The following is a 55,238-nucleotide window of genomic DNA, read 5'->3' on the forward strand; positions in this document are numbered from 1 at the left end:
CTGACTGTCCGACGAAAAAAGGCATCCTGGAATGTCGACTACCTCGAAACCGTCATACGACAACGGGGGTGAGGCACTTCAAGCGATTCCCCTGCGGGCGGTCCCCTCAACTCCGCCCCCTCACTTCCGACCCTTCACTTCCGTCTGCGCCGCAGGCGGGCCAGGAAGTCGGAAATGACGACGCCGCGCAGGGCCACCACAGCAAGGCCGTAGACCATCAGGCCCGCCGTCACCAGCACCGCCAGCGCCGGCACGCGCACCCAGACGCTATCGACGAAATACGGATCCAGCACCGCCGCCAGGGGGATCAGGCAGCCCGCCATGACCAGGCTGGCCGCCAGGATGCGCGGCGCCCGGGTCAGCAGCTGGCGGTCCAGCCGCAGCCAGCCGCGCCGGGCCAGCGATAGGGCCAGCAGGCTGATGTTGCCCCAGGCGGTGATGGTGCTGGCGAGCGCGATGCCGACATGGGCCAGCGGCGTGTACAGCGCCAGCACCGTGGCCAGGACCATGTTGCCCACCAGGGTGGCGATGGCGATGCGCATGGGGGTGCGCGTGTCCTGGTGGGCGAAATAGATGGCGGTCAGCACCTTGGACGCGACATAGGCCGGGATGCCGGGGGCGTAGACGGCCAGGGCCAGGGCGGTCTGGTGCGCCTCCGCCAGGCCGAAGCGGCCGCCATGGAACAGCGCCTTGTAGATGGGCTCCGGCACCAGGCCCAGGGCGAAGGCCGCCGGCAGGGCCAGCAGCAGACCGAACTCGATACCCCGGCTGACATGGTGGTCGATGGCCTCCCGCTCCCCACCCTGGACATGCCGGGACAGGGTGGGCAGCAGGGCGGTGCCGATGGCGATGCCGATGACGCCCAGCGGCAGCTGGTTCAGGCGGTCGGCATAATAAAGGTAGGAGATGGAGCCCGAAGGCAGCAGCGACGCCACGTGGGTGCCGATGATCAGGTTGATCTGGATGACACTGGCGCTGATGGCGCCCGGCACCATCTGGCGGAACAGGCGCCTCAAATCCGGCGTCAGGCGCGGCCAGGTCAGGCGCAGCGACACCCCCGCCCGATGGCAGGACACCGCCAGCCAGATCATCTGCACCATGCCGGAAATGGTCAGGCCCCAGGCCTGGCCCAAATTGGCCTCCAGATGCAGCCAGACGGTGCAGCCCAGGGCCGCGATCATGCAGATGTTGAAGGCGATGGGCGCCGCCGCCCCCGGCGCGAAGCGGCCCAGCGCGTTCAGCACGCCGGTCTGCAGGGCGGTGATGGAGATGAACATCAGGTAGGGGAAGGTGATGCGCCCAAGCTCCACCAGCCGGGAAAAGTGTTCCGGCTGGTCGGCGTAACCGCTGGCCAGGCCCAGCATCACCCAGGGCATGGCCATCATCACCAATGCTGTGATGGGCAGCAGCACCAGCACCATGAAGGACAGCGCCTGGTCGGCGAACTGGTCCGCCGGCCCCCGCCCCCGCGCCTTCAGATCGGCCGAGTACATGGGCACGAAGCTGACGGTGAAGGCCCCTTCCGCGAACATGGAGCGGAAGTAATTGGGCAGGCGCTGCGCCACGATGAAGATGTCGGCCGACACCCCCGCCCCCAGCACCCAGGCGGTCAGCAGGTCACGGACGAACCCGCCGACGCGGGAGATGAGGGTGAGGCCGCCAACGGTGGCGGTAGCGCGCGCGAAGCTCATGGGCGCGGAGTATATGAAAACTGGCGAAGGTGCCAGTTTTCATGCTCCCTCAGGCGCCGGGCGCCGGCATCCGCCGGCTTGGCTTCCTCACTTTCCAGTCCGCTGACGCTCCCCGAAAAGCTCCGGTGGCCCCGGTCGGGGCCTGTTGGAAAAAGAGACACCGTCTGGAGAGCCTCACTCAGCCGCCGCCGCGGTGCGGCGCCGGGCGGCCGGCTTGGCCTTGGGCTGTTCCGCCGCTGGATCGGGATCGTCCAGAACAGCCAGCAGTTCCTTGCGGATCTGGGTCAGCTTGGCCTCGTGCGCCACCTTCAGGCCGAAAATGTCCTTCACATAGAACACGTCGACCGCCGCGTTGCCGTAGGTCGAGATCTTGGCGGACGCGATCTGCAGGTTCAGCGCCGTCAGCGCTCGGGTCAGGTCATACAGCAGGCCCGGCCGGTCACGGCCGTTGACCTCGATGACGGTGTAGCCGGCGCTGGCCTTGTTATCGACCAGCACGCGCGGCGGCACGCGGAACACGCGCGTGCGCGACGGCAGGGGCGAGGCGCGCTTGGCCAACTCCGGCGCCAGCTTGATGTCGCCGGCCAGCGCCTTTTCCACCGAGGACTTCAGGCGCGTGCGCTTTTCCCCACTGTCGAAGCGGGCGCCGCTGGGTCCCGCCCCCTGCAGCGAGAAGACGTCCAGCGCCATGCCGTTGGTCATGGTGGTGATGCGGGCGTCGACGATGTCGCCGCCGGCCAGCGCCATGGCCCCCGCCAGGCGGGAGAACAGGCCGGCATGGTCGGCGGTGTAGATCGTCACCTCCGTCACCGAGCGGCCGGGGTCGTAACGGGTCTCGATGGTCAGCGGCGCCTGCCTGGTTTCCGCGTCGTGGATCAGGCGGGCGTGCTGGGCCAGGGTGGGCGGGTCGAAGGCCAGCCAGTAGTTGGGATAGCCTAGGGCCAGGTGATGGTCGATGTCGGCCGGGGTCCAGTCGGGCAGCTGCGCGCGCAGAGCCGCTTGCGCGTTCGCGATGCGCGCCTCGCGGCCATCGGCGCCAACGACGCCGCCGGACATCATTTCCTCCGCCCGCCAGTACAGCTGGCGCAGCAGCGTGGCCTTCCAGTTGTTCCAGCGGCCGGGGCCCACGGCGCGGATGTCGGCCACGGTCAGGACCAGCAGCAGCTTCAGGCGTTCCGGCGATTTCACGATGTCGATGAAGTCGCGGATGGTCTTCTCGTCATCCAGGTCTCGCTTGAAGGCGACGATGGACATGGTCAGGTGCTGGCGCACCAGCCAGGCCACCGTCTCCGTCTCCTCTTCCGTCATGCCCAGGCGCGGACACAGCTTTTCCGCCACCTTGGCGCCCAGGATGGAATGGTCGCCGCCCCGGCCCTTGGCCACGTCGTGCAGCAGCAGGGCCACCGACAGGGCGCGCTTGGAGCTGAGGGTGTGGATGACCTCGCAGGCCAGCGGCACCTCGTCCTTCAGGTTGCCCTTTTCGATGTCGTGCAGGATGCCCATGGCGAACAGCGTGTGCTCGTCCACCGTGAACATGTGGTACATGTCGTATTGCATCTGCGCCACGACCCGGCCGAAATCCGGCAGGAAACGGCCCAGCACCCCGGCCTCGTTCATGCGGCGCAGCGTGACCTCGGGATCCTTGCGCGAGCCCAGGATTTCCAGGAACAGCCGATTGGCCTCCGGATCGTTGCGCACCTTGGGACCCAGGGTGGAGATGGAACGCGCGAGCGCCCGCAGCGCCTTGGGATGGATGTCCAGGTTGTGCCACTGCGCCACGCGGAACAGGCGCACCATGTCCACCGGCTTGTCGCGGAAGTGCCGCTCGTCGCGGATGCTGAGGCGGCCGTTGTCGATGACGAAGCCTTCCAGCTCGCTGGGCTTCAGGCGCCGCAGGAAGGCGAAGCGCGGCGGTCGCTGGCTTTCCTGTTCCAGGGTGGCGCACAGGATGCGGGTGAGATCCCCCACGTCCTTGGCCATCAGGAAATAGTGCTTCATGAAGCGTTCGACGTCGCTGGTGCCGGCGTGGTCGGTGTAGCCCAGCCGCCGCGCCATCTCACCCTGCACGTCGAAGGTCAGGCGATCCTCGCCCCGGCCGGTCAGGTAGTGCAGGTGGCAGCGGCAGGTCCACAGGAAGTTCTGCGCCTTGGCGAAGCGCTGCGCCTCCTCGGCCAGCAGCACGCCGTTGGCCACCAGGTCCTTCACCTTGTCGACCTGATAGACGTACTTGGCGATCCAAAACAGGGTCTGCAGGTCGCGCAGGCCGCCCTTGCCCTCCTTCACGTTCGGTTCCAGCACATAACGGCTGTCGCAGAACTTCAGGTGGCGGCTGTCGCGCTCGGCCAGCTTGGCCTCGATGAACGCGGGGCCGGTGTGGGCCACCACCTCCTTGGTGAAGCGCTTGCGGAACTCCGCGTACAGTTTGTCGTCACCGAAGAGGAAGCGGGCCTCCAGCAGGCTGGTGCGGATGGTGATGTCGGCCAGGGCCTGGCGCACGCATTCATCCACCGAACGCACGGCATGGCCGACCTTAAGCCCCATGTCCCACAGCAGGTAGAGGACGTATTCAACCACCTGCTCGATGCGCGGCGTGCGCTTGTAAGGCAGCAGAAACAACAGGTCGACGTCGGAGAAGGGCGCCATCTCCTTGCGGCCGTAGCCGCCGGTGGCCACCACGGCGAACTGCTCACCGCGCGTCGGGCCGGCGGTGGGGAAGACGCGGTGCAGGGCAAAGTCGGCCAGCGACACGACGATGGCGTCGGTCAGGGCCGTGGCCTCGCGCAGGCAAACCTCCCCCCGGCCGCCATTTTCCAGCCGGCGGCGGATGAGGGCACGTCCCTGGTCCAGCGTCTGGCGCATCAGGGCCAGGATGCCGGCGCGCAGGGCGTCCGGCCGCAGGTTGCCGTCCGCCAGGTTGGCCATGCGGGTGGTCAGCACCTCGGCCGTGGGCAGCGCCTCTGGCAAGGCGGTTTCATCCAGCGGGGCGGAGTCCGGATTGGTCAGGGCGGTTTTGGCGACAGGGGACATGGCGCGGCGAGTCTCTGACAAAGCCCGGCGGTTCGAGCCGGCCGGGCGGGCACCATCCAGGGTCGGGGCACCAGCACCGCGGCTCCCGGGACGGACCGGGAGTATGGCACAAACTTTTTCCCACGCATCACCCCATGCGCGGCCCGGCGCCTTCGCTAGCCGTTTGCCCCCGGACTCCTTTCCGGACCCAGGCGCTTTCTTGTCGATCACCGCGGCGTCATCGGCTCCCGATGTGCCTCCACCCCTGCCCATATGTCCCATGGCGGCCTCCCGGATCTTGTTGTTCCGTTTTCAGGCTTCAGGCTGACTTGGTCCTGACGCGCGCCCCTCCCTGTCTTCGGGCGCGCGCTTTACGCCGGTTTATCCCGCCCCCTCCATGCCCCGGCGCGGCAGCAGGCGCGGGACCAGCGACAAACGGCGGGCGTTGGCCGAGGCGGCGCGGTGGATGGGTGCCAGGCCCAGGCCGCCCAGGCGACTGGTGGCATGGCTGAAACGGGTGAAGGCGCCGGTGGCGGCGCGCAGGGTGGAGGTGACCAGGCGGCGCTCCGCCGTCACCCAGTCCCCCGGATGCCAGGATGACCAGGCGGCGCGGGCGAATTCGCCCAGCGCATCGACCTGGTGGTCGCGCCAGCGCCACCAGGCATCGTGGAAGGCGCGCATGCCCCCCACCAGGGCCAGGGCGGAGTCCGTGAAGGCCTCGACCTTTTCGCGGCCCATGCGTTCGAATTCGGGATTGGTGCCCAACGCCACCGGGTCGCCACCGGTCTGGGCCAGCAGGCCCAGCCGCGCGGTGATGGTGTGGGCTGAGGCGAAGGCGGTCTCATGCACCCGGGTCGCCACCCGGTCCAGTTCCACCTGGGCCCGTTTCAAATGCATGGCCTCCGGCGTGCCGGGAATGACCATGCCGATGCGCCCCTTGCCCGCCCTTTTGGCCGGACGCGGGGCGGTGGGGTAAGGGATATGCCGATCCGGCATGGTGAGCGCTCCCTTATGTTGCGCCGCGATAGTGCGCTGCAACATTATGGGAAACGCTTCGTCGCGTCCATAAAGTAAGTGGGAACCGGCCCTCGATCCAAAGTCTAAGCAACGCTAACGGGACCGGGCCCACGTCGCCACGCAGGTGGGCGGCCCACTCGGGGTGCCCACCTGGGAGTAGCGCCTCAGCCGGCGGCGGCGGCCAGACCGGCGGCCAGATCGTCGCGCAGGTCGTCCGCGTCCTCCAGCCCCACGGAGAAACGCAGGGTGCCGGGGCTGATGCCCACCTTGGCCTTTTCCTCATCGGTCAGGCGCTGGTGGGTGGTGGTGGCGTTGTGGGTGATCAGGCTCTTGGCGTCGCCCAGGTTGTTGGAGATCTTGATGATCTTCAGCGCGTTCAACAGGCGGAACGCCGCCGCCTTACCGCCCTTGACGTCGAAGGTGACCAGGGTGCCACCGGCTTTCATCTGGCGCATGGCCAGTTCATGCTGCGGGTGGCTGGGCAAGCCGGGGTACAGCACCGTCTCCACCGCCGGGTGGCTTTCCAGGAATTGGGCCAGCGCCAGGGCGGAAGCCGCCTGGGCATTGACGCGCAGTTCCAGCGTCTCCAGGCCCTTCAGCAGCACCCAGGCGTTGAAGGGGCTCATGGACGGGCCGGTGTGGCGCAGGACGGGGGAGATCAGGGCCGCCACCTCGTCATCGCACAGCACGGCACCGCCCAGGCAGCGGCCCTGGCCATCGATATGCTTGGTGGCGGAATAGACGACCACGTCGGCGCCCATGTCCTTGGGGCGCTGCAGCACCGGGGTGGCGAAGACGTTGTCGACCACCACGCGGGCGCCGGCCTTGTGCGCCAGGTCGGCCACGGCCGCCACGTCCACCACCTGCATGGTGGGGTTGCTGGGGCTTTCCAGGAAGACGACGGTGGCTGGGGTGGACAGCGCTTCCTCCCACTGCTTCAGGTCGGTGCCCTCCACCAAGGTGCACTGGATACCGTAGCGCGGCGCCAGATCCTTGATGATGTAGAGACAGGAGCCGAACAGCGCGTGCGGCGCCACCACCCGGTCGCCGGCCTTCAGCAGGCCCATGACCGCCAGATTGACGGCGGCCATGCCGCTGGCCGTGGCGATACAACGGGCGAAGCCCTCATAGCCGGCCAGCCGTTCCTCCAGCATGGCCACGGTGGGGTTGCGGAAGCGGGAATAGACGAAGCGCGAGCCGTCGTTGACGAAGGCGGCCTCGGCCTCCTCGGCACTGCCGTAGATGAAGCCCGAGGTGAGGAACAGCGCTTCGGAGGTTTCCTCGAAGCCGCTGCGGCGGGTGCCGCCGTGCACCAGCTGGGTGCGGGGGCGCAAGGTGGCCGGGGAACTGGGATTGTCAGGCGTCTGGCCCATGGCCGTCACTCCGATAAGGCAACCGCGACCGGCAAAGGGCGGCAGCGTGGTCGGTGTACCTTATGTACGGCCCGACCTTTTAGCAGCTTGTTTAACGTGGTCTGCAAGCCGGTCAGCAAATCACCACGGACTCTGGTTGTAGGCCGGCCCGCGGGGAAGCGTCAACGGCCACCTTGTCATCGCGACAATGCAGCCAGTTCCTGCTCAGCGAAGGCCTTCAAGATGGGTAGATCCACCTGGAGCGTTTTCCAGACCAGCGACGCCGCCACTTCTTCATAATCATGACGATAGATGTTTCCAGCCCCGGCTATCTGTTTCCACGGGATTTCCGGATGACTAGCCTTCATGCCTTCTGGCAGGCGCCGGGAAGCCTCAGAGATGATCTCCAAGCAACGGATCACGGCGTAGACCGTTTGCACATCATCCGCAAAGGCGTGATAGGGGCGGCCAGCGACGAACTGCTCGGCCAAGGCAATACGTCCCAGGATGTCCTCGAGCCACCGCGCGGAATCGCCCGCCTTAAAAGACATGAACGGCATCCCCTTCGGCCAAGGGTCGAACGAAGGATTTCAGCGCTCTCCGGTTGACCACGTCCACCGGCACGGGGAACAACCCCTCGATGGCCTGCTTGATACCGACATAATCGAAGATGCCGATCTGTGCATCGGGATCCAGGTCCACCATAATGTCGATGTCGCTGTCCGGGCCGTTATCGCCTCGGGCAACGGAGCCAAACAGGGTTGCGTGCAGAACTCCACGACGCCGAAGATCGGACTCGTGCGCACGCAATACGGCGATGACATCATCCCGGTTCATTGGCTGATCCTATCCTAGACGGTGGTAGGCTGCCAGAAGAGCATCTTAGATTCGAAGTGCGGCAGGGTGATGACCTTGAGCCAAGCAGCCGGACGGCTCCTTGGTACCTGCGGCCATAATGCCCGGTTGCCGGCCGGCCGCTTCCGTGCTAGTCCCGCGCGCGTCAGTCCGCGTCGGCGGAATAGCTGATTTGCTTTTACCGGGAGTCCCAGACCTATGTCCGATGAGACCAGCCTGAACGGCGCCGCCCCCAATGGGAGCACCGACGGCGGCAATGGCGCCACCGCCACTGAAGGCGCCGGCATGCTGCCGCTGGTGGTCAATGCCCAGTACGTCCGGGATCTGTCGTTCGAGAACCCGAACGCCCCGGCCAGCCTGATGAACGCCCAGCAGCCCAAGGTCGACCTGCAGGTCGACGTGCAGGCCCGCAACGTGGCGGAGAACGTGCACGAGGTGGCGCTGAACATCCGTGCCGAGGCCAGCCACGAGGGCCGCACCGCCTTCATCGTCGAGCTGTCGTACGCCGGCATCTTCTCCATGCCGCCCATGCCGCTGGACCAGACCCGCGCCGTGCTGCTGATCGAGGCGCCGCGCCTGCTGTTCCCCTTCGCCCGTTCCATCGTGTCGGATGCCGTTCGCGATGGCGGCTTCCCGCCGCTGATGCTGCAGCCCCTGGACTTCGTGGACCTCTATCGCCGCCAGGTGCTGGCGTCGGAGAAGCCGGAAGACATGGCCCAGGCCTGATCCACGGCCAGCCACTGATCAGGAGAGCCGCCCGGCGCCCCACGGCCCGGGCGGTTTTCTTTTGGGCTTTCAGCCGCGCGCCGCGCGAATAAGCGCGTCCACCGTCACGGCGTCGGCGCCGGCGGGTACGGCCGCCAGGGGCAGGCCGTGAGCGCCCAGGCTGGACAGGGTTTCAGCCGTGCCGGCCACCACATCCCAATCGCTGGTGCTGGCCTTCAGCGCGCCCTGCGCCTCGCGCGCCGTGGCGGCCAGCGTCACCTCCAGCCCCAGGGTTTCCAAGGCGCCGGCCAGACGGGCCAGCGCGCCACCCACCAGCAGAACCCGGAGGGTGGAGACGGGGCGCTTGCGTGGCACCCTGGCCACCAGCTGCCGCGCCTCTTCCGCTGCGGCCAGGATACGGGCGGCGAAGTCCTGTTCCTGCCCGCCGGCGGGCAGATCCGCCGCCAGCAGGGTGGAATAGCCGTGAATGGCCGTCAGCAGGTTGTTGAGGTCATGCAGGAAGGTGGCGGGAACCAGCCGGCCCTCGGCATCCCCCTTGCCGTCAGCTGGCAATACCCATCTCCACCGCGCGCATCACCGCCTGGGTGCGGTTCTTGGCCCCCAGCTTGCGGCAGATGCCCCGCACGTGCAGCTTCACCGTCACTTCTTCCAGTTCCAGCGAGCGCGCGATTTCTTTGTTGGAGCGGCCCTGCAGAAGATAGTCCAGCACCTCGCGCTCACGCCGGGTGAAGCTGGCGCCGTCGGCCGTGTCGGCGGTGTTGACATCGGCCGGGATGAACCGCTCACCCGCCAGCATGGTCTGGATGGCGGACAGCAATTCCGTGGCGCTCAGGGTCTTGGGCAGGAAGCCGACGGCGCCCCGGGTAAAGGCGCCCCGGATCTCATCCGGCCGGGCCAAGCCCGACATCAGCGCCACCTTCAGCAGGGGGAACTCGGTACGCACGCGCTGCAGGCCGTCCAGTCCGTTCATCCCCGGCATGCGCAGATCCAGGATCAGCAGGTCGATGGCCTTGTCCTGCCGCAGGGCGACGACGGCCTCATCCACGCTGGCGGCCCCTACGACGACCGCGCCCGGCGCCTGTCTTTCGATGTGGGACGACAACGCGTCGCGCACCAGACCATGGTCATCGGCAATCAGTAAGCGCATGTGAGACGACCCCCGCGGTTGCTCTATCCAAAAGGATAGACCAATAACCCCTGCTATTTGAACCTTTTTTCAGCGTTGGCAAGGGTTGCGCAAGCAGAAATTTCTTATCGAACGTAATGGAATGTGACTAGTTCTCAATTAAGCCGATGAAACCACGGAAAACCGTGGATCTTGGTTAATTCGCGGTTCATTTTCAAAACAGTGTTTTTACTGACAATAAAAAGGGCGCCACCGCACAGCAATGGCGCCCTTGATATCGATACTGGAATTCTTCTTACTGGTTCATGCTCTCGAAGAATTCGGAATTCTGCTTGCTCTGCTTGAGCTTGTCGATGAGGAATTCCACCGCATCGGTGGCCCCCATCGGGTTCAAGATACGGCGTAGGATCCACATCTTGGCCATGGTGCCCTTTTCCACCAGCAGCTCTTCCTTGCGAGTGCCCGACTTCTGGATGTCGATGGCCGGGAAGACGCGCTTGTCCGACAGCTTGCGGTCAAGGACGATTTCCGAGTTGCCGGTACCCTTGAACTCTTCGAAGATGACCTCGTCCATGCGCGAGCCGGTGTCGATCAGCGCGGTGGCGATGATGGTCAGGCTGCCGCCTTCCTCGATGTTGCGGGCGGCGCCGAAGAAGCGCTTGGGCCGCTGCAAGGCGTTGGCGTCCACACCGCCGGTCAGCACCTTGCCGGAAGACGGCACCACCGTGTTGTAGGCGCGGGCCAGGCGGGTGATGCTGTCCAGCAGGATGACGACGTCGCGCTTGTGCTCCACCAAGCGCTTGGCCTTCTCCAGCACCATCTCCGTCACCTGGACGTGGCGGGTCGCCGGCTCGTCGAAGGTGGAGCTGATGACCTCGCCCCGGACGGAGCGGGCCATGTCGGTCACTTCTTCCGGACGCTCATCGATCAGCAGGACGATGAGGTAGACCTCGGGATGGTTGGTGGCGATGGAGTGTGCGATGTTCTGCAACATCACCGTCTTGCCGGTACGGGGCGGCGCCACGATCAAGGCGCGCTGGCCCTTGCCCAGCGGGGCCACCAGGTCGATGACCCGGGTGGTCATGTCCTTCTTGTTGCGGACCGGATCCTCGATTTCCAGCTTCAGCCGCTCTTCCGGATAGAGCGGAGTGAGGTTGTCGAAGTTGATGCGGTGACGCACCTTGTCGGGGTGGTCGAAGTTGATCGAACCAACCTTCAGCAGGGCAAAATAGCGCTCACCATCCTTGGGTGAGCGGATCTGGCCTTCCACCGTGTCGCCGGTGCGCAGGCCGAAGCGGCGCACCTGGCTGGGGCTGACGTAGATGTCGTCGGGACCGGGCAGGTAGTTGCTCTCGGGCGAGCGCAGGAAACCGAATCCGTCCTGCAGAACCTCCAGCACGCCTTCGCCGAAGATCGGGACGTCGTTTTCGGCCAGCTGCTTCAGGATGGCGAACATCATGTCCTGCTTGCGCAGGGTGCCCGCGTTTTCGATCTGCAGCTCTTCCGCGAACGCCAGCAGCTCGGCGGGCGACTTGGCCTTTAACTCTTGGAGATTCATCTTCGTCCTGTCGAGAGCCCTGGGAGTGATGACGACGGCTTGGCCGCCGGCCCCAGACTCATGGAATAGGGTGTGTAGGGTGGAAGGATGGCATCACCAGGGAAAAAGAACGGCGACACCGGGAGGGGAAGTTCGGGGAAATTGGCCTCGCTGCGCCCATCCCGGGGAGGGGGGCGGGGATGCCTCACGAGTCAGGCGCCCGGATGACGGGGCGACTCGAGATCATCCCGACGTTACGGGCCTTGACCTGTTTCAGGATTAGTACAGGACCCGAGCCCAAGTCAAAGCAAAAAGACCCGGATGCCCCGGGCACATTCGATCTAGGACTAAATATCCCAGGTACACACTGGAACTTAAACGGGGTGCTAACAGGCCCGCACCCGTCATGGCCGGTTAGAACGGCCTGACGATGACCAGGATGACGATCAGGATCATCAGCAGGGTCGGCACCTCGTTGGCCATGCGGAAGAAGCGCGGGGATTTGGTGTTGCGATCCTCCGCGAACGCGCGGCGCCAGCGGGCCATGGCCATGTGCATGACGGTCATCAGCACCACCAGCGACAACTTCGCGTGCAGCCAGCCGGCCCCCTTCAGCAGTCCCGGATCCAAGGTGATCATGGCTAGGCCACAGGCCCAGGTCAGGATCATGGCCGGGTTCATGATGACGCGCAGCAGACGCCGCTCCATGACCTTGAAGGTCTCGGACTGGGCGGATCCGGCGGGCGCGTCGCAGTGGTAGACGAACAGCCGCGGCAGGTAGAAAAGCCCCGCCATCCAGGAAATGACGGCGATGACGTGGATGGCCTTGATCCAAAGGTACATGGGGATGCGCCCTGCCCTGTCTTTGAGGTCTTGGCGCCCCTTATGCCCCCGAGGCGGGCTGCGGGCAACCGGCTTTGCCGGCCGGGCAGAGGCGCAGGCCGGTGCCGCACATCACCGGCCCGCCGGCGGTGCGGATCAGCGCCTGGCGCACCAGGCCGGCCAAACCCAGGATGAAGGAGGGTTCCACGCCCACCGCCGGCACGCGCACAAAGTAGGGAACACCCACCTCCTTGGCCAGGTGGCGATACTCGTGCTCGATCTCCACCAGGGTTTCGGAGTGTTCGGAGACGAAGGCGATGGGAACCACCACCACCGGCACCCTGTCCTGGCCGGCGCGGCGGATCTCCTCATCCGTGGAGGGGCCGATCCACTTCATGGGGCCGACCCGGCTCTGGTAGCAGGAGACCCAATCAAGGTTCTCGATGCGCAGGGATTTCACCACCGCCTGGGCCGTGCGCTCGCACTGGAACTGATAAGGGTCGCCACCCTTCACCACCTTCTCCGGCAGGCCATGGGCGGAGAACAGGACGCGCGGCTTGCCGTGGGGGGCGGCCTCTTCCAGGCCGGCGCGGATCAGCTTGGCCATGGCGGCGACGAAGCCCGGCTCATCCGGATAGCAGCAGATGGAGCGTGAAGGCGCCTTCAGGCCCGCCGCCCTGGCGGCCCGCTGCCAATCCTTCAGGCTGGAGGCCGTGGTGGTGGTGGAGAATTGCGGGTAAAGGGGCAGCAGCACGACCTCATCCGGTTCCCAATCCTTCACGTCATGCGCCACAGCGTCGCTGAAGGGGTGCCAATAGCGCATGCTGACGAACACCCGCACGGTGCCCGCGTCCCACAACTGCTGCTCCAGCGCCTGGGCCTGGGCCTGGGTGTTGGGCAGCAGGGGCGAACCGCCACCCAGGGTCTGGTAAATGCCCTGGGCAACCTTGTCCCGCCGGCTGGAGATCAGGTGCGCCACCAACTGGCGGAAAGGGGCAGGCAGGCCAATGATGGCCGGATCCCGGAACAGGTTGTAGAGGAAGGGCCGCACCGCCTCCAGCCTGTCTGGCCCGCCGAGATTGAACAGGACGACGGCGATGCGGCGGGCGCGGGCGGCCTTGGGCGCCGCCTGGGTGTCGGGCGTGATCTCAGGAAGGGGCAGCGGGCTCATGGGGGCTCGGTAGCGGTCGGCGGGTCGTGTCGGCGCGGGCGGATACGGCCGCCCGCACGCCTTGGATCATCGGACGGAACAGATCATCCCTGATTTAAGGACGGCCATTCGTGAATCAAGCGGGCCAGTTCCGCGACATGCTCGGGCGGGGTCTGCTGCACAATGCCGTGGCCCAGGTTGAAGATGAAGGGTCCCTTGCCCAGTGTCGACAGGATGTCCGTGGCGGCACGGCGCAGCGCGTCGCCGCCAGCCACCAGGGCCAGGGGATCCAGGTTGCCCTGGACGGGCACGCGGCTCTGCAGGGCGCTGGCGGCCCAGTCCGGCGGAACACTGGTGTCGAGGCTTACGGCGTCCACCCCCGTCTGCTCCACATACGCCTGGATGCCGATGCCCGCCCCGCGCGGAAAGCCGATGACGGGCACCCCCGGATGCCTGTCCTTCAGGGCCCGCACGATGGCATGGGTGGGGGCGATGGACCAGCGGGCGAATTCCGCCGGGGCCAGCGCACCGGCCCAGCTGTCGAACAGCTGCACCACCTCCGCACCCGCCCGGATCTGGGCGGACAGGTGGGTGACGGTGGTCTCAACCAGCAAGTCGATCAGGCGCTGAAAACCCGCCGGATCCCGGTAAGCCCAGCCCTTGGCGTGCAGGAACTCCTTCGAGCCGGCCCCCTCGACCATATAGGTCGCGACCGTCCAGGGGCTGCCCGCGAAACCGATGAGCGTCACCGGATCCGGCAGCGCCGCCCGGATACGCCGGACAGCCTCATAGACCGGTTCCGCCCGCTCTTCCAGATGGGCGACGTCCAGGCGGTCCAGGCCAGCCTGGTCGCGGATGGGGTCCAGGCGTGGCCCCTCGCCTTCCGCGAACCACACCTTCTGCCCCAGGGCATGCGGTAGGATCAGGATGTCGGAGAACAGGATCGCGGCGTCCATGCCATAACGCCGGATGGGCTGCAGCGTCACTTCTGTCGCCAGATCCGGCTTCAGGCACAGATCCAGGAAGCCACCGGCCTGGGCCCGCACCTCGCGGTATTCGGGCAGGTAGCGGCCGGCCTGGCGCATCAGCCAGAAGGGCGGACGGGGGGCGGTCTCACCCTTCAGGGTACGCAACAGCAGGCGGTCCGGCCGGCTTTGGGGCTGGATCTGGGACAAGGCGGTCTCCATAGGGGCGCCGGCGCGCTGGCGGCCGGGCCCGACGTTTTCCCACAGGCCCCTTTTTCTACTCTGATCTAATTTGAAAAAGGAATGGGGTGGTAGTTGGCCCTGTGGATAACGGGAATTCAAGATCATCCGTATTTCATCCACAGCGTTCACGGGATCCCGCACCGGCTCTTCGGGATGTGGATGATGTTGCGGGGTTTCTGGTCAGAGCCTTGGAATGTTATAGATTCCATAAGGTCTGGGGATCCTGGGGATAAGTGGGCGGCGGCGGTCATCGCCCCCGGTTGTTCCAAGGGGTGACGGACCTTTATCCCGATGCGGGATTCCCTCTGCGCGGGATCCCAGGAAGCCTGTATGGAAAGGAAACGGGATCCCGAAACGACGGATTTTTCCCGGATTGTCCGCCGGTTTTCCCCAGATCCAGTCCACAGGTATCCAGTCCACAGGTATCCAGTCCACAGGTATCCAGTCCACAGGTATCCAGTCCACAGGTATCCAGTCCGCATCTTCCCAGACTGCCCCCTATGTCCGTTGCCGGAGCGACGCCCTTGCCCCAGACGCCCCAAACCAAGGAATTCCACCTGCACCTGGTGTCCGACGCCACCGGCGAGACCATCAATTCCGTGGCGCGCGCCTGCGTCTCACAGTTCGACCATGTCGAACCCATCGAGCATTTCTGGAACCTGGTCCGCACCGACCGGCAGCTGGAAATGGTGATCGACGGCATCCGCGATAATCCGGGGCTGGTCATGTTCACCCTGGTGAACGAGCGCCTGCGCCGGCGCCTGCAGGACACCTGCCGGGAGATCGGCATTCCCTGTGTGCCGGTGCTGGACCACCTGATCAATTCGCTGGCCGCCTACCTCGGCTTGGAAAGCCAGAGCCAGCCGGGCCGCCAGCATGCCCTGGACGCGGAGTATTTCAGCCGCATCGACGCCATGGATTTCGCCCTGGGCCATGACGACGGCCAGACGGCGTGGGAACTGCATCAGGCCGACGTCATTCTGGTGGGCGTTTCACGCACCTCCAAGACGCCGACCTGCATCTATCTGGCAAACCGCGGCATCAAGGCGGCCAACATTCCCTTCGTCCCCGGTTGCCCCCTGCCGCCTGAACTGGACCAGGTGTCGCGCCCGCTGGTGGTGGGCCTGACCAAGGACCCGGAGCGGCTGATCCAGATCCGCCGCAACCGCCTGCGGCTGTTGAACCAGGGAGAGGAAACCAGCTACGTCGATCCCGAACAGGTGCGGTCGGAACTGTCGGAGGCGCGGCGGCTGTACAGCCGCAAGGGCTGGCCCGTCATCGATGTCACCCGCCGGTCCATCGAGGAGACGGCGGCCGAGATCCTCATGCTGCTGGCCCGCCGCCGCCCGGCGGGGGCCGAGCCTATCAATCCGGTGGGGGAACCGGCTGAAGGTCCGCGCCTGTCCCCCCGCCCGCCTCATTCCGGAATGTGAGTTTCCTGCATGTCGTCTGAAGATTTCCCGCCGGTCTTGTCCACACAACCGGTGGTGCTGGCGTCCGGCAGCCGGACGCGCCTGTCCCTGCTGCGCGGTGCAGGGCTGGAGGTGGTGGCCCACCGGCCCGGCGTGGACGAGGAAGAAGTCAAGCTGTCGTGCAAGGCGGGCGGCCTTACGGTGGAGGAAACGGCGGAGGCCTTGGCGGAGCTGAAGGCGTCGCGCGTGGCTGCCAAGGTGCCGGGCGCCTATGTCATCGGCGCCGACCAGATGCTGGAGTGCGAAGGCCGCTGGTTCGACAAGCCGGAGGATCGCGCCGGTGCCGCCGAACAGCTGCGCGCCCTGTCCGGTCGCACCCACCGCCTGGTGACCACCGCTGTGCTGTTCCACAACAACAGCCGTGTCTGGCACCAGACCGACCAAGCCAAGCTGACCATGCGCAGCCTGAGCGATGACTTCATCGAGCGCTATCTGGATGCCGCCGGCGACGCCGTGCTGACCTCCGTCGGCGGTTATCAGCTGGAGGCTTTGGGCGCCCAGCTGTTCACCCGCGTGGCCGGCGACCATTTCACCATCCTGGGCCTGCCGCTGCTGCCCCTGCTGGGCTTCCTGCGCGTGCGGGGCGTGTTGCCGTCATGAGCATCACCGGTAAGGCGCGCGTGGCCGGTGTCATGGGCTGGCCGGTGGGGCACAGCCGCAGCCCGCGCCTGCACGGGCATTGGCTGGCGGAGTACGCCATCGATGGCGCCTACGTGCCGCTGGCGGTGCCACCGGACCGGATCGAGCAAGCCTTGCGCGCCCTGCCTGCGCTGGGCCTTGTGGGCTGCAACGTCACGGTGCCGCATAAGGAGGCGGCGTTCCGCATCATGGACCGGGTGGACCAGACCGCCCGCCGCATGGGGGCTGTCAACACCGTCATCGTTCATGCCGACGGCACGCTGGAAGGCCGCAACACCGATGGCTTTGGCTTCCTGGAGAACCTGAAGGCCGGCGCGCCCGCCTGGACGGCAGGCCGGGGCCCAGTGGTCATCGTCGGCGCGGGCGGTGCCGCACGGTCGCTGGTGGTGGCGCTGGCCGACGCCGGCGTGCCGGAAATCCGCCTGGTGAACCGTACGTTCGCCCGGGCGCAAGAGCTGGCGGCGGATCTGGGCCCGGGTGTCCCCTGCCCGGTGACGGCGGTGGCATGGGAGGAACGGGGGGAGGCCCTGGCCGGCGCCCAGCTGCTGGCCAACGCCACCACCCAGGGCATGGTGGGCCATCCACCCCTGGATTTGACGCTGGACGCCCTGCCGCGTGAGGCGGTGGTGACCGACATCGTTTATACGCCCGTGGAAACCCCCCTGCTGGCGGCGGCCAAGGCCCGGGGCCATGTCACGGTGGACGGCCGGGGCATGCTGCTGCACCAGGGCCGGCCGGGGTTCGAGGCCTGGTTCGGCCGGGCGCCGCAGGTGACGGACGCCCTTTACGCCGCCGTCTTCGGGGACTGAACAGCGCATGGTGGTGTCCCGATGATAGTGCTGGGCCTCACTGGGTCGATCGGCATGGGCAAATCCACGGCGGCGGCGATGCTGCGCCGGCTGGGCTGCCCCGTGCACGACAGCGATGCCACGGTGCATCGCCTGTATGCCCAGGGCGGCGCGGCGGTGGGCCCTATCGGCCGGGCGTTCCCGGGAGTGGTGCGTGATGGTGCGGTGGACCGGCAGCTGCTATCGGTGGAAGTCATGGGCAACACCCCGGCCCTGAAGCGGCTGGAGGCCATCGTTCATCCCCTGGTGGGTCAGGCGCGCGATCGTTTCCTGCGCCGTGCCGCCGCCAGTGGCGCCAAGGTGGCCGTGCTGGACGTGCCGCTGCTGTTCGAGACCGGCGGGCAGGCGCATTGCGACCGGGTGGCCGTCGTTTCCGCCCCCCGCAGCCTGCAGCGCGCCCGGGTGCTGGCCCGGCCGGGCATGAGCCCGGGCAAGCTGGACGCCATCCTGCGCCGGCAGATGCCGGATGCCGAGAAGCGGCGGCGGGCGGATTTCGTCGTGCCCACGGGTCTGGGCCGCGCGCTGACCTTGCGGCGGCTGGCTGGCATCGTCACACTGCTGTCCGGACAGCGCGGCCGGGTGTGGCCGCCCCGCCCCCGTCCGTCATCGATCCGTAGAGCCAGGTAACCCGTTCCCATGCGTGAAATCGTTCTCGATACCGAAACCACCGGCGTGAATGCCTTGAGCGGCGACCGCGTGGTGGAAATCGGCTGCGTGGAACTGCTGAACCACGTGGCCACCGGCAACAGCTGGCATGCCTACATCAACCCGGAACGGGACATGCCGGCGGAAGCGGAGGCGGTGCACGGCCTGTCGGCCGCCTTCCTCTCGGATAAGCCGGTGTTCGCCGCCGTGGCCGGCGACTTCCTGGACTTCATCCAGGACAGCCCGCTGATCATTCACAACGCCAGCTTCGACATGGGCTTCCTGAATGCCGAGTTCACGCGCCTGGGCCTGAAGACCATGCCCATGGCACGCTCGGTCGACACCGTGGCCATGGCGCGCAAGCGCTTCCCCGGCGCACCGGCCAGCCTGGATGCCCTGTGCCGCCGCTTCGGCATCGACAATTCCGGCCGCACCTACCACGGCGCGCTTCTCGACGCCCAACTGCTGGCTGAAGTCTATCTGGAGCTGATGGGCGGCCGGCAGCCTGATCTGGTGCTGGGCGCCACCGTCGTCAAGACGGCGGACGTGGGCCTGGTGGTGGTCGAGGAGACCCGAATCTTCCGCGCCCCCCGTCACCATGCCGCCTCGCCTGAGGAACTGGAGGCCCACGCCGCCTTCCTCAAGGCCATCAAGTCGCCGCTGTGGCTGGCGGGTGAGGAAACGGCGGCAGCGACCGCCGGCTGAGTCACCCAGTGTCCGCCCTTATTCGGCGTCCAATTGCGGCCAAAAATCCTCAGCCATGAACTGGCTGAACGTCCACGGACATGACTCGGGGAAACGGTTCTCCGGATACCCCGTCTCCACCGATGCCTGACGGTGCGCCCGGCGGTAAGCCGAGGTGATCGACACATCCAGCTGAGACTTGAGGCTGGGGTTGTCTGCCAAATGGTCCGTCAAGTCATCGCGGGCGTTGGCGATGGAAAGTCGCCAGGACGGACCTCGGTGGGCAGGCTGGAACTGCCATTTCAGGAGATGCAGCAGCAGGACCGTCAGGCGACTGACCAGCTCGCGCTTTTCGGTCCGGCCCATGCTCTCGATCTCCTCCGCGATGTGCGCGATGTCGGCGTCCGCCACCTTGCCGGCCCGCAGCAGAGCAGCCTGTTCCGTCGCCCAGGCGTAGAAGTCCTGGTCATAGAGGGAGTTTCGGGAATCAGGCATGGCGGATGCCTCCAATCATCTCAAGGCCACCCGCATCATAGCTGATCTTACGGCAGCAGCACCGTGGAACCGGTGGTGCGGCGGGCTTCCAGGGCGGTGTGGGCCTGGGCCGCGTCCTTCAGGGCAAAGGTCTGGCGTACGTCGATCTTCACCTTGCCGGACAGCACGGCGGTGAACAGGGCGTTGGCGCTGTCGCGCAGTTCCTTGGTGGTGGCGACGTAACCGCCCAGGGAGGGCCGGGTCAGGAACAGCGAGCCCTTGGTGTTCAGGATGCTGATATCGACGGCACCCACGGGGCCGGAGGCGTTGCCGAAGCTGACCATGGTGCCCAGGCGGCTGAGGCAATCCAGGCTTTGGTAGAAGGTGTCCTTGCCGATGCTGTCGTAGACGACGGGCACGCCCTGGCCGTCGGTGATCTGCTTCACCCGCTCCACGAAATTCTCGCGGGTGTAGACGATGGTGTGGTCGCAGCCGTGGGCACGGGCCAATTCGGCCTTCTCGTCGGAACCGACGGTGCCAATGACGGTGGCGCCCAGGGCCTTGGCCCACTGGCAGGCGATCAGCCCCACCCCGCCGGCGGCGGCGTGAAGCAGGATGGTCTGCCCAGGCTTCACCGGGAAGGTGCGATGCAGCAGGTAGTGCGCGGTCAGGCCCTGCAGCAGCATGGCCGCACCCGTCTGGTCGTCGATGCCGTCCGGCAGGTGGATCAGCCGCTCCGCCGGGTACAGCCGCGCCTCGGCATAGCCGCCAGTGCCCCCGGTGCAATAGCCGACACGGTCGCCGACCTTGAAGTCATAAACATCCGGCCCCACGGCCTCGACCACGCCGGCGGCCTCCATGCCCGGGATCAGGGGCAGCGGGTTCTTGTAGAGGCCGGTGCGGACATAGACGTCGATGTAGTTCAGGCCCACGGCCGTCTGGCGCAACCGGACTTGGCCGGGACCAGGTTCCCCCACCGTCACCTCCTCCCACTTCATCACTTCCGGACCGCCGGTCTGATGGATGCGGATGGCGTGGACCATGGTTGGCTCCTGATGGGGGGAACGCGGTGGACAGAATAGCCGAGGCGGCGGATGCCGCCGCCCGGCGCCTGAGGGAAAACGAGGGAAACGCTTAAGCCAGCGTCTCTTTCAGGAAGGTCGCCGTGCGCTGGTTGGCCAGGTCGGCCGCCTTGGCGTCGTAGTGTTCGCCACCCACGCGGGCGAAGGCGTGATCCTGCTCCGGGTAGACGTGCTGGACGATGAGGTGGTTGCCCTCGATGGCGGCGTTCACCTTGGCCCGGGTCTCGTCGGAGGAGAATTTGTCCTTGCCGGCGGTGTGCAGCATCAGCGGCTTGGTGATGGCGCTGACCTCGCCCAAGGCGCCGTCCAGGCCCACGCCGTAATAGCTGACGTTGGCGTCGGCGTCGGACCGGGTCGCCATCAGGAAGGCCAGCTTGCCGCCCAGGCAATAGCCCAGGGTGCCCACCTTGCCGCCCGTCGCCTCATGCCCGCGCAGGAAGTCCACGGTGGCGATCAGGTCCTCCACCCCGCTGGCTTCGCTGAAGCCGTTGTACAGCTGGAAGGCCCGCTGCCATTCGGCCTCGGTCTGGTCGGTCAGTTGCACGCCAGGTTCCTGGCGCCAGAACAGGTCGGGACAGATGGCGGTGTAGCCCAGGGCGGCGTAATGGTCGCACAGCGCGCGCATGCTGGCGTTGACGCCAAAAATCTCCTGGATCAGCACCAGGCCCGGGCCCTTGCCGCCGGCCGGGATCGCCAGGTACGCGTCGAAACTGCCGCCATCGGTGGCGTTGATCGTCACGGTGGTCATGCTGCGCTACCCCTTTGATTTGGTTGTCGAATGCTTGGTTAAAACACGCGTCGTTTCTTAATCGACCCATAGTAACGATTGGGCGGGGGCCTGTCACCGTGACGTCCGTCACTAGGACGCTATGGCACCTCACTGGCTGGAAGCGCTAGCGGCCAGCAGATCGGCTAGCGCTTCCGGCGTGGTCACGGGCAGGGAGCACCGCATGTCCTGACAGACATAGGCCGTGGCCCGGCCGTCCACCATGGCCTTGCCCGCCGCCGGATGCGGCTCCGGCAGATTTTGTCCCGGCGCCAGGCGGCTGACCACCAGTGTTGGGCGCGACTGGGCGCGCAGGACGGTGTTGAAGGGTTCCAGGTCGTCACCCTCGCCCACCAGCACGACATGCATGCCGTTCAGCAGCGTCTCGGCCATGTTGAGGAAGGTGGAGAGCGGGAAGAAGTTGCGGCCCAATTCACCGCTGAAGGCGGACATCAGGGTGTCGGCCAGGGCACGGTAGCGGTCCTGGCCGGTCAGCAGCCACAGGCGTGTGAGGTTGCCCAGTTGGGTGCCGTTGCCGGCGGGCACGGCGTTGTCATGGGCGTTGCGCGGGCGGATCAGCAGGTCGCCCACGTCGTCGGCGGTGGTGTAATAGCCGCCGTCCGCCTCATCCCAGAAATGACGGTCCAGGGTCTCCGTCCAGCGCGCGGCCTGATCCAGGAAGGCGAGGTCGCCGGTGATTTCATGCAGGGTCAGGGCGGCCTTCCCCATGTTGGCGTAGTCTTCCAGCAGGCCGGCGTGGCGGGCCCTGCCGCCGCGGCCGCTGTGGTACAGGCGATCCAGCCCGTCCGGGCCAGTATGGCCCAGGCTTGTTACAACATGGCGGTAGGCGTCAATGGCGGCCTCGATCCAGCCGGGTTGCTCGAAGACGAAGCCTGCACGGGCCAAGGCCGCGATCATCAGGCCGTTCCAGTCGGCCAGCACCTTGTCATCCCAGCCGGGGCGGATACGCAGCGCCCGGGCCTTCAGCAGGCGGGCGCGGGCATGGGCCAGGCGGTTTTCCTCCGCACTGCCCGGCGCCAGGGGCGTGCGCCGGTTCAGGATGGTATGGCCTTCCCAGTTGCCCAGCGCGGTCACGTCATAGTGGGCACAGAACAGCTCGGCATCCTGACCCAGCAGGCGGTCGATTTCCGCCTTGGTCCAGACGTAGAAGCGGCCCTCCTCCCCCTCGCTGTCGGCGTCCAGGGTGGCGCCGAAGGCACCGCCGGGCACCTTCATCTCGTTCAGCACCCAGCCCACGGCCTCGCGCACACGGACCTCCAGCAGGGGATCCCGTGTGCCCTGCCACACCTGGGTCATCAGCGCCACCAGCTGGGCGTTGTCGTACAGCATCTTCTCGAAGTGGGGGACCAGCCATTGCTCGTCCGTGGAATAGCGGGCGAAGCCGCCAGCCAAATGGTCGTAGATGCCGCCGTTGGCCATGTGGGTCAGGGTGGTGGTGACGGCGTCGCGCAGATCGGTACGGCCAGTGCGCAGGTACGCCCGCCACAGCAGGTCGAAGATGCTGGGTTGCGGGAACTTGGGCGCGCCGTTGATGCCGCCCAGGAAGGGGTCGACCTCACGCACCAGGCGGTCGGCCACGGCATTCAGGGCGCCCACCGTGACCGCCTCGCCCGGGTTGCCGCGCGATAGCCGGGCGAGTGCGTCACCGAGGGCCTTCACGTTGCGGCTGACCTTGCCGAGGTCTTGGGCGTAGGTATCGGCCACGCCCTGCAGCACATCAGGGAATCCGGGACGGCCATAGCGGCCACTTGGGGGGAAATAGGTGCCGCCCCAGAACGGCTCCCCCTTGGGTGTCAGGAACATGGTCAGCGGCCAGCCCCCCTGCTGGCCCAGCAGGGACAGCGCCTGCTGGTAGACCTGGTCCACATCGGGCCGTTCTTCCCGATCCACCTTGATGTTGATGAACAGGTCGTTCATCAGGGCGGATATGGCCTCATTCTCGAAGCTTTCATGGGCCATGACGTGGCACCAATGGCAGGCGGCATAGCCGACGGACAGCAGGACGGGCTTGCCCAGTGCCTGGGCCTCGGCGAAGGCCTCCGGCCCCCAGGCGCGCCAGTGGACGGGGTTGTCCTTATGCTGCAGCAGATAGGGGCTGGTCTCATGAATCAGCAGGTTCGCCGCCGCTTGTGTCGTATCCGATGCCGCCATGGGGGTCACGCTCTCCACAGAATGATGCGGTCGTTTAAGGACCAGTGCCGCTTTGCCCCCACTGTAGCCTCCGCTACAGTGAAGGTCAGAAAAAAGAGGCGTTATTTCGGGCGTATATCCCTGTTAGTCCCTCGCCGTGCGCCTTTAGAGTCCAACCGAACAGGAAGGTCTGCCCCATGAAAATCACCGTCGACGTCGATTGCACCCCGGAAGAGGCCCGTGCTTTCCTGGGCCTGCCGGACGTAAAGCCCATGCAGGATGCCCTGATGCGGCAGATGCAGGACCGCATGAGCGCCAACCTGGCCGCCATGGACCCGGACGCCCTGCTGAAGACTTGGCTGCCCGTGGGCATCCAAGGGTTCGAGCAGATGCAGAAAATGATGTGGAACCAGATGACCTCCGCCATGGGCGGGGGCAAGGACGCGAAGTGACCGATCCCGCACCCTATTTCGACCGTCACGTTTTCTTTTGCACCAATGAGCGCGCGCCGGGCCACCCCCGGGGATGCTGCAAGGAGAAGGGTTCCGAGGCCCTGCGCGACCACATGAAGGCCGCCGCCAAGGAAGCCGGCCTGGGCAAGAAGGTCAGGGTCAACGCCGCCGGCTGCCTGGACCGGTGCGAACTGGGACCGACGCTGGTCATTTATCCGGAGGGGGTCTGGTACACCTGTGCCACCACCGGCGATGTCGATGAAATTGTGAAGACTCACCTGGTGGAGGGCGGCCGGGTGGCCCGCTTGATGCTATATCCGGATGAGAAAGTGCCGGCGCACCGCGCCCGCAAAGCCGCCGCCGCAGACTGACCCCGCACCCCATGTCCCTTTACAGCACCGATACCATCTTCGCCCTGGCCTCCGCCCCCGGACGGGGCGGCGTCCAGGTCATCCGCTTGTCCGGTCCGATGGCGGGGCCGGCGCTGTCCGCGCTGACCGGGCGGCCCCTGCCTCCAGCCCGTCGCGCCACCCTGGCCCGATTGAAGGGCAAGGATGGCGAGGTCTTCGACCAGGCGCTGGTGCTGTGGTTCCCGGGGCCGGACAGCTTCACCGGCGAGGATGTGGCAGAGCTGCATCTGCATGGCGGCCGCGCCGTGCTGGCCGCCGCCAGCGAGGCGCTGACCGCTCAGGGCTTGCGTTTGGCTGAGCCGGGGGAGTTCAGCCGCCGCGCCTTCGAGGCCGGTAAGCTGGACCTGACCGAGGCGGAAGCCATCGCCGATCTGGTCGATGCCGAGACGGCGGCCCAGCGGCGTCAGGCCCTCCGCCAGATGGACGGGACGCTGGGGGCGCTGTACGAGGGCTGGCGACATCGCCTGGTGCGGGCGCTGGCGCATCTGGAGGCGGACATCGATTTTCCGGATGAGGATTTGCCCCATGGCCTGGCGCCGGCGGTGGTCCCCGTCCTGACCGGCCTGTACCAGGAAATTGGCGCCCACCTGGCCGATGGTCATCGTGGGGAGCGGCTGCGCGACGGCTTTTCCATCGCCATCCTGGGCGCGCCCAATGCCGGCAAGTCCAGCCTGCTGAATGCCCTGGCGCGGCGGGACGCGGCCATCGTCTCCTCCACCGCCGGCACGACGCGCGATGTCATCGAGGTGAACCTGGACTTGGGTGGCTTCCCCGTCATCCTGGCCGACACCGCCGGCCTGCGTGACGCCGCCGACGAGATCGAGCGTGAGGGCATCCGCCGCGCGCTGGCGCGCGCGGAAAAGGCGGACCTCAAGCTGCTGGTGCTGGATTGTTCCACGTGGAACATCGGCGACATGGCGGAGGCGACGTTGGCCTTGGCCGACGGCGACGCGCTGGTGGTGCTGAACAAGCGCGACCTGTGTACCTACGTGCCATCCATGGTCGCCGGCCGCACCGCCATCGCCGTGTCCGCCGCCACCGGCGAAGGGCTGGCGGATCTGCTGGCGGCCCTGGAACGTATCGTCGGCGATCGCCTCATGCCGGGTGCCGCGCCGTCCCTCACCCGTGCCCGCCATCGCAAGGCCCTGGAGGATTGCCGCGCCGCCCTGGCGCGGGCGCTGAGGGCCGACCTGCCGGAGTTGGCAGCGGAGGATGTTCGCCTAGCCGCCCGCGCCCTGGGCCGTATCACCGGCCGGGTGGACGTGGAGGACCTGCTGGACGTGATCTTCCGGGACTTCTGCATCGGGAAATGAACTGTCCACCCTATGTTTCACGTGAAACATGGGATGGACGTGGATTCATGGCGGTCATCCTCTGGTGCCCTTTGACTCGCCCGGCCGGGGCCCCTAAAGTCCGGCGCCATGCACACTTATGACGTCATCGTGGTTGGCGCTGGCCATGCCGGTTGCGAAGCGGCTGCCGCCGCCGCGCGGCTGGGCGCCCGCACTGCCCTATATACCCATCGCCTCGATACGGTCGGGGAGATGAGCTGCAACCCGGCCATCGGCGGTTTGGGCAAGGGCCACCTTGTCCGTGAGATCGATGCCATGGACGGCGTCATGGGCCGGGTGACCGACCGTGCCGGCATCCAGTTCCGCGTGCTGAACAAATCCAAGGGTCCGGCGGTCCACGGGCCGCGCGCCCAGGCGGACCGCAAGCTGTACCGCCAGGCCATGCAAGCCATCCTGGCCGAGCAAGAGAACCTGACGCTGGTGGCCGCCGCCGTCGAGGACCTGGTGATCGATGCCCATGGCCGCGTGGCCGGCATCGTCACCGCCACCGGTGAAACGGTCATGGCCGGGGCCGTGGTCCTGACCACCGGCACCTTCCTGCGCGGCCTGATCCACATTGGTGAGGAGAAGATTCCTGCCGGCCGCGTGGGTGAGGCGCCGGCCCTGGGCCTGTCCGACACGCTGCTGCGCGTGGGCTTTCCCCTGGGCCGGCTCAAGACCGGCACGCCCCCGCGCCTGGATGGCCGCACCATCGATTGGGCCAGCCTTGAGATGCAGCCGGGCGACGATCCACCCCCGCCCTTCTCCTACCTCACGGACAAGATCACCACGCCGCAGGTGCCCTGCCACATCACCTGGACCAGTGCGCGCGTCCATGAAGTCATCCGCGCCAACCTGCACCGCGCGCCCATGTATTCCGGGCAGATCGAGGGCATCGGCCCGCGCTACTGCCCGTCGGTGGAGGACAAGATCGTCCGCTTCGCCGACAAGGAGCGGCATCAGATTTTCCTGGAGCCGGAGGGCCTGGACGACGACACGGTCTATCCCAACGGCATCTCCACCTCCCTGCCCCGCGATGTGCAACTGGAAATCCTGAAGGCTATCCCGGGGCTGGAGCATGTCACCATGCTGCGCCCGGGCTATGCCATCGAATACGACTACGTCGACCCGCGTGAGCTGGGCCCCACCCTTGAGACCCGCCGCCTGCCCCGCCTATTCCTGGCGGGCCAGATCAACGGCACCACGGGGTATGAGGAGGCGGCGGCCCAGGGCTTGGTGGCTGGCCTGAATGCGGCCCTGGCCGTGTCAGGGTCGGCGCCCTTCGTCTTGGACCGTGCCGAATCCTATATCGGCGTGATGATCGACGACCTGATCACCCGCGGCACGTCTGAGCCCTACCGCATGTTCACCAGCCGGGCCGAATACCGCCTGCTGCTGCGGGCCGACAACGCCGATCAGCGCCTGACGCCGCGCGGGCTGTCGCTGGGCTGCGTGGGTGAGATGCGCGCTGCTGCCTTCGGTGCCAAGCTGGCAGCCCTGGACCATGCCCGTCACCTGGCCGGTACCCTGTCCGCGACGCCTAATGAACTGGCCAAGCATGGTCTGACCATCAACCAGGACGGCGTTCGCCGCAGCGTGGCCGACCTGCTGCGCTATCCCGACATCGACTTGGCCCGCCTGGGCGCCATCTGGCCGGAACTGAATGGCTTTTCGCTGGAGGTCGCCGAGCAGGTGGAGATCGATGGGCGCTACGCCGGCTATCTCGACCGGCAGGAGGCTGACATCCACGCCTTCCGCCGGGATGAAGCCCTGGCCTTGCCGGCAGACCTGGATGTGGACGCCATCGCCTCCCTATCCGCGGAAATCCGCACCAAGCTGCGCCAGGTGCGTCCCGCCACCTTGGGGGCCGCCGCCCGTATTCCCGGCATGACGCCTGCGGCGCTCACCGCCTTGCTGCGCCATGTGAAAAAGCGCCCTGCCCGCTTGGCCAATGGCACCGCCAACACCGACGACACCACGAGTGCCGCATGACTCCAGCCGATTTCGCCAGCCGGTTCCGTGTTTCACGTGAAACATTGGCCCGGCTCACCGTCTATGCCCAGTTACTGGCCAAGTGGAACCCCGCCATCAACCTGGTGGCCAAGTCCACCGTGGCGGATGTCTGGGAACGCCACATGGCGGACAGCGCCCAGCTGTACGCCCTGCTGCCCCCGGGCACGCGTACGCAGGTGGACATGGGCAGCGGCGCTGGGTTCCCGGGCTTGGTCATGGCCATCCTGGGTGTGCCGGATGTCCACCTGATCGAGAGCGACACGCGCAAGGCCACCTTCCTGCGTGAGGTGGCGCGGGCGACGGGAACGCCGGTGACCGTGCATGCCCAGCGCATCGAACAGGCGCCGGAGATCGCGGCCGACGTGGTCACGGCCCGTGCGCTGGCCGCGCTACCGGAACTTCTGGACTGGGGCTACCGCTTCCTGAAGCCGGGTGCCAAGTGCCTCTTCCTGAAGGGCAGGACGGCCCCCGAGGAATTGACCCTCGCCGCCCAATCCTGGACAATGACCGTCTCCCAAGTCCCCAGCATGACCGACCCGTCGGGGACCATCCTTATCCTTGGTGAGATTGCCCGTGCCCGCTGACGCCCCGACCCCCGCGCCCAAGCGTGCGCGCATCCTGGCCCTTGCCAACCAGAAGGGCGGCGTGGGCAAGACCACGACCACCATCAACCTGGGCACGGCCCTGGCGGCCACCGGCAAGCGCGTGCTGATCGTGGACAACGATCCCCAGGGCAACGCTTCCACCGGCCTGGGCATCGGCCGTACGGAACGCGGCACCGGGACCTATGAGCTGCTGTTCGGCGAGACGACGGTGGAGGCCTCGGTACGCGGCACCAGCATCCCCAAGCTGTTCGTGGTCACCGCGTCGGCCGACCTGTCGGGCGCGGAGCTGGAATTGGTGGAACTGGAACGGCGTGAGTTCCGCCTGCGCGACGCGCTGACCAGCGCCACGGCCGACTATGACTACATCTTGATCGACTGCCCACCAGCCCTGGGGTTGCTGACCCTGAACGCCCTGGCGGCGGCCGATTCGGTGCTGGTGCCGTTGCAGTGTGAATTCTATGCCCTGGAAGGCCTGTCGCAGCTGATCCGCACCATTGAGCGGGTGAAGCGCACCTTCAACCCGGCCCTGGAAATCCAGGGCGTGGTGTTGACCATGTTCGACCGGCGCAACAACCTGTCCGACATGGTGGCCGCCGACGTGCGCGGCTTCTTCGGCGAGAAAGTGTATGAGACGGTCATTCCCCGCAATGTCCGCGTCTCCGAGGCGCCCAGCCACGGCAAGCCCGTGCTGCTCTATGACCTGAAGTCGGCGGGCGCCCAGGCTTATATTCATTTGGCGGGAGAGGTTTTGAAGCGTGAGCGTAACCGGCAGTCAGTCCATGGATGAGATGAAGAAGCGCAGCAACCTGGGGCGCGGCCTGTCCGCGCTGTTTGCCGAGGTGGCGGACGAGCAGGAGCCGGTGGAAAAGGGACGTCCGCCCCGGACGCTGCCCATCGAGCTGCTGCACCCCGGCCGCTATCAGCCGCGCCGCCACTTCGATGAAGAGGCCATCCGCAGCCTGGTGGACAGCGTCCGCGAGCGCGGCGTGCTGCAGCCCATCCTGGTACGCAAGGTTGAGGAAGCGGCACCCGGCGGCAACGCCCGCTACGAGATCATCGCGGGTGAGCGCCGCTGGCGCGCCGCCCAGTTGGCCGGCCTGCACGAGGTGCCGGTGGTGGTGCGGTCGCTGACCGACCGCGAGGCCCTGGAAATCGCGCTGGTGGAAAACATCCAGCGCCAGGACCTGACACCTCTGGAAGAGGCCGAAGGCTTCCAACGCCTGATGGATGAGTTCAACCACAGCCAAGAGGATCTGGCCCGCGCCGTGGGCAAGAGCCGCAGCCATGTTGCCAACATGCTGCGGCTGCTGGCCCTGCCCGACGCGGTGAAGGCGCTGGTGCAGGACGGCAGTCTGACCATGGGCCATGCCCGTGCCCTGCTGACCGCGGCTGACCCGCTGGCCCTGGCGCGTGAGGTGGTGAAGCGCGGCCTGAACGTGCGCCAGACGGAACAGCTGGTGAAGGACGCCGCCAACCCGGTCGCCCGTCCGGCGCCCGCGCCCAAGACGGCCGACACCCTGGCCCTGGAAAAGGAGCTGGCGGCCGAGCTGGGCCTGAAGGTGGCGCTGAAGGCCAAGGGCCAGGCCGGTAGCCTGACCGTGCATTACAGCAACTTGGACCAGCTGGACGGGCTTCTGGCCCGCCTGAAGCACCAGCACTGAGACCCACTCGGTCCCAGGAGCAAAAAAGCGTCGGCAATGACAGCACTGCCGGCGCTTTTTGTTTGGCAGGACTCAGCCGCCCGACCTGCGGGCGAGTTGCGCCACCTGGAAGAAAGCGCGGGCGCACAGGGTTTCATCCGGCATGTTGGTGCGCTTGCAGTCGGCCTCCGCATCCATCAGGCGGTCCAGCGCCAGGGCCAGGTTGGGCAGGTTCCAGCGCCGCACCTGGTTGGTCACCTGGTTTTCCATCTTGAAGAACACCGGCGGCCGCAGGGCCTTCACCGCCTGCTGCGCCGTCTGCCCCCGTGTGGTGTGGTAGACAGCCATCTGCAGGCGCTGAAAGTGGCGCTGGGCGCTGCGCAGGATGGGGACGGGGCTGGTCCCCTCCGCAAACAAGCGGCCCAGCGCCCGGTCGATGCTGGCGATATCGCCGTCGGCGGCGGCCAGGGCCGGCTCATCCATGTCCAGGGCGGCGCTGTCGCCGATGACGGTGCGCACGTCCTCCAGCGTCACGCGGCTGGCGCCCATCATGTAGATGGCGAGCTTGTCCACCTCCCCCCGGGCCACGGCGCGGTCGCCCACCAGGTTGGCGGCCAGCCAGTCACGGGCATCGGTGTCGATGGTCAGCTTATGCTCCCCCAGGATGCGGCCGATGGTGACCGCCAACTCCCCCTCCTCCTCCACATAGCAGGCGATGGCGGCGGCCTTGTCATCCGACTCGAACAGCGCGCGCAGCTTGCTGGATTTGCCGAGGTCGCCTGCCTCCACCACGCACAGGGTGTCGCCGCTGGGTGGCTGCTTGAGCAGGGCCTGGAAGGCCACGGTGACCGACTCGTCGGCGTCGCGCACCCGCACCAGACGGCGGCCGCCGGTCAGGGCCATGGCGGCCATTTCGTCATTCAGGCGGGCGCCGTCGCCGCTGATCTGGTCGGCCTTCAACTCGCTGACACGGAAAGGGTCCTGAAGGTCGCTGACGATGGCGCGCGACAGGGCCTGGCCGCGTTCGCGCACCAGGCCGGTGTCGGGGCCGTACACCAGCACGGCGATGATGCCGGCCGTGGGGTTTTTGCAGAAGCCATCGGCGTTGCGGGGCTGAACCTTCACGGGCGCCTCCCGGGAGTGAAAAGGGCCGCCCCTGCCGGGGGCGGCCCATAAGCGCGAGCGAGACTAAGGGACTTACTGGTCCTTGGCCGATTGCACCACCGACCCGCGGTCGAAGTACAGCGCCAGGCGGGTGGTGATCTCCTCCGCCACCTCGGTCAGGGCGCGGTCATAGGCGTCCTGCTCGGTGACCATGGTGGAGTATTGCGCCTCGGAGATGTCGTAGCTGACGATGGACCGGCTGGAGGTGCGGTACAGCGTCTTGCCCGTCTTGTTGTCGATCAGCTGGTAATCGGCCAGGACGTGCAGGCGGGCGCGGGTGGCGGTGGCGTCGCGCTGGATGCCCAGATCTTCCTTGTAGGAGTTCAGGCGCACGTTCAGGCGGTAGTCGGGCTTCGCCGGCCGGCCGGCATCCTGGTAGAACCGGTCGATCAGGTTGTTGCGCAGGACCTGGCCGATGCGGTCGGGGATGATGTCGATCGACACCGACTCCATCTGCGCGCGCGTCGAGGGCTTGCCCGACAGGCTGTGGTCGCCATAGACGGTGTGGAAGCCGCAGGCGGACAGGGCCAGGGGCCCCGCCACCAGCATCGCACCCAGCACCGCCTTGCGGACGGCGGTCTTGAGGACGCCGTCAGACAACAACATTGATCACCCGGTTGGGCACGACGATGACCTTGCGCACGGGCTTTCCCTCCAGGGCGCGCTGCACGTTGGGCTCCGCCAGGGCCAGCGCCTCGGCCTCTTCCTTGGCGATGTCCTTGGGCAGGTGCAGGGTGGCGCGCAGCTTGCCGTTGACCTGCACCGCCACGGTGGCGGTGTCCTCGGTGGCCAGGGCCTCATCCGCCACCGGCCAGACCGACTCGACCAGCAGGGTGTCATGACCCAGCACGGACCACAACTCCTCAGCCAGGTGCGGCATCATCGGACCGATCAGGCGCACCAGCACCTCCAGCCCCTCACGCAGCACGGCGGCGTCGCCTGCATCGGCGCCCGCCTTGGCATCCAGCTTCTCCAGGGCGTTGGACAGCTCGCGGATGCGGGCCACGGCCTTGTTGAAGCGGAAGCGTTCCAGATCCTCGCCGATGGCGGCCACGGTCTTGTGCACCATGCGGCGCGCATCGGTGGCCAGCGGCGACAGCTCGGCCGGGATAGGCGTGCCGGCGGGCGGCAGGGCCACGGACGGCTCCGTCACCAGGCGCCACAAGCGGTTGATGAAGCGCCAGGCGCCGTCGATGCCGGCCTCGGTCCATTCCAGGTCGCGGTCGGGCGGGCTGTCGGACAGCATGAACAGGCGGGCGGCGTCGGCACCGTAGGTGTCGATGATGTGCGCCGGGTCCACCACGTTCTTCTTGGACTTCGACATCTTGATGATGGGGCCGACGGTCACCGGGCCGCCGCCCTCGCGCTGCACCGACTTGCCATCCACCACGTCCACGTCGGACGGCAGCAGCCACTTGCCCTCGGCGTCCTGATAGGTGGCGTGGGTCACCATGCCCTGGGTGAACAGGCCCTCGAACGGTTCTTTCAGGTCGGTGTAGCCGACATGGGACAGGGCGCGCGTCCAGAAGCGGGCGTACAGCAGGTGCAGCACCGCGTGCTCGATGCCGCCGATATACTGGTCGACCGGCAGCCAGTAGGCCGCCTCGTCCCGGTTGAAGGCCTGGTTCTCGACGCGCGGGCTGGCGAAGCGCAGGAAATACCAGCTCGACTCGATGAAGGTGTCGAAGGTGTCGGTCTCGCGCACCGCCGCCGTGCCGCAGGTGGGGCAGGCCACATGCTTCCACGTCGGGTGGCGATCCAGCGGGTTGCCCGGCTGGTCGAAGGTCACATCGTCCGGCAGGGTGACGGGCAGCTGGTCCTCCGGCACGTGCACCAGACCGCAGCTGGGGCAATGGATGACCGGGATGGGGCAGCCCCAATAACGCTGGCGCGACACGCCCCAGTCGCGCAGGCGGAAGATGGTGGTGCGCTGGCCACGGCCCATTGCCTCCATGCGCTCGCCGGCCGCCTGCTTGGCGGCCTCCACGTCCATGCCGTCCAGGAACTGCGAGTTGCGCAGCAGGCCCGGGCCGGTATAGGCCTCTGGACCCACGTCGAAGGTCGCCGGATCCTCACCCTCGGGCAGCACCACGGGGGTGACCTTCAGGCCGTACTTGCGGGCGAAGTCCAGGTCGCGCTGGTCATGGGCCGGGCAGCCGAAGATGGCGCCGGTGCCGTATTCCATCAGCACGAAATTGGCGATGTAGACCGGCAGTTTCCACCCGGGCACGAAGGGGTGCTCGGCGGTGATGCCGGTGTCATAACCCTTCTTCTCCGCCGTCTCGATGGCCTCTTCCGAGGTGCCGACGCGGTTGCAGTCGGCGATGAACTCGGCCACGGCCGGGTTCTTCTCCGCCAGCGCCAAGGCGATGGGATGGTTGGGGGAGATGCCGACGAAGCTGGCGCCGAACAGCGTGTCGGGCCGGGTGGTGAACACCTCGACCTCAGGCTCGCCCTGAAACACGTTGGGGGTCACGCCTTCCGGGGCGGTCAGCTGGAAGCGGAAGCGCAGGCCGGTGGACTTGCCGATCCAATTCTCTTGCATGATCCGCACTTTTTCCGGCCAGCGGTCCAGCGTGGCCAGGGCCGACAGCAGGTCGTCGGCGAAGTGGGTGATCTTCAGGAACCACTGCGACAGCTTGCGCTTTTCCACCAGCGCGCCGGTGCGCCAGCCGCGACCGTCCACCACCTGCTCATTGGCCAGCACGGTGTTGTCGACGGGATCCCAGTTGACCCAGCTTTCCTTGCGGTAGGCCAGGCCAGCCTTCAGGAAGTCCAGAAACATCTTCTGCTCGTGCCGGTAATATTCCGGACGGCAGGTGGCGATCTCGCGGTTCCAGTCGATGGCCAGGCCCATGGACTGCAGCTGGCCGCGCATGGTGGCGATGTTCTCGTACGTCCACTTGCCGGGGTGGACGTTGCGCTCCAGCGCGGCGTTTTCCGCCGGCAGGCCGAAGGCGTCCCAGCCCATGGGATGCAGGACGTTGAAGCCCTTGGCCCGCTTGTAGCGGGCGATCACGTCGCCGATGGTGTAGTTGCGGACGTGGCCCATGTGGATGCGCCCCGAGGGATAGGGGAACATCTCCAGGACGAAATACTTCGGCCGGGCAGGGTCTGCGGAAACGGCGAAGCTGTTCCGGTCGGCCCAGGCCGACTGCCACTTCGCCTCGTTTTCCCTGACATTGTACCGGGACATGGAAAAACCGCCTTCTCTCGGGTGTCGCGCCGGCCATCAGCCCGAAGGGGCCGGGGCGTCACCCCCTCCCGGCGGGCGCCGGGGCGTTGCGAGAGGAGACAGTCGCCCGCCGGCGATGAATCAGCTTACTTGGAGGGGCCCTGCTGGATGCGCAGCTGCCGCGCCCGGGTGAGGACGGTGTCCTCAAGCTGGCTGTTGGTTTCGGCGGCCACGGTGGCGTCGCGCCACTGGCCGTTCTGGTCGACCTGGCGGAACACGGTCACGCGCACGCCGTCGGCGCGAAGCGTGCTGTCCAGGACATACAGGTTGATCTTGAACCGCTCGCCCGGGGTGCTGGGCGGGCTGTACCAGTCGGTGATGATCACGCCGGTGTAGGGGTCGGCCGAAATCAGCGGCAGGAAGCCGATGGTGTCCAGCGACGCGCGCCACAGGAAGGCGTTGACCGTCGGGCCCACCGCCTGCACGGCGGTGTTGGACGTGCCGACCGGGCCAGAGGTGTTCTGGCGCATCAGGATCGAGACGGGCTTGGGCGCGGCCTTCGCGTCGTCGTCATCGCCCCAGCCCAGCCAGGAGCAAGCGGACGTGGAAAGCAGAAGTCCGGCAACCAGGAGGGAGCGGCCAATGAGAAAAGCGGAGCGCGACGGCATGTGATTGTCACCCAGGGTCACGAGAACGGTTCCTTAGATCAAAAAAGCCGCTGGGACGCAAGGCCGGCCAAACGGGGCGGCCAAGTGTAACATCGGCGCGCGGCAGGACTGGTGGCGGTGGACGAAAACCTAGAAACGGAATTCTACCACGGCGGTGGCCACGTTACCTGTCGGGCGGGGGCTGGACTGGCCCGCCATCGCGCTCTGGTTGCCGCTTTCCAGGTCCGCCGTCCAATGGATGAGGTCCAGGCCCAGGGTGGTGTCACGCCGCACCTTCCACGACAGGCCCAGGCCATAGGCGCGATAGGTGGTCCAGTTCTCGGTCTCGCTGCCGTGCCAGAACAGGGTCAGGCCATAGGGGCCATTCTCATAGGTGCCCTGCAGGGTGGCGCCCCGGGTCTCACCCGGCGCGTTGGCTGGGCGGTCGTGCGGCAGGCCGCTGTCGCCGTCGTCGAACAGCACGGCGCCGACGGTGAAGCCGCCATAGGTCAGGCCGCCGGCCAGGGTGACGGTTGAGGTGTCCTCCAGCCAACTGTGGGCGGCGTTGGCGTGGTTATAGGCCACGCCCACCTCATACTGGGTGGGGCCCCAATCGCCACGGTAGTTGACCGCCCCTTCCCAGAAGTTCGTCTCCGCCGGGATGGCGTACGGCGCCACGATGTCCTGGCCGAAGGCCCGGCGTTCCGGCGCGAAGGAGACGCCGGCCTTAAGGCCGAACAGACGCGGGGTCTCGTAATCGACCTTGGCGGCATCGTCGCTGTCGCGCCCGGCATAGGCGCGGCCCAGGGCCATGCCCGGCGGCCGAACCCGGGCGCTCTGCGTCCAGAAGCCGTCCATCTCCCCGCCCACCAGCAGGGGCAACAGGTCCGTCGCCCGCTCCGATGCGCCCCAGCTCTGGCCCAGGCGCACCTTGCCCCAGCCGCCGGAGGCATAGACGTAGGCCTGGTCGATGCCGATGCCCTGGCGGTCGGCGTTCCCCGGCCGGTCCGTGCTGCGCCCGGTGTTGCCGGAGCCGACGCGCAGCAGCGCGCCATAGATGACGCCGCTGTCGGTCACCGTCTCCACGCTGCCGGTGACGGCATAGGCGCCGACCGCGTCCCAATGGCCGTCGCCCGCCGCTGGCCGGTCGGTGCCCACCACTCCACCCTGGGCAACGCCCGACAGGTGGTAGTCGACCTCGGCCCGGGCCGCGTGCAAGGGCGTCAGCAGGGCGACGGCGGCGCAGAGGGGGATGCCAAGGGGGATGCCGAGGGCGACGGGGATGCGGCGGGTCATCGATGGCTTCCGTGTCCTGAATGCGGCGGGACAAGTGATATAGGCGACGATTGCCGACACGGGAGCCTTGCCTTGGCCGGCGCGGCGCAGGAAAGTCGCGCGTGCCCGGGCCCGACCGGCCCCCCGGATCATGCCTGGGCACGCTTTACCGTTGATCCCGTCCGCGCACAACCGCCCATACACAACCGTGGCCCCATCATGACCCGCGCCAGCAAGCCCCCCGCCCCGCCCGCCCCGCCCGTGGATGCCGACGTCGCCACCCGCCTCGCCACCGTGCGCGGCGTCATCGACGGTGCCGCCCGCGGCGTGGGCCGCGATCCGGCCACCATCAGCCTGGTGGCCGTGTCCAAGGTGCAGCCGGTGGAGAAGATCCGGGCGGCACTTGAGGCCGGCCAGCGGGTATTCGGCGAAAACCGGGTGCAGGAGGCCAAGGCCAAGTGGACCGACCTCAAGGCCGAGTACCCCGACGTGGAACTGCACCTGATCGGCCCGCTGCAGACCAACAAGGTGAAGGATGCCGTGGCCCTGTTCGACGTCATCCAGACCGTGGATCGCGAGCGCCTGGCCGAGGCCCTGGCCGCCGAGGGCAAGCGCCAGGGCCGCCTGCCCCGCCTGCTGGTGGAGGTGAACACGGGCGAGGAGCCGCAGAAGGCCGGCATCGCCCCCGCCGACGTGCCCGCCTTCCTGGCCGCCTGCCGCGACGCCCACGGGCTGGAGATCGCCGGCCTGATGGCCATCCCGCCGGCGGAGGAAGAGCCGGCCATGCACTTCGCGCTCTTGGCCGACCTGGCGCGCAAGGCCGGCCTGCCCGAGATCTCGATGGGCATGAGCGGCGATTACGACCTGGCGGTGCGCATGGGTGCCACCCAGGTACGCGTCGGCACCGCCCTGTTCGGGGAGCGGGTGAAGCCGGTCCAGGAAGGGGCCGAAGCGGGCGAAGGCTGAGCCATCCCGGGAAAATCAGCCTTGCGCGGGATGGTATGAAAAGGCACTTGCCGAGGGGCGCGTGTCTCTATATGGTCCCGCCCCATTCCGGACGGAGGGGTGGCCGAGTGGTTGAAGGCGCTCGCCTGGAAAGCGGGTATACGGCCAAAACCGTATCGTGGGTTCGAATCCCATCCCCTCCGCCATTTTCCCTGTAAAATTCGACCTTGACCATGCCGGCCTGCCCGAGGCCGGTAATGGTGGTCTCTACTCCATCGGCTCCTTGATGAAGTCGATGAAGGCGCGCAGGGGCGCCGGCACCAGGCGGCGGCCCGGATAATACAGGAAGGGTCCGGGAAAGCTCAGCCACCAGGGCTCAAGCACCGGTTCCAGGGCGCCGCTGTCCAGATGCGGGCGCAGCCAATCCTCGAACAGCATGATGATGCCGGCCCCGGCAACGGCGGCGTCAACGGCCAAATCCGTGGCCGTGCCCATACTGACCAGTAGGGGGCCTTTGGGATCGACGTGCACCGTCTCCCCCTCCCGCTCGAACTCCCACAGCGGCGCGGGCCCTTGGGTGAAGCGGCCACGCAGGCAGGCGTGGTTCAACAAGTCGCGCGGATGGTCCGGCCGCCCATGGCGGTCGAGGTAGGCGGGGGACGCGGCGGTGGCGAAGCGCTGCACGCGCGGCCCTATGGGCACCGCGATCATGTCCTGCTCCAACCGCTCGCCATAGCGGATGCCGGCGTCGCAGCCGGCCGCCAGCACGTCGACGAAGGTCTCCTCCGCGATCACCTCCAGCTCGATGTCGGGATAGGCGGCCAGGAAGCCTGGCACGATGGCGGGCAGCACCAGCCGCACGGCGCTGATGGGCACGTTCAGGCGCAGGGTGCCGGCCGGCCGGCCGCGGAAGCTGTTTACCACGTCCAGCGCCGTTTCCACCTCGGTCAGGGCGGGACCCAGCCGTTCCAGCAGGCGCTGTCCTGCTTCGGTGGGTGCCACACTGCGCGTCGTGCGGTTCAGCAGCCGCACGCCCAGTTGCGCCTCCAACCGGCTGACCGCCTCGCTGAGGCCGGAAGCGCTGGCGCCGGTAGCCCGCGCACCGTCGCGGAAGCCGCGGGCGCGCGCCACCGTGACGAAGGCGTTCAGGTCACCGAGATCGACTTTCATTGTTCGCTTTTCCGAACGGCCCGTTCTGACTGTGCCAGATTATCGTACAGGCAAGCGGTGCCTATCTCTACGGCATCTTCACCTCAATCAGGATGCCGATCATGAGCAACAGCACCTATATCCTCGGTACCCGCGCCGTGAACCGCCTGGGCTACGGCGCCATGCAGTTGGCTGGGCCCGGCGTGTTCGGTCCGCCCAAGGACCGCGATGCGGCGCTGGCCGTGCTGCGCGCCGCCGTGGCCGCCGGCGTCAACCATATCGACACCAGCGACTTCTACGGCCCCCATGTCACCAACCAGCTGATCCGCGAGGCACTGCACCCCTACGCCGACGACCTGGTGATCGTGACCAAGGTCGGCGCCCTGCGCGGGACCGACGCCTCGTGGAACCCCGCCTTCTCGCGCGAACAGCTGGTCCAGGCGGTGCATGACAACCTGCGCAACCTGGGCCTGGACGTGCTGGAGGTGGTGAATTTCCGCGCCATGTTCGACGTGCACGGTCCCGCCGAGGGTTCCATCGAGGCGCCCCTGACGGTGCTGGCCGAGTTGCAGGCCCAGGGCTTGATCCGCCACATCGGGCTCAGCAACGTGACGGCGGCCCAGGTCGCGGAAGGCCGGCGCATCTGCCGCATCGCCTGTGTGCAGAACCTTTACAACCTGGTCCACCGCGCCGACGACGCCCTGATCGACGACCTGGCCCGCGACGGCACCGCCTATGTGCCGTTCTTCCCGCTGGGTGGCTTCAGCCCGCTGCAGTCTTCCGCCCTGTCCGACGTGGCGGCCCGTCTGGGCGCCACGCCGATGCAGGTGGCCCTGGCCTGGTTGCAGCACCGCTCGCCCAACATCCTGCTGATCCCCGGCACCTCCTCCGTCGCTCATCTGCGGCAGAATCTGGCTGCGGCCGAGCTGCGGCTGACGGACGAGGTGATGGCCGAGTTGGACGCCATTGCCGGCTGATGCCTCAGGCGGTCGGCACTGTGCCGCCATCGATGACGTGTTCCGTGCCGCTGATCGCGGCGGCACGGCTTGAGGCAAGGAAGGTGATCAGGTCGGCCACCTCCTGTGGCTTGTTCGGGCGGCCCAGGGGAATGCCGCCCAGTGCCTTCATGATGATGGCCTTGCCGCCCTCGTAATCCGTGCCTGCGTCCCGGGCCAGGCGCTCGGCCAGGGCCACGGCGGCCTCCGTCTCCACCCAGCCGGGGGAGACGCGCACCACGCGCACGCCCTTGGGCGTCACCTCCTTCGACAGGCTCTTGCTGTAGGTCGACAGGGCGGCCTTGGCGGCGGCGTAGGCCGTGGTCGATTCCGGCAGGGGCAACTCATGCTGGATGGAGGTCACGTGGATGATGACGCCCCCGCCCCGCGCGATCATGCCGGGCAGCAGCGCCCTGTCCAGGCGCACGGCGGCCATGAGGTTCAGGTTCAACTCCCTCATCCAGATGTCGTCGTCCAGGGCGGCGAAGCCGCCGCCCGGCGCCGTCGACCCGCCCACGACATTGACCAGGATGTCCACGCCGCCCAGCCGGTCGAGCGCGGCCTGGGCCACTGTGGCGCAACCCTGCGCCGTGGTGATGTCGGCCGCGACGTACAGCACGCCCCCCTCCGGTGTCTCGGGCACGGTGCGGGCGGTGGTCAGTACGTGGGCGCCGTTGTCCCGCAGGGTGGCGACGACGGCGGCGCCCACGCCCTTGGTGCCGCCAGTGACCAGCGCGCGGCGGCCGGCCAATCCCAGATCGAAACTCATGGCGTGATCTCCAGGCCGCTGATCTTGTCGCTCTCAAGGGCGAAGGCGTAGCGCAGGGTTATGGGGCTGCCGGGGAAATTGCCGGCGACGTGGCTGGTGACGACCACCCGCCCATCGGCCTGGTCCACGGCAACGGGTGTGCTGGTGTAGATGTATTTGGCCGACGTGGCCGTCTTCCACGCGGCAATGGCGGCGGGGCCGTGATGGGCATGGCCCTCGTCCTTCACCACCGCCTGGTCGGTGAAGCAGGCCGCCACGGCGTCGCCGTCGGCCTTGTCCGCCGCGAAATAGGCGGCAATGGGGGGTGGCAGGGTCAGGGACATGGCGTTCCCCTCCTTCAGCTTGGTTGCGCTGAAAGGAAGGTGTCCATAGACTGATAAAAGGACAAGAACCGACAAAAAAGTAAGGTACTCACCTTTTGGTAAGTCATCGTCTCAGCAGCCCCGACCATACCGCCGCCACGGCGGCCAAGGGTGTGGAACAGGCCTTCCGCATGCTGGAGGGACGGTGGAAGCTGCTGATCCTGTTCCACCTGTTCGGCGGCCAATTGCGGCGCTTCTCGGACCTGGAGCGCGCGCTTCCGGACATCTCGCAGAAAATGCTGATCCAGCAGCTGCGCCAGATGGAGGGGGACGGCATTGTGCGCCGCATCGTCCATCACCAGGTGCCGCCCAAGGTTGAATACGGCCTGACGGACTGGGGCCAGGCCCTGTGCCCGGCGCTGGACGCCCTGCTGGCCTGGGCGGAACGGCGCCCGCCGCTGGCCGATTGATCCCGCCCGCCTATAGTCTTTACCGACAGATCACAGGGGGAGGACGCGATGCCCGTCAGGCGTATCCGCAAGCTTGGTCGAGTGCTGGGCTTGGCCCTGCTGGCGGCATCCCTGCCGGCCACGGCGCGGGTGCACGTCGGCTACACCACCCAGGGCCAGTGCGACGGCTTTCCGGCGGTGAACCTGAAGACGGCGCCGGGCCTGTGCGTGGGCCTGGTCGCCAGCCAGCTGGGCTTCACCCGGGGCGTGGCGGTGCTGGGCACCGATGTCTATGTCATCGACCTGGGGGGAGGCTGGCGCCACAACCATGGCCGGCTGCTGCGCCTGAAGGATGGCGGCCGGGCGGCCCCCGAGGTGCTGCTGACCGGCCTGGATGAGCCGCACGCACTGGCGCCGGCGCCCGGGGGGCGCCTGTACATGAGCGTGCTGGGCCGCATCGTCAGCCTGGATCCCAATGCCGCCGAAGTGGCGGCCAGCCTGCGCGACGTGGTCACGGGCCTGCCCAAGGAAGGGCTGCACCCCCTGGCGGCGCTGGCGGTGGCGCCGGACGGGTCGCTGTTCGTCAATGTGGGCTCCGGCACCGACCATTGCGAAGCCCCGGGTGGCAAGAAGGGCGATGACACGCCGCCCCGCGCCGACATCCCCTGCCCTGAAACCGTGGGCGCCACCCCCCGGGGCGTCATCCTGCATGTGACGCCCGGTGCGACACCCGTGAACGTCGCCGGTCTGCAGCCTTATGCCCGGGGCCTGCGCAACGCCGTGGCGCTGGCGGTGCTGGCGGGCAACCAGGTGGTGACCGCCACCAACGCCCGCGACAACATCTCCGACGCCGACCCGGCCTTGGCGGATGAGGATGCGCCACACGATCTCTACCTGATCCTCAAGCAGGGCGCCGATTACGGCTGGCCCTATTGCTATGACCAGGGCGTGCCCAGCCCAGAATATCGCAGCCGTTACAAGGATGCGGACTGCAAGGCCAAGCAGGCGCCCACCCTGCTGCTGCCGCCCCATGCGGCGCCCTTGAGCCTGTTGCCTTATGCCGACGGCCCGCTGCCCGGCCTGGCCGGCACCCTGCTGATGACCCTGCACGGCTATCGCGATACCGGCCATCGCGTGGTGGCCCTGCCCGTCGATGCCCAGGGCCGTCCCACCGGCGCGCTCACGGATGTGATCTCGGGATGGGATGCCGTCACCGGCGACCATCCCCAGGGCGCGCCCGTATCCTTGGCCCGCCTGCCCGACGGCAGCGTGCTGGTGACGGAGGATCACAACGGCACGCTGTTGCGCCTGGCGAAAGGAAGCAAGACGCCGTGATGACCTTCGCCCGCGACGGTGCCGAACGGCACCCCGCCGTGCTGGCGCCGGAAGATCTGGACCGCCTGGCCGCGACGTTGGCGCCTAGACCGTCCAGTCTTCCAGCGTCAATCCGGGTATGTCGTTGAAATCAGCTTGGTTGTTGGTCACCAGTATGGCGCCGACACTAAGGGCGTGGGCCGCGATCATTCGGTCGTAGTCGCGTCCTTTGACCCAGCCGCACAGGGCGATGATGCGGCCATAGGCTTCCGCAGCTGCGGCATCGAAGGGCAATACTGGAATATGAGGCAGAAGGACGTTCAGGCGGGCCAGGCGCAGGCCGGTATGGACCGGATCTTTATAAAGGCCCCGTTGCAGCTCTGCGAGGCTAAGTGCTGAAAGCAGGATGCCGCCGTCATGCTCCGCCAACCGGTTCAACACCGTTTCCCCGCCATCCCGTGCATGGATCGCGATATTGGTATCTATCATATAAGCCAACGACTTAATCCCGCTCAGGCAGCTCAGGAGCCTCCCGCACCTCGATTGCGGGTGGCTTGGGCATGGCCTGCAGCATGGCGACGGCTTCTTTCAGATTTTGCCGCGCCGGGAAGATGGTAATGACGTCGCCGACGCGCGTGATGTGCAACTCCATCCCTAGATCCGGATAGGCCAATTCGGCTGGAATGCGGACGGCTTGGCTGTTGCCGGATTTGAAGATACGGGTGATGGCCATGGGCTTTCGTCCCGAGCGGATCTGAAGCGGAGCAGAAAGTCTGATCCTCGGTATATGGTATGTCAATCCGCGTATATACATTGCGGCCCAGGCTAGGACGCGACCCCAGGCGGCGGCGCTTCGGTTATCCTTTTCCCATACCGAACCCGACTGGAACGATGCCCATGGCCGCGTACAGCTATCGTGATGACCCCTCGGTGCCGGCGTTTCCGGATGACAGGCCCATCATCATTTTCGACGGCCATTGCGTCCTCTGCTCCGGCTTCGCCCAGTTCGTCATGCGCCATGATCGGGGCGGGCGCCTTCGCCTGATGGCGGCGCAGACGCCGGTGGGCGCGGCCCTGTACCGGCACTACGGCCTGGATCCGGTGGATTATCAGACCAACCTGGTGCTGGAGGACGGCCTGGTGCGGGTGAAGTCCGACAGTTCCATCCGTGTGTTCGAGCTCCTGGGATTTCCCTGGTCGCTGATGGCGGCCGGCCGGCTGCTGCCCCGGCGCCTGCGGGACGCGCTGTATGCGATCGTCGCCCGTAACCGCTTGCGCTGGTTCGGCAAACGGGAGGTCTGCTACCTTCCCACCCCGGAACAGCGGGACCGGTTCATCCTCTGATAGGGGACGGGCCTCTGACAGGGGACTGGATCGTCGGGGGGAATGGGGATGCGCGTCCTGGTCATCGGGGCCTATGGGCTGATCGGCGGTTATGTGGTGGCGCGGCTGCTGGCCGAGGGGCACGCCGTCACCGGCGTTGGCCGTGATGTCGCGGCTGCGGCGCGATCGATGCCTCAGGTGCGCTGGGCGCGCCTCGACATGGCTGCGGCAGCGGTGGAAGACTGGCGCCCCCTGCTGTCGGATGTCCAGGCGGTGGTGAACTGCGCCGGCGCCTTGCAGGACGGCCCGCGCGACGACCTGGCGGCGGTGCACCGCGATGGGGTTGCCCGCCTGGCGGCGGCGTGCATACAGGGCGGCGTACGGCGCCTGGTCCACATTTCCGCCGCGGGGGTCGTCGCCGATCGTGGCCTGGGCGCCCAGGGCGACCGCTTCAACGACACCAAGCTGGCAACCGAGACGCTGCTGCGCGCCAGCGGTCTGGATTGGATCATCCTGCGGCCCGGCCTGGTCCTGGCGCCGGCGGCCTATGGCGGCAGCGCCCTGCTGCGCGGCTTGGCCGCCCTTCCCGGCGTGCTGCCCGTGGTCCATGCCGGTGCCACCGTGCAGGTGGTGGCCGCGACCGACGTGGCCTTGGCGGTGGCCAAGGCGGTGCTGCCCGATGCGGCGCCGGGCCGCTCCATCGATCTGGTGCATGACGACGCTGTAACCCTGGCCGATGTGGTGCTCTCCCTGCGGTGCTGGCTGGGCCTGCCGCCCGCCCCCTTGTGGCATGTGCCGGCGGGCATCGCCCGGTTGGCCGCCAGGGGGGCGGACGCCCTGGCCTGGGCCGGTTGGCGCAGCCCCTTGCGCACCGCCACGCTGGACCAGCTGCGCGGCGGCATTGCCGGCGACGGCCGGGCGATGGAACGCGAATTGGCGATCAGGCCCCTGTCGCTGGTGGACATGTTGGCGGCCTACCCGGCCGGCGTGCAGGAGCGCTGGTTCGCCAAAAGTTATTTCTTGAAGCCAGCGATGCTGGCAATGCTGGCGCTTTTTTGGACTCTTTCGGGCGTGATCGGCTTCTGCCGCGGGCCGGAGGCCACCGCCGTTCTGACAATGGTCGGCATGGCGCAGATGCCGGCTACCTTGTTCGTGCTGCTGGGGTCGGCCATCGACTTGGCTCTGGGTGTGGGCGTCGTCTTCCGTCGGCGGGCCAAGGCGGCCCTTCTGGGCATGGTCGCGGTGTCGGGCGCGTACATGGTGGGCGGCACGGTGTGGCGGCCGGATCTGTGGCTGGACCCCATGGGGCCCTTTCTCAAGACCCTGCCGGCGGCGATGCTGGCGCTGGCCGCCTTGGCCCTGCTGGACGAACGCTGATGGATCTCTACACCCTGGTGAAGGTGGCCCACATCATCGGCGCTGCCGTGCTGTTCGGCACCGGCGCCGGCATCGCCTTCTTCATGCTGATGGCCCACCGTACGCGCGACCCCGCCCTGATCGCCCATACCACCCACATCGTGGTGGTGGCCGACACGGTCTTCACGGCATCCGCCGTGGTGGCGCAGCCGCTGACCGGCGGTACGCTGGCCCATCTGGCCGGATTCCCGATATTCAGCGGCTGGATCGGGCTCAGCCTGATCCTGTACGGCGTCACCGGCGCCTTCTGGCTGCCGGTGGTGTGGATACAGATCCGCCTGCGCGATCTGGCGCGGGTGGCGGCACGCGCGGGCCGGCCCTTGCCGCCCGCCTATTTCCGCCTGTTCCGGGTCTGGTTCGTCTTCGGCTTTCCTGCCTTCTTCGCCATGCTGGGCATCATCTGGCTGATGGTCACCAAGCCCACATTCTGACCCCACTCAAAGGACCCCGTTATGATCGCCCAGCTGATCCGCCTGGAAGTCGCCCCCGAACTGCGGGCGCAGGCGCTGGCCCTGCAGCAGGTCAATGTCGAGCAGACGCGGCTGGAGCCGGGCTGCCGCCGTTTCGACTTCGCAGCGGCCAAGGACGAACCCGGCGTCTATTACGTGTGGGAGGTGTTCGAGGATCAGGCCGCCCTGGACGCCCATTACGCCGGCGCCTATTTCCAGGCTTGGCGCACCTGGATGCTGGCCCAGCCGGAAGGCAAGATCGTCCGCACCCGTTTCCCCATCGATCCGCTATGGCTCTGAGGCTCTACTCCCCCGTCCAGCCGCAGCGTTTCAGCGCCGCGCGCAGATGGGCCGGCACGGGGGCCTCGGCACCCACCGGGTCGCGGCTGGGGTAAAGCGGCAGTGTGATTCCGCGGGAATGCAGATGCAGCGGCTGGCCGCCGGGCCCGCCATAGGCCGGGTCGCCCAGCAGGGGACAGCCGACATGGGCCATGTGCACGCGGATCTGGTGGGTGCGGCCGGTGCGGGGGTACAGCTCCACCCAGGTGATGGGGCCGTCCGGCGTCTCCGCGCGGCCGCGCACCCGATAATCGGTGACGCTGGCCTGGCTGTCTGGTGTGCCGTCGGGCACCACCTCCATCTTCCAGCCGTTCTTGTTGGTGCGTTTGAACAGGCTGGCCTCGATATGGCCCTCCTCCGCCGGGGGCGACCCCGCCACCACCGCCCAATAGGTCTTGGATACGCGCCCCTCCTGGAACAGCTTGCCCAGCTTGCGCAGCGCCTTGGGATGCCGGCCCAGGATCAGGCAGCCGCTGGTGTCGCGGTCCAGGCGATGGGCCAGGGTGGGTGCGCGCGGCAGGCCGAAGCGCAGGGCGTCGAAATGGCGTTCCAGGTTGTCGCCGCCACCAGGGCCGGCGTGTACGGGCAGGCCGGCCGGCTTGTCGATGATCAGCATCAGCGCGTCGCGGTACAGCACGCGGGCCTGGATGTCTTCTGGCTTCATGGCGATAGAGTCCTTCAGGGCGCAGCGCGGCGCTCGCCCCAGGCCTTACCCCGTCAGGACCCGCCAATCAAGGTCAGGGGTCGCGCGCCGGGCCCGCCGCCACCTGCTGCACCATGGCGCGGCCGGCGCCCAGGGGGACAGGACCCAGCGGAGAAACCGTGGCGCCCAGCATGCTGCCCAGGACCGGGGCGGCGGCCGGCTGGCGGTTCAGGCCGTGGTGGATGGCGATGTCCAGCACCCAGCTGAGATAGGTGTCGATCATGCCGCCGACATGGAAGGCCGGGCAGCCGGTGAACAGTCGGTCGTGGCCGGTGGTCATGGGAGTGATGCCGTCCAGCCGCAGGTCCAGGCGCCGGTCCGCCCCCTCGCCCACCAGGCGGAAGGGCGACCCCTCATGCGTGGTGGGGTTCACGGCGGAGTCGCCATGGGGATGCAGGTGGGCCGCCTCCAGGAAGGTGACGATCATGCCCAGGCTGCCCGAGGCCAGGGTGGCGATTTCCTTGCGCGAGCGCCACAGCATGGCGCGCCATTCCGCCGGCGGCAGGTCCACACCCAGGTAATAGGCGGCCTCCACCAGGCTCCAGCACACATGCAGGGCGGTGTTGCTGCCGGTCTTGGCGATGCTCAGCACCGAATGGTCGGCGCGTTTGTACAGGGCGGATCCGGCGAAGAAGCGGCGGGCGGCGCGGGCCATGCGGCCGAAGGGGCAGGCGATGGGGGCCTCGGGTGCGCCGCGCGCCTCCAAATCGGCGATCCAGTCGTCCAGTTCCTTGTTCAGGCCCAGGCAGCCGGCGGTGCGCAGCAGGCCGAAACGATGATGCGCGCTCATCCACGTGGGCAGCGCGGCGAAGGGTCCGGAGCCGGTGTCCTTCATCCGCTCCATGGCGCGGGCCAGGGGGCGGCGGAAGTCACGGAACAGGAAAACCAGGTGCATGTTGCCCTTCAGCCGGTCGACATTGTCGCTGCTGAGGGGCAGGTCGGCATGGGCGCGGGCCAGGTAGGCGTCCAGCGCGTCCGGGTCGCCGGCCATGTCCATCATCTCCAGCACCGGCGTCACCGCCAGGCGCTGGATGCCGGCGGCGGCGTGCGCCTCCTGGTACGCCCGGGCGAAGGAGCCGGTGTGCGCCTCCGTCTCCAGCCCAAGGCCGCTGGACACGGGGTCGGTCGAGTTCAGGCCGGAAACAACGCCACCATCCATGATGCAGGCACCCCGCAAATGAAGCCGGGGTTTCCTAAGCACGGGGCGGGCCAGGCATTGATCACAGCAGAATCAATGCACTAATGCGTCATCGGCGAATTTGATGAAAGCCCACTCGGGCAAACCCTGCCGGCTTCCTTGCGAAAAGCAGGCAGGAATTGCCGAATGCATGATCGCACTGACAGCAACGCAATCATGCATTTGGCGTCAGGGCGCCGGTGCCCCCTTCGCGGGCTCGAGCGTCATGCGCCAGCGGGTCGCACCCGGCAGCAGCGGCGTGGCGCGGCCCTGCACCCAGTCCTCATGGCCCTTGTTGTAATAGGGGGAACGGGGGTGGCCGCTCTGGCCAGTGGGCATGTGGAACAGGCCCGTGTCTTCGTGCCCCGGCGACACCACCAGGCGTTCGGAGGCGCCGAAGCTGGGGGCGGTCACGCGCGGCTGGTACAGGTCGCCGGCCACCGGTTCCCCTGGCGGGTCGAGATAGGGGCTGAGCAGCGGCTGGATGTTCGAAATAGGGTGGCGGATGGCAAGGCGGTTGCGGTCGCCCCAGGTGAAATGGGCGATGTCGCCGCCATTCTGCGCGATACGCTCGCGCACGTCCTTCAGCGCGGCGTCGATCAGGGCGTCCCAGCTCTTGTAGCCCGGGGGCACCAGGCCGGCGGGCCGGGCGGTCAGCAGGCGGCGCGCCGGCCCTTCGGCCTGATGGCTGACCAGGTCATTGGCGTGATCGCCGGCGGGCCCCGCCATCGGGGCGGTGTAGGCCTGATACAACCGGTCAACCAAAGCGCTGCGGAAGGTGCGCACCAGGCGGTAGCCTACGGAGGGAATGGCGGCGCGGCCGCCCCAGCTTTCCACCGGCGCCACCAGGTTGGCCAGCGCCTGGTCGCTCGCCCGTTCACTCAGGGCCTGCAACATCAGGCGCTGCCAGAAATCCAGCATGGGTGCGCGGTCATCCAGCTGGATGGCCAATAGGTCCTTTTCTGTGAAGGCGTCCTTGGCCAGCAGATCGTCGCGGATCTGGCCGGCGCGGCCGCCCAGGGCATAATCGCCGAAACCCAGCTTGGCCAGCGCGTCGCCGCCCACCACCCGGGTGTTGGCGGTCCACAGGCGGCCATTCTGGGGATTGGCGATGACTGGCACCTCCGCCGGGGACAGATAGCCGTTCCAGCCGGCCTTGCCGTCGGCCCAGCTGGTCGGCAGGGTGCCGTCGTGGCCGAAGCGGCGGGGCACCAGGCCCACCACGGTCCAGGCCAGGTTGCCCTTGGTGTCGACCACCATCATGTTCTCATTAGGAATGGGCAGGCGGTGGGCGATGGACACCGCCTCCTCCACCGACCCCGCCTGCTCCAGGGCGGCGCCCGCCGTCATCACCTCCGCCCCCACGTCATGGGCCACCCAGCGATAGGCCAGCTTGCGCCCCTGCGCGTCGGTGCCGATCACCGGGCCCCAGTCGCTGTCCTCAATGGTGATGCTGGGGCAGGTCGGCGCGGGGCACAGCACCTGCCGGTGCTTTTCCAGGGTCTTCGGCCCGTCCGGTGTCTTATAGCGGTCGGGATCGCCATCCACCGGTTCCAGGATGACCACGTCGCCGGTGTCGACATAGGCGTCGGTGTAGCCCCAGGCCACGTGCTTGTTGCTGCCCACCACCAACAGCGGGTTGCCCGGCAGGGTGACGCCGACCAGGTCCAGGGTGGGCGTGTCCGATCCGGCGGGTTTGACCACCAGCCGGGCGCGGTACCAGGTATTGGGTGTGCGCAGGCCCAGGTGCATGTCGTTGGCCACCATGGCGGCGCCGGTGCCGGTCAGGGCGCCGCTGACCGCCCAGTTGTTGCTGCCGGGGATCGCCTCGCTGTCAGGGGCCTCGCCGTCGGGAGTCCCGTCCTGCCGCGGCACCGCCTGGCCCATCTTGATGGCGGGGGTGTAGCTGGCCGGCATGGGCGGTTCGGGCAGGGTGCTGCCGTCCAGCGGCGCGTCCAGTTCCGTTCCCTTGGGATACAGGAAGTTGGCCATGAGGGGGCCCAGCTGGTCCATGGCCAGCTCCAGGCGGCGCTCATCCCATCCATCGGAGGACTGCAGGTCGAAATACATGGCGTCCACCACCAGCAGCGTGTCCTCCAGGCTCCAAGGCTGGGGGTGCTGGCGCAGCAGCGCGTACTCGAAGGGGGCGGCCTTCAAGCCATCCAGCCCGGCGTTCACGCCGGCGGTGTAGGCCGCCAGCATGGCGCGCTGCTCGGGACTGGAGCGTTCCACGGCGGCATGGGCGCGGTCGCGGAACCGGTGCACGCGGCGCGGTGTGTCGAACTTGGCGGCCAGCGGGCCGAAGAGGCTGGACAATTCGCCAGCGGCGCTGCGGCGCATCAAATCCATCTGGAAATAGCGCTCCTGGGCGTGCAGGAAGCCCAGGCCGTACATCAGGCTGACGCGGTCGGGGCCCGTCAGGGTGGGCACGCCGTTCTCATCCCGCTCCACCGTCACCGGGCCGCTCAGGCCGGGGATGGTGGCGGTGCCCTCCAGCTGCGGCAGGCTGGCGTTCAGGCTCCATGCCACCCAGCCGCCCAGCCCCGCGACCCCGACCACCACCACGCCAGCGATGCCGCCCAGCCATGCCAGAACCCGGCGCCCGGTGCGGCGGTCGGTCTTCGCTTCCATTCCTGTCCCCATGCCTCAGGCCCTGTTCTCGATGCAGGGCCGCTGGGGCCCGCCGCCCTGGCGGCGGCGCATTCTCATCCAATGTGTCGGCCGATGGCAACAAGTCCAACGGCGTCGCGGGTTTACAGCGGCTCCCCCCGCACCAGGCGCGGCAGCTCGCCGACGATGCCCATGGCATGGCGCATGAACAGCTTCTTCAGCGGCATCAGGGGGGCGGAATTGACCGCCGCCAGGCCTAGGCCACGGGCCACCTTCAAGGGGGTGATATCGTTGGAGAACAGGCGGGTCAGGCCGTCGGTCACGCCCAGCAGGCTGACGTTGTCGAAGCGGCGCCAGCGCTGGTAACGCTCCAGCGTTGCCGCACCGCCGACATCCAGGCCCAGGCGCCAGGCATCGACGATCACCTCCGCCAGGGCTGCCAGGTCGCGCAGGCCCATGTTCAGGCCCTGCCCGGCGATGGGGTGCATGGCGTGGATGGTTTCGCTGATCAGCGCCAGGCGCCGGTCGATATAGCGCTGGGCGTGCTGCCACGACAGGGGGAAGCTGTAGCGCCCGCCGATGGGCCGCACCGCCCCCAGCCAGTCGCCGATGCGGGCCTGCAGCTCGGCGGTGAAGGCCGCCTCGTCCAGGCCCATGTAGTGGGGCACGGCGGCACTCTTGTCCGACCAGACGATGGAGGTGCGGTTGCCGGTCAGGGGCAGCATGGCGAACGGCCCGCTGGGCAGGAACATCTCCACGGCCACGCCGTGGTGGGGGAACTCATGCTCCACCGTCACGGCGATGGCCGTCTGGTCATAGCTGCCGCCGACCAGGGCGATGCCGGCGTCCTTGCGGCACAGGCTGCCCCGCCCATCGGCGCCGACCACCAGGCGGGCACGCACGTGGCGGCCATCCGCCAGGGTGATGGTGGCCATGGTGGGGCCGCGATCGAGGGCCGTCACCTCCACCGGCGCCAGGTGGGTGACGGACGGCAGCTCCGCCAGGCGGGCGAACTGCGCCCGGCGCAGCACGATGTTCTCGACGATGTAGCCGAAGGGCTGGTCGCCCACCTCCCGGTGGTCGTAATGCAGGAAGGTCGGCCGGTTCTGGTCGGTGACGCGGATGTCTAGGATGGGCCCGGCGTCGCCGTTCAGGTGGGCCCACACCCCCGCCCCCTCCAGGATCTTCTTGCTGCCGTGGGAAATGGCGGTGGTGCGGCCGTCGAAGGTGGCGCCCAGCTGGTGGGCCGGGCTATCGCGGTCGATGCACAGCGTGCGCACGCCGGCCGTGCCCAACGCCGCCGCCAGCGACAGGCCGGCCAGGCCGCCGCCCACGATGGCGACGTCAGCGATCAGATCGGTATCGGCGGTGGGCGCGGGCGCTTCGGTGGACATCGGCGATGCCTCAGGGGCAGGGGGGCAGGGGCAAGTAAATAGGGGAACGCGGGAAACCAGGGCGCAGCATCGCGAGCCCACCGGCGCTTGTCCAGTGCCACGCTCATGCCCTTTAACCAAGCCTGGATTGCCTATAATTTATGCAATTGCCCCCACTTGGTGGGCGGTAAGCCATATTTGGCATCATCCTTTGGCAGGCTGTGCGTCAAAAAGCGGCGGCGGCACGGCGGATTACCGCCCCGCCGCCCTCTACGCGCACCCCCTTTCGGGTTAGACGCGACAATCTTGTGAATACGGCACGCTTCTTGAAGAACCGGGCGCCCAACAGGCCCGCCGACCGGCGCCGCCTACCCTACACGGGGGTTCTCCGGAGCCCCGGCCTTCGAGGACTGCCGATGAAGCTCGTGGTGGCGGTGTTGAAACCGTTCAAGCTGGATGAAGTGCGTGAGGCCTTGGCGGACATGGGGCATCTGGGCGTGACGGTCAGCGAGGTGCGGGGCTGTGGCCGGCAGCAGGGCCGGACGGAGATTTACCGGGGGGCGGAATACGCCATGAACTTCCTGCCCAAGGTGAAGATCGAGGTGGCGGTGCCCGACGACCAGATGGAAAGCGTGGTCGAGGCGATACAGGCCACGGCCAACACCGGCCGCATCGGCGACGGCAAAATCTTCGTCATGACAATCGCCGACGCGGTGCGCATCCGCACGGGCGAGCGGGGCCAGCCCGCCCTATGAATATGCAGTGACGCAATGGGACGCCCCTGGGGACGCCCCCGGTCCGCTTTTCATCGGGTTTCTAAGCATTTAGGGGCAAATCCACGGATTCTAAGGCGCTTTCCGGGCCGGGGTCGGGGACGCCGAAACGCTGTGGGCCTTGTGGGGGCGGGGCCCGGCGGCTAATATCGGGCCATCTTCCCGATATGTCCGGACACGATTTTTCCCATGGAACTGGCGGCCGACCCCCGGCTTTCCGTCACGACGCACCCGGTTGTTGGGGGCCCGAGCGTGGGGCCGTCCCTGAACGCCCGCCTGGGCGGGCTGTCGGACTATCCCTTCACCCGGCTGGCCGCGCTGCTGGCTGACGTGACGCCGCGCAGCAACACCACCCCGCTGATGCTGTCCATCGGCGAGCCGCAGCACGAACCGCCGGCCCTGCTGGCGCAGGCGCTGGCCGCGGCCCCCCTGGCCGATTGGGGCAAATATCCGCCTACCATCGGAACGGCCCCCTTCCGCGCCGCCGTGCACGGCTGGCTCTGCCGCCGCTATGGCCTGCCGGCCAGCTTCGTGGACGTGGATAAGGGCATTTTGCCCGCCACGGGCACGCGTGAGGCGTTGTTCCAGGTGGCCTTGCTGGCCACGCCGCAGCGGAAAGACGGTCGCCAGCCCGCGGTGCTGATCCCCAACCCCTTCTACGCCGTGTACGAGGGGGCCGCCGCGCTGGCGGGGGCGGAGCCGGTGTTCATGCCGGCCACCCGCGAAACCGGCTTCCTGCCCGACCTGGATGCCCTGGCGCCCGACCTGTTGGCCCGCACGGCGCTGATGTACCTGTGCACGCCCAGCAACCCGCAGGGGGCGGTGGCGGATCTGGCGTACCTGAAGAAGGCCATCACCCTGGCCCGTGCCTACGGCTTCGTCCTGGCCCTGGACGAATGCTATGCCGAGATCTGGGACAAGGCCCCGCCCCCCGGCGGGTTCGAGGCGGCATTGTCCCTGGAAAACGATGGGGCCGGCCAGGGGCAAGCGGGCCAGGGAACTGCTAACCTGCTGGTGTTCAACTCCCTGTCCAAGCGGTCCAGCGCCGCCGGGCTTAGGTCTGGCTTCATCGCCGGCGATCCCGCCCTGATCCAGGCCTTCACCCGCCTGCGCAGCTACGCCCTGGCTGGCAACGCCCTGCCGGCGCTGGCCGCGGCCGCCGCGCTGTGGGGCGATGACGCGCACGTGGAGGAGAACCGGCGCCTCTACCGCCAGAAGATCGATGCGGCGGAAGCGGCGCTGAAGGGCCGCTACGGCTTCTACCGGCCGGCCGGCGGCTTCTTTCTTTGGCTGGAGGTGGGCGACGGTGAGGCCGCGACCCGCCGGCTGTGGGGGGAGGCGGGCCTGCGCGTACTGCCCGGCGCGTACTTCACGCGATCGGAACCGGACGGCGGCAACGCCGGCCACCCCTATATCCGCGTGGCCCTGGTGCACGACACCGAAACGGTGGCCCGCGCCTGCGAGACGATAGCCCGGGTGCTGGGATGACCAGCACCCGGCGCATCCGGTTTTCGGCCTGACATAAAGTTGCCTGATACCGTGTTTACTTCCTGGAAGCGGCCCGCCGCCCGAATGGGCAACGGCACCGATTCCGACATTTGACTCACGCCCGTAAGTTTTCAGGAACGAGCGACGGCCCATGACGACCCGCCTTGCCTCCACCCCCGGTTCCCGGGGCAACCGCGATCCCTTGTCCTCTGGCCCCGCGCCCACCGGCCCGGGCAAGCGCCGGCGGGGCAGCCTTCTGCCCGAAGGCGCCTCGCAGTTCCTGATGCGCCGCGCCACCGAGGTGGGCGGCCTGTGTGTGGTGCTGCTGGCCCTGGCGCTGGCCGCCATCCTGTTCAGCTACGACCCCAACGACCCTTCCTGGAACACGGCCGGCCCCCACACCGCCGTGCACAACGTGGCGGGGGCCTTCGGCTCCTACACCGCCGACGTGCTGGTGCAATCCTTTGGCCTGGCCGCCTATCTGCTGGCGGTCATCATCGCCGGCTGGGGCGTGCGCATCCTGCGCCATGACCCGCCCAGTTTCTGGGCCGGACGCATCGCCGCCGGCCTGTTCGCCATCACCCTGGCGGGCGTCTCGCTGGGCGGTATCTCCGCGCCCTTCGGTGGTGGCGCCGGCGGCAATGCCGGCCGCGTCATCGTCACGCTGGTCGATCGTTTCATCGCCAGCCATCTGGGGTGGAGCAGCCCGGTGGTGCTGGGCCTGGTCATGGCCTTCGCCACCGTGGCGCTGATCGTCGTGGCCCTGGGCGTGCCCTTCTACCAGGCCTTCGCCGCCGTGGGCGCCACCTATGGCCTCGTTCGTCGCGCCGGTCAGTGGCGCCCCGTCCTGAAGCCCAAACCCGCCTCCGTCCGCCGCGCGCCCGAACCGGCCTATGAGCCGGAGGACGAGGCGTATGAGGAGTATGCGGAGGAAACGACCGCCCCCGCCGGCGGCCTGGCCGGGCGCCTGCGCGCCGCCGCCGGCTCCGCGCTGGAGGGCGGCATCGGCGGCCTCAGCGGCATCGCCGGCGGTCTCAAGGGCGGCCTGGCCGATAGGCTCAGGGGCCTGTCGGCGCCCAAGCGGGCTGCGTCGTCGCCCCGCCGGGAACCCGGCTTCGGCGACGGCACGCGCCGCGAACCCAGCCTGTCCATCCCGCCGCTGGATCGCCCCGCCGACCGCGAACCGCCGCGGGACGGAGAGCTGGCGGTCGAGGGCGAGGCCGCCCCCCGCCGCCCCCTGGCGACCGTGGTGCCGCCCAAGGCCAAGCCGGTGGAGATCGCGCGCAAGGCGCCGGCGCCGGTGCAGTCCAGCCTGGACCTGGAACCCGATGGGCCCAGCGAATACGAACTGCCGCCGGTGGACCTGCTGCAGTTGCCCGACCTGTCGGTGCGCAGCCCGGGCGTGAACGAGGAAGGCCTGCGCCAGAACGCCCAGCTGCTGGAGGGCGTGCTGGACGATTTCGGCGTGAAGGGTGAGATCGGCAAGGTCCACCCCGGCCCCGTCGTCACCCTCTATGAACTGGAACCGGCGCCGGGCACCAAATCGTCCCGCGTCATCGGCCTGGCCGACGACATCGCCCGGTCCATGAGCGCCGTGTCCGTCCGCGTGGCGGTCGTGCCGGGCCGCAACGTCATCGGCGTGGAACTGCCCAACGCCAAGCGTGAGACCGTCTACCTGCGCGAACTGCTGGAGGCGGAGAC

General features: G+C 67.8%; 54 protein-coding genes, 1 tRNA gene and 1 riboswitch (1 of these 56 running past the window's edge). Of the genes, 25 read left to right on the forward strand and 30 right to left on the reverse strand.

Going from position 1 to position 55,238, the window contains the following annotated elements:
* Positions 1–134: 134 nt before the first annotated feature.
* The 6 genes from murJ to FBZ88_RS28970 form a co-directional block, all read right to left on the reverse strand.
* Positions 135–1,691, reverse strand: a complete 1,557-nt coding sequence (gene murJ / locus FBZ88_RS28945; protein ID WP_145620460.1) for a murein biosynthesis integral membrane protein MurJ — start codon at positions 1,689–1,691, stop codon at positions 135–137.
* A gap of 174 nt (positions 1,692–1,865) precedes the next feature.
* Positions 1,866–4,718, reverse strand: coding sequence for a [protein-PII] uridylyltransferase (locus FBZ88_RS28950; protein ID WP_145620461.1), 2,853 nt, complete (start codon positions 4,716–4,718; stop codon positions 1,866–1,868).
* Between the two features lie 360 nt (positions 4,719–5,078).
* Entirely contained in the window at positions 5,079–5,693 is a 615-nt protein-coding gene (locus FBZ88_RS28955; RefSeq protein WP_050897889.1) for a hypothetical protein, read from the reverse strand.
* Positions 5,694–5,878: 185 nt separating this feature from the next.
* Positions 5,879–7,087 carry an O-succinylhomoserine sulfhydrylase gene (gene metZ / locus FBZ88_RS28960; RefSeq protein ID WP_145620462.1) on the reverse strand — a complete coding sequence of 403 codons (1,209 nt, stop codon included), beginning with the start codon at positions 7,085–7,087 and terminating at the stop codon, positions 5,879–5,881.
* Between the two features lie 59 nt (positions 7,088–7,146).
* Positions 7,147–7,224, reverse strand: a riboswitch (SAM riboswitch).
* Positions 7,225–7,263: 39 nt separating this feature from the next.
* Positions 7,264–7,617, reverse strand: coding sequence for a HepT-like ribonuclease domain-containing protein (locus tag FBZ88_RS28965; protein WP_145620463.1), 354 nt, complete (start codon positions 7,615–7,617; stop codon positions 7,264–7,266).
* Positions 7,607–7,903 carry a nucleotidyltransferase family protein gene (locus FBZ88_RS28970; protein ID WP_145620464.1) on the reverse strand — a complete coding sequence of 99 codons (297 nt, stop codon included), beginning with the start codon at positions 7,901–7,903 and terminating at the stop codon, positions 7,607–7,609. Before FBZ88_RS28970 ends, FBZ88_RS28965 begins: the two co-directional genes overlap by 11 nt.
* 216 nt (positions 7,904–8,119) lie before the next feature.
* Between FBZ88_RS28970 and secB the strand changes: the two genes are divergently transcribed.
* On the forward strand, positions 8,120–8,647 hold the full coding sequence (gene secB / locus FBZ88_RS28975) for a protein-export chaperone SecB (protein ID WP_050897888.1): 528 nt from the start codon (positions 8,120–8,122) through the stop codon (positions 8,645–8,647).
* Between the two features lie 69 nt (positions 8,648–8,716).
* On the opposite strand, the gene FBZ88_RS28980 is transcribed toward secB, so the two are convergent.
* The 6 genes from FBZ88_RS28980 to hemE form a co-directional block, all read right to left on the reverse strand.
* Positions 8,717–9,199, reverse strand: coding sequence for a hypothetical protein (locus tag FBZ88_RS28980; protein ID WP_145620465.1), 483 nt, complete (start codon positions 9,197–9,199; stop codon positions 8,717–8,719).
* Positions 9,189–9,794, reverse strand: a complete 606-nt coding sequence (locus FBZ88_RS28985; protein ID WP_088870425.1) for a response regulator — start codon at positions 9,792–9,794, stop codon at positions 9,189–9,191. Before FBZ88_RS28985 ends, FBZ88_RS28980 begins: the two co-directional genes overlap by 11 nt.
* 274 nt (positions 9,795–10,068) lie before the next feature.
* Complete coding sequence (gene rho, locus FBZ88_RS28990; protein WP_004271485.1) at positions 10,069–11,331, reverse strand: transcription termination factor Rho; 1,263 nt, start codon at positions 11,329–11,331, stop codon at positions 10,069–10,071.
* A 393-nt stretch (positions 11,332–11,724) separates the two neighbouring features.
* A complete protein-coding gene (gene hemJ, locus FBZ88_RS28995; RefSeq protein ID WP_004271483.1) occupies positions 11,725–12,153 on the reverse strand; it encodes a protoporphyrinogen oxidase HemJ in 429 nt (142 codons plus the stop codon).
* A 40-nt stretch (positions 12,154–12,193) separates the two neighbouring features.
* A complete protein-coding gene (gene hemH / locus FBZ88_RS29000) occupies positions 12,194–13,303 on the reverse strand; it encodes a ferrochelatase (protein ID WP_145620466.1) in 1,110 nt (369 codons plus the stop codon).
* An 83-nt stretch (positions 13,304–13,386) separates the two neighbouring features.
* Positions 13,387–14,448 carry a uroporphyrinogen decarboxylase gene (hemE, locus tag FBZ88_RS29005; protein ID WP_411861198.1) on the reverse strand — a complete coding sequence of 354 codons (1,062 nt, stop codon included), beginning with the start codon at positions 14,446–14,448 and terminating at the stop codon, positions 13,387–13,389.
* A gap of 542 nt (positions 14,449–14,990) precedes the next feature.
* Between hemE and FBZ88_RS29015 the strand changes: the two genes are divergently transcribed.
* Genes FBZ88_RS29015 through dnaQ form a run of 5 tightly spaced genes read left to right on the forward strand, consistent with a single transcriptional unit; the run spans position 14,991 to position 18,799 of the window.
* A complete protein-coding gene (locus FBZ88_RS29015) occupies positions 14,991–15,923 on the forward strand; it encodes a pyruvate, water dikinase regulatory protein (RefSeq protein WP_050897886.1) in 933 nt (310 codons plus the stop codon).
* A 9-nt stretch (positions 15,924–15,932) separates the two neighbouring features.
* On the forward strand, positions 15,933–16,562 hold the full coding sequence (locus FBZ88_RS29020) for a Maf family protein (RefSeq protein WP_145620470.1): 630 nt from the start codon (positions 15,933–15,935) through the stop codon (positions 16,560–16,562).
* The gene (locus FBZ88_RS29025) at positions 16,559–17,410 is read left to right on the forward strand and encodes a shikimate dehydrogenase (RefSeq protein ID WP_145620471.1); all 852 of its coding nucleotides are present in this window, start codon (positions 16,559–16,561) and stop codon (positions 17,408–17,410) included. Before FBZ88_RS29020 ends, FBZ88_RS29025 begins: the two co-directional genes overlap by 4 nt.
* 21 nt (positions 17,411–17,431) lie before the next feature.
* Positions 17,432–18,076, forward strand: coding sequence for a dephospho-CoA kinase (gene coaE / locus FBZ88_RS29030; protein ID WP_145620472.1), 645 nt, complete (start codon positions 17,432–17,434; stop codon positions 18,074–18,076).
* Between the two features lie 9 nt (positions 18,077–18,085).
* Entirely contained in the window at positions 18,086–18,799 is a 714-nt protein-coding gene (gene dnaQ, locus FBZ88_RS29035; protein WP_145620474.1) for a DNA polymerase III subunit epsilon, read from the forward strand.
* An 18-nt stretch (positions 18,800–18,817) separates the two neighbouring features.
* Here the strand turns inward: dnaQ and FBZ88_RS29040 are convergent, their stop codons facing one another.
* From FBZ88_RS29040 to FBZ88_RS29055, 4 genes are all read right to left on the reverse strand, one after another.
* Positions 18,818–19,273: a DUF29 domain-containing protein gene (locus FBZ88_RS29040; protein WP_145620475.1), complete on the reverse strand. Its 456-nt coding sequence runs from the start codon at positions 19,271–19,273 to the stop codon at positions 18,818–18,820.
* Between the two features lie 47 nt (positions 19,274–19,320).
* Positions 19,321–20,295, reverse strand: coding sequence for a quinone oxidoreductase family protein (locus FBZ88_RS29045; RefSeq protein WP_145620476.1), 975 nt, complete (start codon positions 20,293–20,295; stop codon positions 19,321–19,323).
* Positions 20,296–20,386: 91 nt separating this feature from the next.
* Positions 20,387–21,082 carry a dienelactone hydrolase family protein gene (locus FBZ88_RS29050; RefSeq protein ID WP_145620477.1) on the reverse strand — a complete coding sequence of 232 codons (696 nt, stop codon included), beginning with the start codon at positions 21,080–21,082 and terminating at the stop codon, positions 20,387–20,389.
* 129 nt (positions 21,083–21,211) lie between these two features.
* Entirely contained in the window at positions 21,212–23,272 is a 2,061-nt protein-coding gene (locus FBZ88_RS29055) for a thioredoxin domain-containing protein (protein WP_145620478.1), read from the reverse strand.
* A gap of 176 nt (positions 23,273–23,448) precedes the next feature.
* Between FBZ88_RS29055 and FBZ88_RS29060 the strand changes: the two genes are divergently transcribed.
* From FBZ88_RS29060 to FBZ88_RS29090, 7 genes are all read left to right on the forward strand, one after another.
* Positions 23,449–23,703: a DUF6489 family protein gene (locus tag FBZ88_RS29060; RefSeq protein ID WP_040843426.1), complete on the forward strand. Its 255-nt coding sequence runs from the start codon at positions 23,449–23,451 to the stop codon at positions 23,701–23,703.
* Positions 23,700–24,074, forward strand: a complete 375-nt coding sequence (locus tag FBZ88_RS29065) for a (2Fe-2S) ferredoxin domain-containing protein (RefSeq protein WP_145620479.1) — start codon at positions 23,700–23,702, stop codon at positions 24,072–24,074. The genes FBZ88_RS29060 and FBZ88_RS29065 overlap by 4 nt, the downstream gene beginning before the upstream one ends.
* Positions 24,075–24,085: 11 nt before the next feature.
* Positions 24,086–25,426, forward strand: coding sequence for a tRNA uridine-5-carboxymethylaminomethyl(34) synthesis GTPase MnmE (gene mnmE / locus FBZ88_RS29070; RefSeq protein ID WP_145620481.1), 1,341 nt, complete (start codon positions 24,086–24,088; stop codon positions 25,424–25,426).
* Positions 25,427–25,534: 108 nt separating this feature from the next.
* Positions 25,535–27,436 carry a tRNA uridine-5-carboxymethylaminomethyl(34) synthesis enzyme MnmG gene (mnmG, locus tag FBZ88_RS29075; RefSeq protein ID WP_145620482.1) on the forward strand — a complete coding sequence of 634 codons (1,902 nt, stop codon included), beginning with the start codon at positions 25,535–25,537 and terminating at the stop codon, positions 27,434–27,436.
* Entirely contained in the window at positions 27,433–28,041 is a 609-nt protein-coding gene (gene rsmG, locus FBZ88_RS29080; RefSeq protein ID WP_145620483.1) for a 16S rRNA (guanine(527)-N(7))-methyltransferase RsmG, read from the forward strand. Before mnmG ends, rsmG begins: the two co-directional genes overlap by 4 nt.
* Positions 28,031–28,849: a ParA family protein gene (locus FBZ88_RS29085; protein ID WP_004272466.1), complete on the forward strand. Its 819-nt coding sequence runs from the start codon at positions 28,031–28,033 to the stop codon at positions 28,847–28,849. Before rsmG ends, FBZ88_RS29085 begins: the two co-directional genes overlap by 11 nt.
* Positions 28,842–29,723 carry a ParB/RepB/Spo0J family partition protein gene (locus tag FBZ88_RS29090; RefSeq protein WP_145620507.1) on the forward strand — a complete coding sequence of 294 codons (882 nt, stop codon included), beginning with the start codon at positions 28,842–28,844 and terminating at the stop codon, positions 29,721–29,723. Before FBZ88_RS29085 ends, FBZ88_RS29090 begins: the two co-directional genes overlap by 8 nt.
* A gap of 72 nt (positions 29,724–29,795) precedes the next feature.
* Here FBZ88_RS29090 and holA read toward each other — a convergent pair whose 3' ends face one another.
* The 5 genes from holA to FBZ88_RS29115 all read right to left on the reverse strand — a co-directional run bounded on the left by holA (position 29,796) and on the right by FBZ88_RS29115 (position 35,984).
* The gene (holA, locus tag FBZ88_RS29095) at positions 29,796–30,827 is read right to left on the reverse strand and encodes a DNA polymerase III subunit delta (RefSeq protein WP_145620484.1); all 1,032 of its coding nucleotides are present in this window, start codon (positions 30,825–30,827) and stop codon (positions 29,796–29,798) included.
* A 72-nt stretch (positions 30,828–30,899) separates the two neighbouring features.
* A complete protein-coding gene (gene lptE, locus FBZ88_RS29100; RefSeq protein WP_246138907.1) occupies positions 30,900–31,466 on the reverse strand; it encodes an LPS assembly lipoprotein LptE in 567 nt (188 codons plus the stop codon).
* Positions 31,459–34,062, reverse strand: coding sequence for a leucine--tRNA ligase (leuS, locus tag FBZ88_RS29105; protein ID WP_145620487.1), 2,604 nt, complete (start codon positions 34,060–34,062; stop codon positions 31,459–31,461). Before leuS ends, lptE begins: the two co-directional genes overlap by 8 nt.
* A gap of 125 nt (positions 34,063–34,187) precedes the next feature.
* The gene (locus FBZ88_RS29110; RefSeq protein WP_246134389.1) at positions 34,188–34,730 is read right to left on the reverse strand and encodes a DUF3576 domain-containing protein; all 543 of its coding nucleotides are present in this window, start codon (positions 34,728–34,730) and stop codon (positions 34,188–34,190) included.
* A 108-nt stretch (positions 34,731–34,838) separates the two neighbouring features.
* Positions 34,839–35,984, reverse strand: coding sequence for a porin (locus FBZ88_RS29115; protein WP_186464655.1), 1,146 nt, complete (start codon positions 35,982–35,984; stop codon positions 34,839–34,841).
* Between the two features lie 198 nt (positions 35,985–36,182).
* Here FBZ88_RS29115 and FBZ88_RS29120 point away from each other — a divergent pair, with 198 nt between their 5' ends.
* Together FBZ88_RS29120 and FBZ88_RS29125 are read left to right on the forward strand one after the other, a co-directional pair.
* Positions 36,183–36,929, forward strand: a complete 747-nt coding sequence (locus tag FBZ88_RS29120) for a YggS family pyridoxal phosphate-dependent enzyme (protein WP_145620489.1) — start codon at positions 36,183–36,185, stop codon at positions 36,927–36,929.
* A 93-nt stretch (positions 36,930–37,022) separates the two neighbouring features.
* Positions 37,023–37,114: transfer RNA gene (locus FBZ88_RS29125), tRNA-Ser, on the forward strand.
* Between the two features lie 61 nt (positions 37,115–37,175).
* On the opposite strand, the gene FBZ88_RS29130 is transcribed toward FBZ88_RS29125, so the two are convergent.
* The gene (locus FBZ88_RS29130; protein ID WP_145620490.1) at positions 37,176–38,078 is read right to left on the reverse strand and encodes a LysR family transcriptional regulator; all 903 of its coding nucleotides are present in this window, start codon (positions 38,076–38,078) and stop codon (positions 37,176–37,178) included.
* A gap of 101 nt (positions 38,079–38,179) precedes the next feature.
* On the opposite strand from FBZ88_RS29130, the gene FBZ88_RS29135 reads away from it, so the two are divergent.
* Positions 38,180–39,034 carry an aldo/keto reductase family oxidoreductase gene (locus tag FBZ88_RS29135; RefSeq protein ID WP_145620491.1) on the forward strand — a complete coding sequence of 285 codons (855 nt, stop codon included), beginning with the start codon at positions 38,180–38,182 and terminating at the stop codon, positions 39,032–39,034.
* Positions 39,035–39,038: 4 nt separating this feature from the next.
* On the opposite strand, the gene FBZ88_RS29140 is transcribed toward FBZ88_RS29135, so the two are convergent.
* Positions 39,039–39,821, reverse strand: a complete 783-nt coding sequence (locus FBZ88_RS29140) for an SDR family oxidoreductase (protein WP_145620492.1) — start codon at positions 39,819–39,821, stop codon at positions 39,039–39,041.
* Complete coding sequence (locus FBZ88_RS29145; protein WP_145620493.1) at positions 39,818–40,144, reverse strand: nuclear transport factor 2 family protein; 327 nt, start codon at positions 40,142–40,144, stop codon at positions 39,818–39,820. The genes FBZ88_RS29140 and FBZ88_RS29145 overlap by 4 nt, the downstream gene beginning before the upstream one ends.
* A 95-nt stretch (positions 40,145–40,239) precedes the next feature.
* Between FBZ88_RS29145 and FBZ88_RS29150 the strand changes: the two genes are divergently transcribed.
* Together FBZ88_RS29150 and FBZ88_RS29155 are read left to right on the forward strand one after the other, a co-directional pair.
* A complete protein-coding gene (locus tag FBZ88_RS29150) occupies positions 40,240–40,593 on the forward strand; it encodes a winged helix-turn-helix transcriptional regulator (protein WP_246138908.1) in 354 nt (117 codons plus the stop codon).
* Between the two features lie 48 nt (positions 40,594–40,641).
* Positions 40,642–41,907, forward strand: coding sequence for a PQQ-dependent sugar dehydrogenase (locus FBZ88_RS29155; protein WP_145620494.1), 1,266 nt, complete (start codon positions 40,642–40,644; stop codon positions 41,905–41,907).
* Between the two features lie 84 nt (positions 41,908–41,991).
* Here the strand turns inward: FBZ88_RS29155 and FBZ88_RS29160 are convergent, their stop codons facing one another.
* Entirely contained in the window at positions 41,992–42,375 is a 384-nt protein-coding gene (locus FBZ88_RS29160; protein WP_246138909.1) for a type II toxin-antitoxin system VapC family toxin, read from the reverse strand.
* A gap of 13 nt (positions 42,376–42,388) precedes the next feature.
* A complete protein-coding gene (locus tag FBZ88_RS30440) occupies positions 42,389–42,619 on the reverse strand; it encodes an antitoxin (RefSeq protein WP_186464656.1) in 231 nt (76 codons plus the stop codon).
* 164 nt (positions 42,620–42,783) lie between these two features.
* Here FBZ88_RS30440 and FBZ88_RS29170 point away from each other — a divergent pair, with 164 nt between their 5' ends.
* The 4 genes from FBZ88_RS29170 to FBZ88_RS29185 are packed head-to-tail and all read left to right on the forward strand — an operon-like array spanning position 42,784 to position 45,374.
* The gene (locus FBZ88_RS29170; RefSeq protein ID WP_211098502.1) at positions 42,784–43,230 is read left to right on the forward strand and encodes a thiol-disulfide oxidoreductase DCC family protein; all 447 of its coding nucleotides are present in this window, start codon (positions 42,784–42,786) and stop codon (positions 43,228–43,230) included.
* Between the two features lie 42 nt (positions 43,231–43,272).
* A complete protein-coding gene (locus tag FBZ88_RS29175; RefSeq protein ID WP_211102845.1) occupies positions 43,273–44,586 on the forward strand; it encodes an SDR family oxidoreductase in 1,314 nt (437 codons plus the stop codon).
* The gene (locus FBZ88_RS29180; RefSeq protein WP_145620496.1) at positions 44,586–45,056 is read left to right on the forward strand and encodes a DUF2269 family protein; all 471 of its coding nucleotides are present in this window, start codon (positions 44,586–44,588) and stop codon (positions 45,054–45,056) included. Before FBZ88_RS29175 ends, FBZ88_RS29180 begins: the two co-directional genes overlap by 1 nt.
* 21 nt (positions 45,057–45,077) lie before the next feature.
* Complete coding sequence (locus FBZ88_RS29185) at positions 45,078–45,374, forward strand: putative quinol monooxygenase (protein ID WP_145620497.1); 297 nt, start codon at positions 45,078–45,080, stop codon at positions 45,372–45,374.
* Positions 45,375–45,378: 4 nt separating this feature from the next.
* On the opposite strand, the gene FBZ88_RS29190 is transcribed toward FBZ88_RS29185, so the two are convergent.
* The 4 genes from FBZ88_RS29190 to FBZ88_RS29205 form a co-directional block, all read right to left on the reverse strand.
* Positions 45,379–46,077: an RluA family pseudouridine synthase gene (locus tag FBZ88_RS29190; RefSeq protein WP_145620498.1), complete on the reverse strand. Its 699-nt coding sequence runs from the start codon at positions 46,075–46,077 to the stop codon at positions 45,379–45,381.
* A 73-nt stretch (positions 46,078–46,150) separates the two neighbouring features.
* Positions 46,151–47,275 carry a hypothetical protein gene (locus tag FBZ88_RS29195; protein ID WP_145620499.1) on the reverse strand — a complete coding sequence of 375 codons (1,125 nt, stop codon included), beginning with the start codon at positions 47,273–47,275 and terminating at the stop codon, positions 46,151–46,153.
* 207 nt (positions 47,276–47,482) lie between these two features.
* Positions 47,483–49,924, reverse strand: a complete 2,442-nt coding sequence (locus tag FBZ88_RS29200; RefSeq protein ID WP_186464657.1) for a penicillin acylase family protein — start codon at positions 49,922–49,924, stop codon at positions 47,483–47,485.
* A gap of 122 nt (positions 49,925–50,046) precedes the next feature.
* The gene (locus FBZ88_RS29205) at positions 50,047–51,297 is read right to left on the reverse strand and encodes a UbiH/UbiF/VisC/COQ6 family ubiquinone biosynthesis hydroxylase (protein WP_145620501.1); all 1,251 of its coding nucleotides are present in this window, start codon (positions 51,295–51,297) and stop codon (positions 50,047–50,049) included.
* A gap of 395 nt (positions 51,298–51,692) precedes the next feature.
* On the opposite strand from FBZ88_RS29205, the gene FBZ88_RS29210 reads away from it, so the two are divergent.
* The 3 genes from FBZ88_RS29210 to FBZ88_RS29220 form a co-directional block, all read left to right on the forward strand.
* Positions 51,693–52,031 carry a P-II family nitrogen regulator gene (locus tag FBZ88_RS29210; RefSeq protein WP_004272636.1) on the forward strand — a complete coding sequence of 113 codons (339 nt, stop codon included), beginning with the start codon at positions 51,693–51,695 and terminating at the stop codon, positions 52,029–52,031.
* Between the two features lie 207 nt (positions 52,032–52,238).
* Positions 52,239–53,537, forward strand: a complete 1,299-nt coding sequence (locus FBZ88_RS29215) for an aminotransferase class I/II-fold pyridoxal phosphate-dependent enzyme (RefSeq protein ID WP_145620502.1) — start codon at positions 52,239–52,241, stop codon at positions 53,535–53,537.
* A 151-nt stretch (positions 53,538–53,688) separates the two neighbouring features.
* Positions 53,689–55,238 carry the 5' portion of a DNA translocase FtsK gene (locus tag FBZ88_RS29220; RefSeq protein ID WP_145620504.1) on the forward strand. The gene runs 1,177 nt beyond the window's last position, so 1,550 of the gene's 2,727 nt are visible here — the first part of the coding sequence; the start codon lies at positions 53,689–53,691; the stop codon falls past the right edge of the window.

Origin of the sequence: Nitrospirillum bahiense, assembly GCF_007828025.1 — a bacterium.
Taxonomy (GTDB): domain Bacteria; phylum Pseudomonadota; class Alphaproteobacteria; order Azospirillales; family Azospirillaceae; genus Nitrospirillum; species Nitrospirillum amazonense.

What these genes read in the sequence shown, in the direction of transcription:
- murJ (WP_145620460.1), bottom strand. Translation starts at nt 1,691, where the DNA reads ATGAGCTTCGCGCGCGCTACCGCCACCGTTGGCGGCCTCACCCTCATC.
- FBZ88_RS28950 (WP_145620461.1), bottom strand. Translation starts at nt 4,718, where the DNA reads ATGTCCCCTGTCGCCAAAACCGCCCTGACCAATCCGGACTCCGCCCCG.
- FBZ88_RS28955 (WP_050897889.1), bottom strand. Translation starts at nt 5,693, where the DNA reads ATGCCGGATCGGCATATCCCTTACCCCACCGCCCCGCGTCCGGCCAAA.
- metZ (WP_145620462.1), bottom strand. Translation starts at nt 7,087, where the DNA reads ATGGGCCAGACGCCTGACAATCCCAGTTCCCCGGCCACCTTGCGCCCC.
- FBZ88_RS28965 (WP_145620463.1), bottom strand. Translation starts at nt 7,617, where the DNA reads ATGTCTTTTAAGGCGGGCGATTCCGCGCGGTGGCTCGAGGACATCCTG.
- FBZ88_RS28970 (WP_145620464.1), bottom strand. Translation starts at nt 7,903, where the DNA reads ATGAACCGGGATGATGTCATCGCCGTATTGCGTGCGCACGAGTCCGAT.
- secB (WP_050897888.1), top strand. Translation starts at nt 8,120, where the DNA reads ATGTCCGATGAGACCAGCCTGAACGGCGCCGCCCCCAATGGGAGCACC.
- FBZ88_RS28985 (WP_088870425.1), bottom strand. Translation starts at nt 9,794, where the DNA reads ATGCGCTTACTGATTGCCGATGACCATGGTCTGGTGCGCGACGCGTTG.
- rho (WP_004271485.1), bottom strand. Translation starts at nt 11,331, where the DNA reads ATGAATCTCCAAGAGTTAAAGGCCAAGTCGCCCGCCGAGCTGCTGGCG.
- hemJ (WP_004271483.1), bottom strand. Translation starts at nt 12,153, where the DNA reads ATGTACCTTTGGATCAAGGCCATCCACGTCATCGCCGTCATTTCCTGG.
- hemH (WP_145620466.1), bottom strand. Translation starts at nt 13,303, where the DNA reads ATGAGCCCGCTGCCCCTTCCTGAGATCACGCCCGACACCCAGGCGGCG.
- FBZ88_RS29015 (WP_050897886.1), top strand. Translation starts at nt 14,991, where the DNA reads ATGTCCGTTGCCGGAGCGACGCCCTTGCCCCAGACGCCCCAAACCAAG.
- FBZ88_RS29020 (WP_145620470.1), top strand. Translation starts at nt 15,933, where the DNA reads ATGTCGTCTGAAGATTTCCCGCCGGTCTTGTCCACACAACCGGTGGTG.
- FBZ88_RS29025 (WP_145620471.1), top strand. Translation starts at nt 16,559, where the DNA reads ATGAGCATCACCGGTAAGGCGCGCGTGGCCGGTGTCATGGGCTGGCCG.
- coaE (WP_145620472.1), top strand. Translation starts at nt 17,432, where the DNA reads ATGATAGTGCTGGGCCTCACTGGGTCGATCGGCATGGGCAAATCCACG.
- dnaQ (WP_145620474.1), top strand. Translation starts at nt 18,086, where the DNA reads ATGCGTGAAATCGTTCTCGATACCGAAACCACCGGCGTGAATGCCTTG.
- FBZ88_RS29040 (WP_145620475.1), bottom strand. Translation starts at nt 19,273, where the DNA reads ATGCCTGATTCCCGAAACTCCCTCTATGACCAGGACTTCTACGCCTGG.
- FBZ88_RS29045 (WP_145620476.1), bottom strand. Translation starts at nt 20,295, where the DNA reads ATGGTCCACGCCATCCGCATCCATCAGACCGGCGGTCCGGAAGTGATG.
- FBZ88_RS29050 (WP_145620477.1), bottom strand. Translation starts at nt 21,082, where the DNA reads ATGACCACCGTGACGATCAACGCCACCGATGGCGGCAGTTTCGACGCG.
- FBZ88_RS29055 (WP_145620478.1), bottom strand. Translation starts at nt 23,272, where the DNA reads ATGGCGGCATCGGATACGACACAAGCGGCGGCGAACCTGCTGATTCAT.
- FBZ88_RS29060 (WP_040843426.1), top strand. Translation starts at nt 23,449, where the DNA reads ATGAAAATCACCGTCGACGTCGATTGCACCCCGGAAGAGGCCCGTGCT.
- mnmE (WP_145620481.1), top strand. Translation starts at nt 24,086, where the DNA reads ATGTCCCTTTACAGCACCGATACCATCTTCGCCCTGGCCTCCGCCCCC.
- mnmG (WP_145620482.1), top strand. Translation starts at nt 25,535, where the DNA reads ATGCACACTTATGACGTCATCGTGGTTGGCGCTGGCCATGCCGGTTGC.
- rsmG (WP_145620483.1), top strand. Translation starts at nt 27,433, where the DNA reads ATGACTCCAGCCGATTTCGCCAGCCGGTTCCGTGTTTCACGTGAAACA.
- FBZ88_RS29090 (WP_145620507.1), top strand. Translation starts at nt 28,842, where the DNA reads ATGGATGAGATGAAGAAGCGCAGCAACCTGGGGCGCGGCCTGTCCGCG.
- leuS (WP_145620487.1), bottom strand. Translation starts at nt 34,062, where the DNA reads ATGTCCCGGTACAATGTCAGGGAAAACGAGGCGAAGTGGCAGTCGGCC.
- FBZ88_RS29115 (WP_186464655.1), bottom strand. Translation starts at nt 35,984, where the DNA reads ATGACCCGCCGCATCCCCGTCGCCCTCGGCATCCCCCTTGGCATCCCC.
- FBZ88_RS29120 (WP_145620489.1), top strand. Translation starts at nt 36,183, where the DNA reads ATGACCCGCGCCAGCAAGCCCCCCGCCCCGCCCGCCCCGCCCGTGGAT.
- FBZ88_RS29130 (WP_145620490.1), bottom strand. Translation starts at nt 38,078, where the DNA reads ATGAAAGTCGATCTCGGTGACCTGAACGCCTTCGTCACGGTGGCGCGC.
- FBZ88_RS29135 (WP_145620491.1), top strand. Translation starts at nt 38,180, where the DNA reads ATGAGCAACAGCACCTATATCCTCGGTACCCGCGCCGTGAACCGCCTG.
- FBZ88_RS29140 (WP_145620492.1), bottom strand. Translation starts at nt 39,821, where the DNA reads ATGAGTTTCGATCTGGGATTGGCCGGCCGCCGCGCGCTGGTCACTGGC.
- FBZ88_RS29145 (WP_145620493.1), bottom strand. Translation starts at nt 40,144, where the DNA reads ATGTCCCTGACCCTGCCACCCCCCATTGCCGCCTATTTCGCGGCGGAC.
- FBZ88_RS29155 (WP_145620494.1), top strand. Translation starts at nt 40,642, where the DNA reads ATGCCCGTCAGGCGTATCCGCAAGCTTGGTCGAGTGCTGGGCTTGGCC.
- FBZ88_RS29160 (WP_246138909.1), bottom strand. Translation starts at nt 42,375, where the DNA reads ATGATAGATACCAATATCGCGATCCATGCACGGGATGGCGGGGAAACG.
- FBZ88_RS30440 (WP_186464656.1), bottom strand. Translation starts at nt 42,619, where the DNA reads ATGGCCATCACCCGTATCTTCAAATCCGGCAACAGCCAAGCCGTCCGC.
- FBZ88_RS29170 (WP_211098502.1), top strand. Translation starts at nt 42,784, where the DNA reads ATGGCCGCGTACAGCTATCGTGATGACCCCTCGGTGCCGGCGTTTCCG.
- FBZ88_RS29175 (WP_211102845.1), top strand. Translation starts at nt 43,273, where the DNA reads ATGGGGATGCGCGTCCTGGTCATCGGGGCCTATGGGCTGATCGGCGGT.
- FBZ88_RS29180 (WP_145620496.1), top strand. Translation starts at nt 44,586, where the DNA reads ATGGATCTCTACACCCTGGTGAAGGTGGCCCACATCATCGGCGCTGCC.
- FBZ88_RS29185 (WP_145620497.1), top strand. Translation starts at nt 45,078, where the DNA reads ATGATCGCCCAGCTGATCCGCCTGGAAGTCGCCCCCGAACTGCGGGCG.
- FBZ88_RS29190 (WP_145620498.1), bottom strand. Translation starts at nt 46,077, where the DNA reads ATGAAGCCAGAAGACATCCAGGCCCGCGTGCTGTACCGCGACGCGCTG.
- FBZ88_RS29195 (WP_145620499.1), bottom strand. Translation starts at nt 47,275, where the DNA reads ATGGATGGTGGCGTTGTTTCCGGCCTGAACTCGACCGACCCCGTGTCC.
- FBZ88_RS29200 (WP_186464657.1), bottom strand. Translation starts at nt 49,924, where the DNA reads ATGGAAGCGAAGACCGACCGCCGCACCGGGCGCCGGGTTCTGGCATGG.
- FBZ88_RS29205 (WP_145620501.1), bottom strand. Translation starts at nt 51,297, where the DNA reads ATGTCCACCGAAGCGCCCGCGCCCACCGCCGATACCGATCTGATCGCT.
- FBZ88_RS29210 (WP_004272636.1), top strand. Translation starts at nt 51,693, where the DNA reads ATGAAGCTCGTGGTGGCGGTGTTGAAACCGTTCAAGCTGGATGAAGTG.
- FBZ88_RS29215 (WP_145620502.1), top strand. Translation starts at nt 52,239, where the DNA reads ATGGAACTGGCGGCCGACCCCCGGCTTTCCGTCACGACGCACCCGGTT.